General features: G+C 60.4%; 52 protein-coding genes, 1 other RNA gene and 2 pseudogenes (2 of these 55 running past the window's edge). 40 read left to right on the forward strand and 15 right to left on the reverse strand.

Features of this window, described 5'->3' with window-relative positions:
- Positions 1–327, forward strand: the end of a protein-coding gene (gene metF / locus L901_RS11185) for a methylenetetrahydrofolate reductase [NAD(P)H] (RefSeq protein WP_059756620.1). It extends 567 nt beyond the left edge of the window; 327 of the gene's 894 nt are visible here — the last part of the coding sequence; its start codon lies off the left edge, out of view; it ends in the stop codon at positions 325–327.
- A 466-nt stretch (positions 328–793) separates the two neighbouring features.
- On the opposite strand, the gene L901_RS11190 is transcribed toward metF, so the two are convergent.
- The 7 genes and pseudogenes from L901_RS11190 to L901_RS11220 form a co-directional block, all read right to left on the reverse strand.
- Entirely contained in the window at positions 794–2,020 is a 1,227-nt protein-coding gene (locus L901_RS11190; protein ID WP_003522178.1) for a lytic murein transglycosylase, read from the reverse strand.
- Positions 2,021–2,142: 122 nt separating this feature from the next.
- Positions 2,143–2,922, reverse strand: coding sequence for a GH25 family lysozyme (locus tag L901_RS11195; protein ID WP_035239183.1), 780 nt, complete (start codon positions 2,920–2,922; stop codon positions 2,143–2,145).
- A 235-nt stretch (positions 2,923–3,157) separates the two neighbouring features.
- Entirely contained in the window at positions 3,158–3,877 is a 720-nt protein-coding gene (locus tag L901_RS11200; protein WP_059756622.1) for a class I SAM-dependent methyltransferase, read from the reverse strand.
- Complete coding sequence (locus tag L901_RS11205) at positions 3,874–5,124, reverse strand: DUF3419 family protein (RefSeq protein ID WP_059756626.1); 1,251 nt, start codon at positions 5,122–5,124, stop codon at positions 3,874–3,876. The genes L901_RS11200 and L901_RS11205 overlap by 4 nt, the downstream gene beginning before the upstream one ends.
- A gap of 199 nt (positions 5,125–5,323) precedes the next feature.
- Positions 5,324–6,409: a lytic transglycosylase domain-containing protein gene (locus L901_RS11210; RefSeq protein ID WP_059756629.1), complete on the reverse strand. Its 1,086-nt coding sequence runs from the start codon at positions 6,407–6,409 to the stop codon at positions 5,324–5,326.
- Between the two features lie 136 nt (positions 6,410–6,545).
- Entirely contained in the window at positions 6,546–7,181 is a 636-nt protein-coding gene (locus L901_RS11215) for a LysE family translocator (protein ID WP_003522183.1), read from the reverse strand.
- Between the two features lie 52 nt (positions 7,182–7,233).
- A pseudogene (locus L901_RS11220) lies at positions 7,234–8,444 on the reverse strand (pyrophosphate--fructose-6-phosphate 1-phosphotransferase).
- Between the two features lie 319 nt (positions 8,445–8,763).
- Here L901_RS11220 and L901_RS11225 point away from each other — a divergent pair.
- The 21 genes from L901_RS11225 to L901_RS11325 all read left to right on the forward strand — a co-directional run bounded on the left by L901_RS11225 (position 8,764) and on the right by L901_RS11325 (position 30,270).
- Positions 8,764–9,504 (forward strand): DnaJ family molecular chaperone, encoded by a 741-nt coding sequence (locus tag L901_RS11225; protein WP_003522185.1) that lies wholly within the window; start codon positions 8,764–8,766, stop codon positions 9,502–9,504.
- Positions 9,501–10,280: an N-acetylmuramoyl-L-alanine amidase gene (locus L901_RS11230; RefSeq protein WP_059756632.1), complete on the forward strand. Its 780-nt coding sequence runs from the start codon at positions 9,501–9,503 to the stop codon at positions 10,278–10,280. The genes L901_RS11225 and L901_RS11230 overlap by 4 nt, the downstream gene beginning before the upstream one ends.
- Before the next feature lie 247 nt (positions 10,281–10,527).
- Entirely contained in the window at positions 10,528–11,067 is a 540-nt protein-coding gene (locus L901_RS11235; protein ID WP_003522187.1) for a lytic transglycosylase domain-containing protein, read from the forward strand.
- Positions 11,068–11,159: 92 nt separating this feature from the next.
- Positions 11,160–12,347, forward strand: coding sequence for an FAD-dependent oxidoreductase (locus L901_RS11240; protein WP_059756635.1), 1,188 nt, complete (start codon positions 11,160–11,162; stop codon positions 12,345–12,347).
- 59 nt (positions 12,348–12,406) lie between these two features.
- A complete protein-coding gene (locus tag L901_RS11245; RefSeq protein WP_059756639.1) occupies positions 12,407–13,597 on the forward strand; it encodes an FAD-binding oxidoreductase in 1,191 nt (396 codons plus the stop codon).
- A gap of 56 nt (positions 13,598–13,653) precedes the next feature.
- An RNA gene (gene rnpB, locus L901_RS11250) (RNase P RNA component class A) lies at positions 13,654–14,055 on the forward strand.
- 111 nt (positions 14,056–14,166) lie between these two features.
- On the forward strand, positions 14,167–14,445 hold the full coding sequence (locus L901_RS11255; protein WP_059756642.1) for a type II toxin-antitoxin system ParD family antitoxin: 279 nt from the start codon (positions 14,167–14,169) through the stop codon (positions 14,443–14,445).
- A gap of 89 nt (positions 14,446–14,534) precedes the next feature.
- Positions 14,535–14,888: a type II toxin-antitoxin system RelE/ParE family toxin gene (locus L901_RS26245; RefSeq protein WP_082710594.1), complete on the forward strand. Its 354-nt coding sequence runs from the start codon at positions 14,535–14,537 to the stop codon at positions 14,886–14,888.
- A gap of 430 nt (positions 14,889–15,318) precedes the next feature.
- Entirely contained in the window at positions 15,319–15,759 is a 441-nt protein-coding gene (mraZ, locus tag L901_RS11265; protein WP_003522190.1) for a division/cell wall cluster transcriptional repressor MraZ, read from the forward strand.
- Between the two features lie 14 nt (positions 15,760–15,773).
- Positions 15,774–16,799, forward strand: a complete 1,026-nt coding sequence (rsmH, locus tag L901_RS11270; RefSeq protein WP_003522191.1) for a 16S rRNA (cytosine(1402)-N(4))-methyltransferase RsmH — start codon at positions 15,774–15,776, stop codon at positions 16,797–16,799.
- A gap of 1 nt (position 16,800) precedes the next feature.
- Positions 16,801–17,355 carry a hypothetical protein gene (locus tag L901_RS11275; protein WP_020811527.1) on the forward strand — a complete coding sequence of 185 codons (555 nt, stop codon included), beginning with the start codon at positions 16,801–16,803 and terminating at the stop codon, positions 17,353–17,355.
- Positions 17,355–19,097, forward strand: coding sequence for a penicillin-binding protein 2 (locus L901_RS11280; RefSeq protein ID WP_003522193.1), 1,743 nt, complete (start codon positions 17,355–17,357; stop codon positions 19,095–19,097). The genes L901_RS11275 and L901_RS11280 overlap by 1 nt, the downstream gene beginning before the upstream one ends.
- 57 nt (positions 19,098–19,154) lie before the next feature.
- A complete protein-coding gene (locus L901_RS11285) occupies positions 19,155–20,624 on the forward strand; it encodes a UDP-N-acetylmuramoyl-L-alanyl-D-glutamate--2,6-diaminopimelate ligase (protein WP_059756648.1) in 1,470 nt (489 codons plus the stop codon).
- Complete coding sequence (locus L901_RS11290) at positions 20,621–22,054, forward strand: UDP-N-acetylmuramoylalanyl-D-glutamyl-2,6-diaminopimelate--D-alanyl-D-alanine ligase (protein WP_059756651.1); 1,434 nt, start codon at positions 20,621–20,623, stop codon at positions 22,052–22,054. Before L901_RS11285 ends, L901_RS11290 begins: the two co-directional genes overlap by 4 nt.
- Positions 22,055–22,077: 23 nt before the next feature.
- Complete coding sequence (gene mraY / locus L901_RS11295) at positions 22,078–23,178, forward strand: phospho-N-acetylmuramoyl-pentapeptide-transferase (protein WP_059756652.1); 1,101 nt, start codon at positions 22,078–22,080, stop codon at positions 23,176–23,178.
- Positions 23,179–23,181: 3 nt separating this feature from the next.
- Entirely contained in the window at positions 23,182–24,591 is a 1,410-nt protein-coding gene (gene murD, locus L901_RS11300) for a UDP-N-acetylmuramoyl-L-alanine--D-glutamate ligase (protein WP_059756655.1), read from the forward strand.
- A gap of 5 nt (positions 24,592–24,596) precedes the next feature.
- Complete coding sequence (ftsW, locus tag L901_RS11305) at positions 24,597–25,751, forward strand: putative lipid II flippase FtsW (protein WP_003522198.1); 1,155 nt, start codon at positions 24,597–24,599, stop codon at positions 25,749–25,751.
- 6 nt (positions 25,752–25,757) lie between these two features.
- Entirely contained in the window at positions 25,758–26,894 is a 1,137-nt protein-coding gene (gene murG / locus L901_RS11310) for an undecaprenyldiphospho-muramoylpentapeptide beta-N-acetylglucosaminyltransferase (RefSeq protein ID WP_059756656.1), read from the forward strand.
- Positions 26,891–28,306, forward strand: coding sequence for a UDP-N-acetylmuramate--L-alanine ligase (murC, locus tag L901_RS11315; protein ID WP_059756659.1), 1,416 nt, complete (start codon positions 26,891–26,893; stop codon positions 28,304–28,306). The genes murG and murC overlap by 4 nt, the downstream gene beginning before the upstream one ends.
- On the forward strand, positions 28,303–29,268 hold the full coding sequence (gene murB, locus L901_RS11320) for a UDP-N-acetylmuramate dehydrogenase (protein ID WP_020810676.1): 966 nt from the start codon (positions 28,303–28,305) through the stop codon (positions 29,266–29,268). The genes murC and murB overlap by 4 nt, the downstream gene beginning before the upstream one ends.
- 192 nt (positions 29,269–29,460) lie before the next feature.
- On the forward strand, positions 29,461–30,270 hold the full coding sequence (locus L901_RS11325) for a GGDEF domain-containing protein (protein ID WP_059756662.1): 810 nt from the start codon (positions 29,461–29,463) through the stop codon (positions 30,268–30,270).
- 116 nt (positions 30,271–30,386) lie between these two features.
- Here L901_RS11325 and L901_RS11330 read toward each other — a convergent pair whose 3' ends face one another.
- Positions 30,387–31,691: an MFS transporter gene (locus L901_RS11330; RefSeq protein WP_003522203.1), complete on the reverse strand. Its 1,305-nt coding sequence runs from the start codon at positions 31,689–31,691 to the stop codon at positions 30,387–30,389.
- A gap of 543 nt (positions 31,692–32,234) precedes the next feature.
- Between L901_RS11330 and L901_RS11335 the strand changes: the two genes are divergently transcribed.
- The 9 genes and pseudogenes from L901_RS11335 to L901_RS11375 all read left to right on the forward strand — a co-directional run bounded on the left by L901_RS11335 (position 32,235) and on the right by L901_RS11375 (position 44,522).
- Positions 32,235–33,161: a D-alanine--D-alanine ligase gene (locus L901_RS11335; protein WP_059756663.1), complete on the forward strand. Its 927-nt coding sequence runs from the start codon at positions 32,235–32,237 to the stop codon at positions 33,159–33,161.
- Positions 33,149–34,081, forward strand: coding sequence for a cell division protein FtsQ/DivIB (locus L901_RS11340; RefSeq protein WP_035263162.1), 933 nt, complete (start codon positions 33,149–33,151; stop codon positions 34,079–34,081). Before L901_RS11335 ends, L901_RS11340 begins: the two co-directional genes overlap by 13 nt.
- Positions 34,078–35,409, forward strand: coding sequence for a cell division protein FtsA (ftsA, locus tag L901_RS11345; RefSeq protein ID WP_003513208.1), 1,332 nt, complete (start codon positions 34,078–34,080; stop codon positions 35,407–35,409). Before L901_RS11340 ends, ftsA begins: the two co-directional genes overlap by 4 nt.
- 92 nt (positions 35,410–35,501) lie before the next feature.
- Entirely contained in the window at positions 35,502–37,262 is a 1,761-nt protein-coding gene (gene ftsZ / locus L901_RS11350; RefSeq protein WP_059756666.1) for a cell division protein FtsZ, read from the forward strand.
- Between the two features lie 265 nt (positions 37,263–37,527).
- A complete protein-coding gene (gene lpxC, locus L901_RS11355; RefSeq protein ID WP_059756668.1) occupies positions 37,528–38,487 on the forward strand; it encodes a UDP-3-O-acyl-N-acetylglucosamine deacetylase in 960 nt (319 codons plus the stop codon).
- 233 nt (positions 38,488–38,720) lie between these two features.
- A complete protein-coding gene (locus L901_RS11360) occupies positions 38,721–39,587 on the forward strand; it encodes an outer membrane protein assembly factor BamD (protein ID WP_003522209.1) in 867 nt (288 codons plus the stop codon).
- A 15-nt stretch (positions 39,588–39,602) separates the two neighbouring features.
- A pseudogene (gene recN, locus L901_RS11365) lies at positions 39,603–41,275 on the forward strand (DNA repair protein RecN).
- A gap of 114 nt (positions 41,276–41,389) precedes the next feature.
- Entirely contained in the window at positions 41,390–43,564 is a 2,175-nt protein-coding gene (gene ligA / locus L901_RS11370) for an NAD-dependent DNA ligase LigA (protein ID WP_059756671.1), read from the forward strand.
- Between the two features lie 64 nt (positions 43,565–43,628).
- Positions 43,629–44,522: an aminoglycoside phosphotransferase family protein gene (locus tag L901_RS11375; protein WP_059756672.1), complete on the forward strand. Its 894-nt coding sequence runs from the start codon at positions 43,629–43,631 to the stop codon at positions 44,520–44,522.
- A gap of 6 nt (positions 44,523–44,528) precedes the next feature.
- Here L901_RS11375 and L901_RS11380 read toward each other — a convergent pair whose 3' ends face one another.
- The gene (locus L901_RS11380; protein ID WP_059756674.1) at positions 44,529–45,062 is read right to left on the reverse strand and encodes a GNAT family N-acetyltransferase; all 534 of its coding nucleotides are present in this window, start codon (positions 45,060–45,062) and stop codon (positions 44,529–44,531) included.
- 182 nt (positions 45,063–45,244) lie between these two features.
- The gene (locus L901_RS11385; RefSeq protein WP_059756676.1) at positions 45,245–46,174 is read right to left on the reverse strand and encodes a DMT family transporter; all 930 of its coding nucleotides are present in this window, start codon (positions 46,172–46,174) and stop codon (positions 45,245–45,247) included.
- A gap of 197 nt (positions 46,175–46,371) precedes the next feature.
- Here L901_RS11385 and gcvA point away from each other — a divergent pair, with 197 nt between their 5' ends.
- From gcvA to L901_RS11400, 3 genes are read left to right on the forward strand one after another with little or no spacing between them, the layout of a single operon-like run.
- Entirely contained in the window at positions 46,372–47,274 is a 903-nt protein-coding gene (gene gcvA / locus L901_RS11390) for a transcriptional regulator GcvA (protein WP_059756677.1), read from the forward strand.
- Between the two features lie 43 nt (positions 47,275–47,317).
- Entirely contained in the window at positions 47,318–47,926 is a 609-nt protein-coding gene (locus L901_RS11395) for a 3'-5' exonuclease (RefSeq protein ID WP_059756679.1), read from the forward strand.
- Positions 47,927–47,972: 46 nt separating this feature from the next.
- A complete protein-coding gene (locus L901_RS11400) occupies positions 47,973–48,464 on the forward strand; it encodes a CreA family protein (RefSeq protein ID WP_020810267.1) in 492 nt (163 codons plus the stop codon).
- A gap of 34 nt (positions 48,465–48,498) precedes the next feature.
- Here L901_RS11400 and L901_RS11405 read toward each other — a convergent pair whose 3' ends face one another.
- A complete protein-coding gene (locus L901_RS11405) occupies positions 48,499–48,966 on the reverse strand; it encodes a chemotaxis protein CheW (protein ID WP_003522339.1) in 468 nt (155 codons plus the stop codon).
- An 87-nt stretch (positions 48,967–49,053) separates the two neighbouring features.
- Between L901_RS11405 and L901_RS11410 the strand changes: the two genes are divergently transcribed.
- The 3 genes from L901_RS11410 (at position 49,054) to L901_RS11420 (ending at position 51,064) form a co-directional block, all read left to right on the forward strand.
- A complete protein-coding gene (locus tag L901_RS11410; RefSeq protein WP_245289642.1) occupies positions 49,054–49,350 on the forward strand; it encodes a hypothetical protein in 297 nt (98 codons plus the stop codon).
- Positions 49,351–49,491: 141 nt separating this feature from the next.
- On the forward strand, positions 49,492–50,091 hold the full coding sequence (sco, locus tag L901_RS11415; RefSeq protein WP_003522341.1) for a cytochrome oxidase assembly protein Sco: 600 nt from the start codon (positions 49,492–49,494) through the stop codon (positions 50,089–50,091).
- A gap of 94 nt (positions 50,092–50,185) precedes the next feature.
- Positions 50,186–51,064, forward strand: coding sequence for a 50S ribosomal protein L11 methyltransferase (locus tag L901_RS11420; protein ID WP_031234255.1), 879 nt, complete (start codon positions 50,186–50,188; stop codon positions 51,062–51,064).
- A gap of 146 nt (positions 51,065–51,210) precedes the next feature.
- On the opposite strand, the gene L901_RS27390 is transcribed toward L901_RS11420, so the two are convergent.
- Positions 51,211–51,384: a hypothetical protein gene (locus L901_RS27390; RefSeq protein ID WP_003522343.1), complete on the reverse strand. Its 174-nt coding sequence runs from the start codon at positions 51,382–51,384 to the stop codon at positions 51,211–51,213.
- Between the two features lie 293 nt (positions 51,385–51,677).
- Here L901_RS27390 and L901_RS11430 point away from each other — a divergent pair, with 293 nt between their 5' ends.
- Complete coding sequence (locus tag L901_RS11430) at positions 51,678–53,519, forward strand: aminopeptidase P family protein (protein WP_059756681.1); 1,842 nt, start codon at positions 51,678–51,680, stop codon at positions 53,517–53,519.
- On the opposite strand, the gene L901_RS11435 is transcribed toward L901_RS11430, so the two are convergent.
- Both L901_RS11435 and L901_RS11440 read right to left on the reverse strand, forming a co-directional pair.
- A complete protein-coding gene (locus tag L901_RS11435; RefSeq protein WP_020812065.1) occupies positions 53,516–53,830 on the reverse strand; it encodes an AzlD family protein in 315 nt (104 codons plus the stop codon). The genes L901_RS11430 and L901_RS11435 overlap by 4 nt on opposite strands.
- Positions 53,827–54,546: an AzlC family ABC transporter permease gene (locus tag L901_RS11440; protein WP_059756684.1), complete on the reverse strand. Its 720-nt coding sequence runs from the start codon at positions 54,544–54,546 to the stop codon at positions 53,827–53,829. The genes L901_RS11435 and L901_RS11440 overlap by 4 nt, the downstream gene beginning before the upstream one ends.
- Before the next feature lie 183 nt (positions 54,547–54,729).
- Between L901_RS11440 and L901_RS11445 the strand changes: the two genes are divergently transcribed.
- Entirely contained in the window at positions 54,730–54,966 is a 237-nt protein-coding gene (locus tag L901_RS11445) for a DUF2164 domain-containing protein (protein WP_003522348.1), read from the forward strand.
- Between the two features lie 183 nt (positions 54,967–55,149).
- Here the strand turns inward: L901_RS11445 and pncA are convergent, their stop codons facing one another.
- Complete coding sequence (gene pncA / locus L901_RS11450; RefSeq protein ID WP_059756687.1) at positions 55,150–55,776, reverse strand: bifunctional nicotinamidase/pyrazinamidase; 627 nt, start codon at positions 55,774–55,776, stop codon at positions 55,150–55,152.
- A 457-nt stretch (positions 55,777–56,233) separates the two neighbouring features.
- Here pncA and L901_RS11455 point away from each other — a divergent pair, with 457 nt between their 5' ends.
- Positions 56,234–57,132: the 5' portion of a DUF2778 domain-containing protein gene (locus tag L901_RS11455; RefSeq protein WP_059756690.1), read on the forward strand. 388 nt of this gene lie beyond the right edge of the window; 899 of the gene's 1,287 nt are visible here — the first part of the coding sequence; its start codon is at positions 56,234–56,236; the stop codon falls past the right edge of the window.

Genomic DNA, 57,132 nt, shown 5'->3' on the forward strand with positions numbered 1-57,132 from the left:
CGCTATATGGACCGGGTGACGGCTGCGGGCATCACCATTCCGGTGGTTCCGGGCATCATGCCGATCCAGAACCTCACCCAGCTCAAGCGTTTCGCCGGCCGTTGCGGCACCAGCATTCCCGGTTTTCTGGATGAGCGTTTCGAAGGTTATGACGACGATCTGGAAGGTCGCGCCCGCGTGGCCGCGGAGGTTGCCGCCGAGCAGATCGCCGATCTGCAGCGGCGTGGTATCAATGAGTTCCACCTCTACACCATGAACCGCGCGCCGCTGGTCGATGCAGTGCTTGAAAATCTCGGGCTGGAGCGTCTGCGCCGCAGCGCCGCCTGATTTTACCAGAGCGGATTACCGACATGAAAAAAGCGCAGGTCCCTCAGGGCCTGCGCTTTTTAAACTCGTGTCATCTACGGTTCTTATCTGCGTTTGGTCTTCACGTCTCGTCAGATGAAAAGCATCATCGCTACGAACAAAAACGCCAAACCGACTGCCAAGGCATTGAGAGATTTTGTAAGTCCCATGGGTGCCTCCTCTTGTTGACAGGTTCGATAATATGACCGTTTTGTGGCAGTTGAAAAGCGGTTTTTGTGATGCAGTGCAGCACGTCTCCAGGCGACATAAAAAAGAAATTTCTGTAATTATTTGAAAATAAAAGATTATTTTCTTATCACGCAGTGCTTCATATGTTTAAAAAAAGTAAATGACCGGGGTGTTATCCCCAGTCATCAGGTCGAGATTAACACTTTATGCCTTGATTCCGTCCGACAGATTAAGGGCCGGAAGGCGCCGTTAAGATTGCTTAAAGCGCCTGCAGAAGGGCGGTCGAAGGCCAGCCATCGGCGGGCAGTCCGAGACGCTGCTGCTCCTTCTGGATGGCGACGCGGGTGCCGGAACCGAGAATGCCATCCACCTTGCCGACATTGTGTCCGCGCGCTTCGAGCTTGGTCTGAAGCTCCTTCATGGTCGCATCATCGAAACCGGGCTCCGGGTTGCCCTTGTTGTAGACGGGAGAGCCCATGAGGCGGGTGGCGAAATAGGCGGCCGAGGTCGTGTAGATGAACGACTGGTTCCATTCCAGATAGATGTTGAAGTTCGGATAGGTGATGAAGGTCGGTCCCTTGCGTCCCTGCGGCATGATGAGGGCAGCGGGCAGGGTGGCGAAGTTTCTGTTGCCGTCGCGCGGGGTGACGCCCAGCGCGAACCAGTCACCCGCGGTCAGCGGGCCGCCGAGGCCGGATTTTTCCCAGGGCAGGTTTTCCGGCAGCGAGACTTCCTGAATCCAGGGTTCGCCCTTCTTGAAACCGAGATGCTGGATGAACTTCGCAGCCGTCAGGATCGCATCCGGGGCGCTGCTCTTGACGTTGATGTGGCCGTCGCCATCGCCGTCGACGCCAAAGGCGATGATGTCCTTGGGCAGCATCTGCACCTGGCCGATTTCACCGGCCCATGCGCCGGTATTGGCGGCGGGATCGAGATCGCCGTGCTGGACCATTTCGATCAGCGCCAGCAGCTGCGGGCGGAAGAGTTCCGGGCGGCGGCAATCATGCGAGAGGGTCACCAGCGCGTTGCGGGTGTTGAAATCGCCCTGAACGGCGCCGAAATCCGTCTCCATGGCCCAGAAGGCGGCGATGACGCCGGCCGGTACACCGAATTCGTTTTCGGCGCGGGCGAAGGTGGAGGAGAGTTCCTGAAGTTTCTTGCGGCCGATATCCAGACGGGCCTGGCTGACGGTGCGCTGGGAGAATTCCAGGAACGTCTGGCGGAAGACGCCCTGGGCGCGGTCACGCGAAAGCACCTTCGGGTCGATCTGCGCGCCGGCAAGCGCCTTCTGGATCGCATCGGCCGGAATGCCCTTGGCAAGCGCATCGGCTTTCACGCCTTCGAGAAATGCACCGAGATCGCCGCCGCAGGCAACCTGCTTGGGATCATCGGGCGCGGCCACTGGCGGTGTGGCGAGGGCGGAGCCGGTGGAAAGAAGCGACAAAGCGGCGGCAAAAACGATGCTGCGCGACCGGAACGTGGGCATGGGAATTTCCTCGATAGGTTGTTAGCCCGCTTTACCCATATGTTTGCGACAAAAAAACGGACCGAATGATCTGACGCTGCAGAACAACGCCGATTTTTCAAAAGTGTTGCTTCTTGGCCGTGTTATTTGGCGGAAGCAATCCATTTCCGCCAGTTTTTCTCCGTGCCGGCAAAGACATTGATGTCGGTCGGACCGTTCACGCCGGGCACGACGCCGGTTGCAGTATATTGCCAGAAGGCCCATTTGCGATCTTCGTAGATCTTGGCTGGATGGGCGGCGACGGAGCGGACCCAGAAATGGTAATCCTTGAACTGACCGACGAGGTTGTCGCGGTGGAAGTCCACCGAGGTATAGATGATCGGACGCTTGCCATAGTGGGCTTCGATGCGGTCGAGGAAACGCTGCATCTCGGCGCGAACGATGCCGGGCGCCGGGCGCGTCTTGCAGGTGGGCGAGGCCGGGTTCCATTCCACGTCGAGAACCGGGGGCAGGGTGACGGCTTCCTTCGGCACGTTGCGAATGAACCAGTCGGCCTGGGCGTCTGCTGTCGAACAGAAATAATAGAAGTGGTAGGGCGCGTGCAGAACATCTGCCGCCGCCGCGCTGCGCCAATGGTCGCCGAATTTCGGATCGATGCGATCCGATCCCTCCGTCGCCTTGATGAAGACGAAGGACACGCCTGATTTGCGCACGGTCGGCCAGTCGACATCGCCATTCCATTTGGAAACGTCGATGCCGTGCACCTCATGGCGGTGCGGGTTGTTCGTGCCGAAATCCTGCGGATCGGTATCGGAAAATTTCGGCCTGGAAACGGATGCGGTTTCCAGCAGGTCATAGCTGGTGGAGGTGCAGCCGCCGATCAACAGCAAAGCCGACAATAGTGCCGATAAACGCAGCCGCATTGAAACCCTGATGAAAGTGTTGCCCATCCCGCGGCCGCAAAACGGCGCGCCGTATCTCCCGATTTACGCATAACATGGTAAACAAGCGGTTATGGCAAGGGGCAAGGTGATTTTTTGCATCTCGCAAGCCGCTGGATTTGAAGCGATTTGCGATTTTTACTGCTGAAACCTCGCCGGGCGGAGCCTTCAAGGCTACGCCACAGGCGTGCAGACGGGTTTCGCAATCCTGCGGGAATCAGGCGTCGGCCAAGATGCGGTGGATTTTCGGCTGCTGCGCTTCGGCGACCGGAAGCGTGATGACAGCCCGCCAGGCATAACCCCGGGCGATTTCCTCGAATTCGAGATTACCGTCGAAACGGCCGGCCATATTGGCCAGAACATAGCGAAGATTGGCGCGGGGCGTGACGTGGAAACGGGTAAGCCAGGCTTGCAGAAGGGTGCGGAACCACTTCGGCAATTGTTCCTGCTGGCCGAAATCGACGATATGCAGCGAGCCACCGGGTTTCAGCGCCGTGAGCGCCTGTTCGATGGCCTTTTCCCAGTCCGGTATCATCGACAGCGCATAGGGGATCATGACGCGGTCGAAGCCGTCGGGCTGGCCGAATTCGGAGGAGCGAAAAGCGGAGGCATCGGCCACGCGCAGAATGGGGCGTTCCGCCTTGCCGGCGAAATTCTCGGCTGCGGTCAGCAGCATTTCGGCGGAGATGTCGAGGCCAAACAGTCTCGCCTGCGGAAACTTGCGGCTGGCCAGCAGCAGGTTGCGGCCGGTGCCGCAGCCGACTTCCAACAGCGTGCCGCCCTTCGGCACATCGAGGCCGGAAATGGTCCGGTCACGGCCGAGAAGGTAATATTTGCGGGTGATATCGTAGATATGCCGCTGGTGGCGATACATGCGGTCCATCAGGCTCGCATGCGCGCTGTCTGCAAGGCCTACATTCTCGCCGATGGTTTTCATGCCATAGCCCTCTGGTAGATATGGAAGCCGCCGTAGATGGCCGAGCGGTCCATGGCGTTGAGCTCATTGGAGCGCTCTTCGAGATAGACCCACTGGTTGCGGATATCGGGTGAAAGCCGGCCTTCGATGACGCTCTTTTCGGCCGCGGTGCGGAAGATGACGCGCGCGCCCGATGCGGCGGTGCGGCTGATCTGCGACCACAATTCGTTGAGCTGTGTGTCCGTCATCCAGTCCTGCGCATCGAGGAGGATATAGCGGTCGACGGCGCTTGCCGGCTTTCTGGAGAGAAGTTCGGTATAGGTGGCGTGGTGAACCGCGACGCGGGCGGTGTTGTTGCGGATCGTCTCGTAATATTCCGGCTTGAGATAGGCGGGCAGCGCGCCCTCATGCGGTTCGGGATAACGGCGCGCAAAGGCCTGCCAGGCGAAATAATTGTCGCTGAGCGGGAAGTTGCAGGCGAGCTTTTCCAGCCGCTCCTTGAGCACGGATGCAACCGTGCCATTGGCGGAAAGGCTGGCCAGCTCGTCATATTGGCGAGGCGGAATGCCGAGGCCGAACAGCGAGCTTTTGCGCTTCGTCAGCCAGCGCACGACCGGCTTGTCGAACAGCGGCGCCACCTTGCTGTCGAAAAACTGGCGCTGTTCGTCCAGCGTGCGGGTTTTGGCCATTTCGGTGAGCTTCACGCCGTGCAGCCGGGCCATGAGATGGCCGGCGCCGATGAAGCGGCCGAGCAGGCCGGTGCGATAGATATTCCTGTCGAAGACAGAGATGCGGCGGCGGCCGGAAAGGGTGCGCTTCGACCAGTAAGCCTTGGTCGTGGCGTCGAGATGCTCGGCGATGAAGCGGTCGTAACCGTGGCTGTTGCTGCGCGTATTGGCGCGGCCGAAGTGGCGCACCACGTCCTGATGGGCGGGCAGATGGCGGAAGGCGGCGAGCTTGAGCTTGTTCAGCGCGATGTGATGCGGGTTGAGGTCCACGACATCGATGCTGGCCGGATTGCGGGAGAGATAGGCCAGCATGTTGCAGCCGCCCGAGCCGATGGTGACGATGCGATGACCTTCGCCAAGCTCCATCGCTTCCATGTCGATTTCCGGGTCTTCCCATATCTGCGGATAGACGAGGCCGGAAAAGAGGACGCCGAAGAAGCGCTCGGACAGACCGCTTTTGGAGAGTGCCTTGTGCTGGAGCAATGCGGACTTCAGTTTCGTGTTCTTGCTGAAGCCGGTCTTGGGTGCCGCACTCGTCATATGTTCACCTCTCAGTCGATTGAGAGGCGTCTACAGCCGTGACACTACAATTTGATGACAGGGGCTGTGGGCAAAGGCGGGGAATAGGGGTGTCGGTGGAAAACCAGCCCGCGCCGCCCAATCAGGATGACGAAATGAAAACACCCGGCGGCTTAAGAAAAGCCGCGCGGTTGCATTCGCATAACGGAGCCGGAGGCCATCACTTGCGCAGAACGTGCAGCATGCCCTTGCGCTTGGCGTCGTAATAATAACCGCGCGCATAAAGCCGGACCGCGTTATCGCGGTCGTTGCCCGCCACAACCCATGCGCCGCGCAGATATTTGACGGCGTATTTGAGGTTGGTTTCGGCATCGAACAGGCCGGAGGCGGGGCCATCGAAGCCCATGGAGCGAGCCGTGGCGTGCCTGATCTGCATCAGGCCGAAATTGCCGCTGCTATAGGCGCCGGGATTATACATGCTTTCGCGCCGCACCACGCGGTGAACCAGATCTTCCGGCACATCATACATGGTGGCGTATTTGGTAATAAGGCCGCTCAGCTTTTCGCGTCCGGCCGGGGCCGAATTGAGCGGCGTCGTCATCGATTCGTTCTGGCGGATGGCGGCAAGCGCGGCGTTGGTCGGGCCGGCGGCATAGGCCAGAACCGTACTGTCCGGCTTCGGCAGCGGAATGACTTTGCGTTCGGCCGTCAGCTCGGTGCCGATGGAGGGCGAACCGGGCGGCGGCGGTGCGGGCGGGAAGCTGCCCTTGACGGCAACCACCTGCGGCAGATCGGCAGCGGCATTGTGGGCAGCCGGCTTGGCCGCCACGTCAGCCGTTTCGATGGCTGCGGCCGCCGGAGTGGCGCTTGTCGGTGCGAGTGCCGTGGCTGTGGTCGGCGCAGATGCCGTCACACCAGCTTGGGCGACTTCGTTCTGCTGCGGTTGCATCTGGGCGGCGATGGCTGCGGCTGCAGCAATTTCAGAAGCCGGCGGCAGCGCCACGCGTCCGCCCTTAACGGCGACGGCGGTGGGAAGTGCTGCAGGCTGGGAAGAGGTTGCGGTTTCGGCGGTCTGCACCGTTGCTGCTGCTGCCGGGGTCGCGCCCGCTGCTGCTTCGGCCGTTGCCGGCTGCGCCGATGTTTGCGCAGGAGTGGTCGCGGGATTGACTGTTGCGATCTTCGGGCCGTTCGGCCCTTCCTTTGCGGTATATTCGACGCTGGTGCATGCGCTCAATGCCAGTGCCAGACCCACGGTGGAAGACAGAAGAAGTACACTTCTTCCGCGGAATTTTCCCGAATTTCGCATGTTGCCGCCTTCGTTATGCCTGTCTTTCGATACCCCCGCGTCGAGCGAAGCAGGCAGTGTCCCGTCGAGCCTTCATTAACCTATTGTAAGGATAGCGGCAAGCCGGGACGTTTCTCCCCGGCTTTCGGGCGATTTTTCAGGCCGCGATGCGCCTGTATCCGGCGCTGACGGCGCGGCCGGAAATGAAGTGGGTGCGGTATTTCGGCCGGATTTTTTTATCGCCTGACATGCGGCGCACCATCGCCAGAGTAGGCCCGGCAAACAGCGCCTGCGCGGTCAGAATCACCAGCGCCAGAAGCAGGATGGCGGCCTGCGCCATGGCAAGCGTTTCAATTGCATTGCCGGAGGTGGACACGAATTGCGGCAGCAACGCCAGAAAGAAAGCGAAGTAGCGCGGGCGCAGGGCGGCAATGGCGTAACAATCGCGGAAAATACCGCTCCAGGATTTGCCCGGCAGGTTGTCATTATCGGCATTGGCGGCCTGGGCGGCAGGCGTGGCGAAGGTCCACAGGAGGAACAGCATCAGCCAGCCGATGCCGGCCCATTGCACGATTTCCACGAAGGATTGCGGCAGCCAGGCGAGACCGGCCACCGGAATGGCGGAAATCGTCATGGCCGTGACAATGCCGAGCGCGCCGCCGATGACGGAGGCGAAGACCGTCTTTTTGCCGCGAATGGCGGCATAGGAGGCGACAGAGAATACAAGGGGAGAGGGGAGTGCGAACACAACGGCACATGCTGCACAAAAAATCAGCCAGGCCTGTCCAGACATTCTCTTCCTCCTTGCCCTCCCTGTCGCCGTATTATTTTAGCCTATCGTAAAATCAGGCCGCTGTGAACGGCTGACCGACGTGTTCCATCACTTCGGTAAACCATTTTGCAGAGAGGTCGAAATGCTTTCCGCCCTTGATACGCGGAAACTCGATGGTCCGCAATTTGCCATTCTGGTCTTCGTCATGGCCGGTGACGCCGGAGACCTTGTTGAGCGCGCTTTCGACGGCGAGATCGACCATGCCCTGAATGAGGCGCAGGTCGTCGCCATTGGCGGCGGCGGAGCGGGCGAAATAGCCTGATTTCTGCACCATGGAGCGTTCCGCACCGATGAGGCTGGCGAACTGCTTCTGGAACCAGCCGCCGACATTGATGGTGTCGATCTTCACATGGCCGAAAGCGTCGCGCTTGACAGCCTCGCCGGAGGCTTCGCGTTCGGCGACGATGGAATCGAGGCCCGCACCTTCGGAAACGAACAGCGTGACATAACCGTTCCTGTCCATGATTTCCTTCAGGCGCTCGGCTTCCGCCTCGATGTCGAAGGCCATTTCCGGCAGGTAGATGCCGTCGATGTTCTTCATCTGCGTGTTCATCATCAGGCCTTCGACATAGTCATTGCCGCTGGTCTTCTGGATATAGGCGCGGGCGGTGGCGGCCGTCAGCCAGCGCAATGGCGGCCCATGACTTCGTGGATGACGAAGGTTTTCGGTGCTGCGCTCTGCTCGTTGCTGACATTGTCGAAAAAGGACGCGCCGACTTCGGCGGCCGTCCAGGCGCCGAGCGATTGCTTGATCGGCACAACGTCGTTATCCACCGTCTTCGGCAGGCCGACAACGGTGAGATTGTAGCCGTTGGCGCCGAGATAGGCGGCAAGGTCCGCAGCCGTCGTGTTGGTGTCGTCGCCGCCGATGGTGTGGAGAATGGTGATGCCGTCAGCCGCCAGCCGGTCAGCCGCGACGCGAAGCGGATTGTCGCCTTCCTTGACCAGACCGCGCTTGGCGCAATCGGCGGCATTGGTGAGCTTGACGCGGCTGTTGCCGATCGGCGAGCCGCCGTAACGGTGCAGCAGATGCGCCTTTTCCCGCATATCCTTGGTGATTTCGATACGGTCACCCAGAAGCACGCCCTGATAACCGGAGCGATAGGCCACGATGTCGATATCAGGCGCAATGTCGCTATAACGCTCGATCAGGCCGCCCACGGCCGAAGAGAGACAGGGCGCAAGGCCACCCGCGGTCAGCATTGCGACTTTCTGTTTGGCCATCATGGCTCTCCTTTTCACATATACCCAAAGACATGTCTGGCAAATGGATGCGACAGCCGCGTGTAGGTGTAAAGTGAATTTATGAAGAAAAACGCCGATTTCTCGCGGTTTTTCAGCGGCTTGAGCAAAGTGGCGGAATATAATCGTTTCAATCGGCATAGCCGGTGGCCGGCTCCCCGTCGTCTGTGGAAAACCATGGCCCCATCGTCTGCGGCTCTCTTGTTCCTGAAGCAAAACTGTCGCAAAGATGAATAAAAGTTAATGCCGCCGGTCGGCTGGACATATTGCATTCGCGGCAATATCCCGTCATGCTTGTCGCATGATGTTCGATTTCGCCTGTCTGCAAATTTCATCCCTGTGGGAACGTCTGCTCGGCGCAATCGGCGACGCGGCAGGCGGTGCGCTCGGGCGCGTTGTGGAAGCCATCCGCACCCTTTTCGAGGGCGATCCGGAAACGCGCCGCAAGGTTTCCTTTTCCGTGGCCATCATCGCGCTCTCCGCCAAGATGGCGAAGGCCGACGGTGTCGTCAACGATGCCGAGGTGCGCGCCTTCCGGCAAATCTTCGATTTTCCGGAAGAAGAAGCCAAGAACGTCGCCCGTCTTTATAATCTCGCCCGTCAGGACGTTGCCGGTTACGAGGCCTATGCGGAGCGGCTTGCCGGTCTGTGCGGTTCCGGACATGCCAATTGCGAGATGCTGGAAAGCGTCATCGACGGCCTGTTCCACATCGCCAAGGCCGATGGGCTGATCCATGAGCGGGAACTGGCCTTCCTCGGCCGGATCGCGGAAATCTTCCGTATCACCGAAGATCACTTCGAAACGATCATGGCGCGGCATGTCCATATGGACGGGCGCGACCCCTATCGCGTGCTCGGCGTTTCGCCTTCCGACGATTTTTCCGATATTCGCCGGCGTTACCGTTCGCTGGTTGCCGAACACCATCCTGACAAGCTCATTGCACGCGGCGTTCCCATGGAATTGCATGCGGCCGCGAATGAGCGTATGGCGGCTCTCAACGCCGCCTATGCGGCCATCGAGAAAGAACGCCGCGTCGCATGAGTGAATGTCTGCCGGATTTTACCCCGGATTTCGGGGGCGCAGCCGTTGCGCCTTCGCCTAACCATGGCGAAAGGCTGGGTGTGGCCGGCCCCGATATTATCCTGCTGCACTATACCGGCATGACGACGGCCGACGGCGCGCTGTCGTGGCTCTGCAATCCGAAAAGTCAGGTTTCCAGCCATTATTTCGTCTTCGAAGACGGGCGCGTCATTCAGATGGTTCCTGAAACCCGCCGTGCCTGGCACGCGGGCAAAAGCATCTGGGCGGGGGATGAGGACATCAATTCCCGCTCCATCGGCATCGAGATCGCCAATCAGGGCCATCCCGGCGGCCTGCCGGAATTTCCGAAGAAACAGGTGCAAGCCGTCATCGAATTGTGTCGCGATTGCGGCCAGCGCTGGTCTATCGCCCCGGAAAGGGTGCTGGCGCACTCGGATGTCGCGCCGATCCGCAAGGTCGATCCGGGTGAAAAATTCCCGTGGGACATCCTGTCGCAGCACGGTGTCGGCCATTGGGTGGAGCCTGCGCCGATCCGTGGCGGCCGCTTTTTCCAGCGCGGCGATCATGGCCAGCCGGTCGAAGCGCTGCAGTCGATGCTGTCCATCTATGGTTATGGCGTTGAAATTACAGGCGCTTATTGCGAGAAAACCGAAGGCGCCGTGGCTGCCTTCCAGCGGCATTTCCGTCCCGCTCTGGTGGATGGCATCGCGGATTTCTCCACCATCGACACGTTGCATCGGCTTATCTCCAGCCTGCCGAGATTTTCGGCCGCCTGAACGCGAATTCTGGAAAATCGTTCCCGATTTTCTTGCCGTTCAAGTCGCTTTTTTTACCGTGCCACAGTTAATCCGCATTGAGGAAGTTTAAGAACGTCACTGCATGCGGTGTCGTTCTTCAGGGGAACCTGCCGTCAATATCAATCAAGGAGACCGGACAGCGGAAGGTCGTGATCGACTTTCCGGGCGCAGATTATTTGTGTCGCTTCATTGTTTCTGTCATCCGATCTGGAGACTTTTTCTACATATGAACAGGGTTGTTGTTGCTGTCGTGGCGGGCGTTGTTATGCTCGCTTCGCAGGCGGGGATTGCTTTTGCCAAAGACGAGGACGTCAAGACCAAAACCGTGACGCTGGAGACCTTCTTCCGCAAGCCCGGTTATCCCATTCCCGAAAAGAGCCTGCCATCCTCGCTCAGGAACGACTATTCCGATCTGATCGTCAAATATGCCAAGCGTTACGGCGTTCCCACCAATCTGGCGCATGCCGTGGTTTCGGTGGAAAGCAAGTTCAATCCGAAAGCCCGCGGCAGCGCAGGCGAGGTCGGGCTGATGCAGATCAAGCCGGCGACGGCGCGGATGATGGGCTATCGCGGCACGACCAAGGCGCTCTACGATCCCGAGACCAATATTCGCTGGGGCATGCAATATCTGGCGACGGCGCATCAGCTTGGCGGCGGCCAGGTGTGTAGCACGATCCTGCGTTACAATGCAGGCCATGGCGCCACCCGGATGAACCCGGTGTCTAAGCGTTATTGCGGCAAGGTGCAGGCGCTGCTGGCCGGCTGAGGCCGCCATCGATCGTCTGCGGAATTGCGAAAAGCGATTCCGGTTCGGCCCGGCATGCTGTAGTCAGAAGCAAATCTGATACGGAGCATGGCATGCCGGATTTCAAATATATCGTCGTCGGGGCCGGAATGATGGGAGCGGCTGCGGCGCGGCATCTCTCAGTGCAAACGGATGGCGTGGCGCTGATCGGCCCGGACGAACCCGCCGATCGCAAGACCCATCAGGGTGTGTTTTCGAGCCATTACGACGAAGCGCGTATTACCCGCGGTTTTGATAGCGATCCGGTCTGGGCGGAACTCGCGCAGCGCTCCATCCGCCGTTATGCGGAGATCGAGGCCAAAAGCGGCATCCGCTTTTTTACGGAAGCGGGCTGCCTGTTCACCGGAAACGGCAAGGGGCTTGCGGGGGACTATGTCTCGCGCGCGCTTGCCTCGGCCGACCGTCTCGGTCTCGGTGTAGAGACACTCGGCACTGATGCGCTGGCTGGCCGGTTTCCGATGTTCTCCCTGCCGGCCGACCATAGCGGTTATTTCGAGGCGCAATATGCCGGCCACGTCAATCCGCGCGCCTTGGTGAAGGCGCAATGCACGATTGCCGTCGCACAGGGCGCGCGGCTTGTGCGCCAGACGGCGGCGCATATTCGCGATACTTCCCATGGCGTCGAGGTTTCCACTCGAGAAGGGGCGGTTCATACGGCTGAAAAACTCATCGTAGCGGCCGGGGGGTTCACCAACATGGCCGAGCTTCTGCCTTCTCCGGTCGATATGGCGGCCACGGGCCGCACCATCGTCTTTTTCGAGCTGGATGAGGCGCGGCAGGCGCTGTTCGGTGCGATGCCTTCCACCATCGTACTGGCGGAGACCGAGGACGACATCGTCTATATCCTGCCGCCGGTGCGTTATCCCGATGGCAAGGTCTATCTGAAGATCGGCGGCGAGAGCGAAAAGGGCAGGCTTGAAACGCTCACTGACGCGGTTGACTGGTTCCATTCGGACGGCACGCCGGGTGAGGTGGAGTTTCTGAAAAAGCGGGCGCTCTCCTTGATGCCGGAGCTTGCCGGCTGCCCGGTCACTTCAGGCTCCTGTGTCGCCTCCATCACCCGCAGCAGCTATCCCTATATTGGCTATACGCAATCCTCCAATATCGCGGTTCTGACCGGCGGTAATTTCGTCTCCGCCAAATCTTCGGACGAAATCGGCCGGCTGGGCGCGATGCTGCTTTTGAACGGTCAGTTGACCGAGGATGAATTCGCCGCCGAAATGTCGCCGGTTTTCGTCTGACATTCAGGGGCGAAGCAGCTACAAGGTTGCGATGGAAGTGAGCGGGTGAAGAGGGCGGCATGTCGGGACATTTCAAATACATCGTCGTGGGTCGCGGCATGATGGGGGCAGCTGCCGCCCGCCATCTGGCCGAAACGGTGGATGGCGTCGCGCTGATCGGCCCCGGCGAACCGGCCGACATCAAATCGCATCGGGGCGTCTTCGCCAGTCACTATGACGAGGCGCGGATTACCCGCACCATCGATGGTGATGCCGACTGGGCGCTGCTCGCCAACCGCTCGATAGCGCGTTACGCCGATATTGCCGCCAGAAGCGGCGTTGAATTTTATGCGCCGGTCGGCTGCCTGATGGTGGGGCCCGAACGGGGCGGCGATAATCCTTTTGTCGACGATGTCCGCAAGGCGGCGGCTCGGCTCGGCGTGTCCACGGAACTGCTGGACGGGGAAAACCTCGAAAGCCGCTTTCCCTATTTCTCCTTCGAGCCGGGTTGCGAGGGGGTATTCGAGAGAAACAATGCCGGATACGTCAATCCGCGTGGGCTGGTGAAGGCGCAGGCTGTTCTCGCTGAAAAGGCGGGTGTCACGCTCATTGACGATATCGTCGTCTCGGCGCGGGAAGAGGGTGGCCGGGCATCGGTTCATACGGCCTCGGGTGAGGTTTATACCGCAGATCGGGTGCTGGTGGCGGCCGGCGGCTTCTCGATCACGAAAGATCTGCTGCCGCAGCCGGTGGCCCTCGATGTCTATGCACGCACCGTCGCGTTCTTCGAGGTAGATGAGGGCGATCTGGATCAATATGCGGACATGCCGTCGCTGATCTATGAGCCGCGCGACACGACGAAACATATCTATCTTCTGCCGCCGGTGCGCTATCCGGATGGCAAATTCTATCTGAAGATCGGTGGCGATCCCGACGACAAGAGGCTCGGCAGCGACCCGGAAATCCGGGAATGGTTCCGCTCCGGCGGACGCGAAAGCGTGCGTGATCATCTCTCTGAGATCGTCGGATCGCTGGTGCCTTCCATCGATCTCTCGCGTGTCTCGATGGCCGCCTGCGTCGTCTCCAAAACGCAAAGCGGTTATCCGGCCATCGGCTTCACCGCCTCGCCGAAGATTGCGGTTCTGACCGGCGGCAACGGTACGGCCGCCAAGAGTTCCGATGAGATCGGACGGCTCGGCGCTCTGCTGCTGCGAGACGGAAAAATCGCCGACGGCGCCTTTTCGACGGATTTCAAGCCGGCATTTCTTTGATCCTTACCTGCGCTTTTCGGTGGCTTTCGCCTCGGAACATGGTTATGCAGCCCATGCCAGTTGGCCGGGCAGCCGCGCTTTACCAATGTCGAAAGACGGTAAGGTGAGGAAAGTCCGGGCTCCACGGAAATACGGTGCCGGATAACGTCCGGCGGGGGCGACCCCAGGGAAAGTGCCACAGAGAGCAAACCGCCATGCATCGCATGGTAAGGGTGAAAGGGTGGGGTAAGAGCCCACCGCGCTTCTGGTAACAGCGGCGGCAAGGTAAACCCCACCGGGAGCAAGACCGAATAGGGATGACATGGGGCGGGCGAAAGCCCGTTCACAGCCGGTTTCCAGGCCCGTCATCCGGGTGGGTTGCGCGAGGCGGCATGCAAATGCCGTCCCAGATGAATGGCTGCCACGTTCCGGGTCAAACCGGGGCCATACAGAACCCGGCTTACAGGCCAACTGGCGAATTTTCCTCGATCTTGCGGCGGCTCGTACATGCCGCTTGCCCCATGGATAATCAGGAATGTGTATGATTAAATCATACCGTGTGATACAAGGGTGAATGAAAGGCGAAAACCATGCGCACCACCCAAGCTTTCAGCATCACACTTCCCCTGGAAATGGCGGAAATGGTCAAGGCAAAGGTCGCTTCCGGCGAATATGCGACGGAGAGCGAGGTTATCCGTGATGGCCTTCGCACCCTGGCAGCCCGCGATGCGGCCGTGGAGCGGTGGTTGCAGGAAGAGGTGACATCCGCATACGATGCTCACAAAGCAGATCCGGGCAGGGCCAAGCCTCTCAGTGAAGGTTTGGCTGAGGTCAGGGCGCGTATTGCCAAGGGTGAGGGGCGCACGTAGCTCCCACCTCTCGGAAGCCCTTTATCTATTTATATTTATGCAATTCGTAATGCCAAGTTGCCGCATGTTTTTGCTGGAAACGCTTTTAAATGAAGTATTACGTTGTGCGCCTGTCACCCGAAGCGCAGACCGATCTGGTGCATATCCATCGAAATATCGCCGGCAAATCAGGGTCGTCCGCTGTCGCAGATCGGTACATTGATCGCATCGGCATATTTCTTTCAACTTTGAATGTCTTTCCCGAACGGGGCTCGGTGCGTAACGAACTGCGTGTGGGACTCCGCATAATCGGTTTTGAACGCAGCGCCAGTGTCGCTTTTGTGGTGGAGCAGGACGATGTGGTTGTTCTGCGTCTTCTGGCTAAAGGCCAGGAGTTTGATGAGGAAGCACTGCGCCCCGAGAATGCGGATATAGAGCGCAGCGATGGAAACCATCGTGACTGAGCTTCTCATCGATTCCATTATTTTCTGACGTTGACGACCTGACCCATCTGCCCGTGAAGCCGGATAATGTGGCCATTTCCTTGTTTTTACAAAGAAAAACAGCGCATTCACCGCGTCTTCCCGTGCCGTGAAAGCGTATCGCCGCGCGCCCCGGTAAACCATTCGTTAAACTTAACGGCTTATGAATTTCCGATGCGAAGTCGGTATCGTGCCGGCTTCTCCCATTGACGCCCATAGTGTCCCATGATATCCCAAATGCACACCACATTGGGTCGTGTTTTTGACCCGCAATCGCTGAAACGAGTGAGGAGCCTACGAGGGGCTGCTGCAGGGCACGTCGCCCTGGCGCTTGGCGATGTGTCGTGCGTACCGGTGTCGTCTGCAAAGTGGATGGTTCGCTTTGCGGAATGCGGTTTTGGCGAGTTGAGTAATGGACCGCTTTTTATCGAACGTGACGAACAGGATCGACGCCAAGGGGCGCGTTTCGGTTCCGTCTCCGTTTCGTTCGGTGCTGGTCAGGCGCGGCATTCAGGAGCTTTATTGTCTTCAGGATTTCGCCTTTCCGGCCATCAGTGTCGGCGGTCCGGATTTGCTGGAGCGCTACGAGCGGCAGATTGCGTCGATGGATGCCTTCTCGCCCGAGGCGAACGCGATGTCGCTGCTGGTTCACGGCGGCGGCGTTTTCATGAAGCTCGACCAGGAAGGTCGATTGATGGTGACGGATTTCGTGCGGGAATTCACCGGCATATCCACCGAGGTCACCTTCGTCGGACGGGCGGATCATTTTCAGCTTTGGCAACCGAATGCGTTTTTGGCGGCGCAGGCGGAAGCAAGAGCGGGGCGCGGTTTTTCGGCTGCTCGCCCCGCCTAGGACGGGGACACGGAATGGCGGCGAATTCTGGCGGACGATCTTCTGATGCCGATGGCGGACCTCAGCGTCACATACCGGTCCTGCTTCGCGAAGTCATTGCCGCGCTGGAGCCATCATCCGGCAAGATCATTCTCGACGGCACGTTCGGCGCCGGCGGCTACACCCAGGCCATTCTCGATCAGGGCGCTGATGTCATCGCGCTCGACCGCGATCCGACCGCGATCGCCGGCGGTCAGGCGATGGTTGCCGCCAATGGCGGCCGTTTGAGCCTCATCCAGTCGCAATTCTCCGATCTCGCGAAGCATGCCCCGCAAGGCGGGCTCGATGGCGTCGTTCTGGATATCGGCGTTTCCTCCATGCAGATCGACGAGGCCGAGCGCGGTTTTTCCTTCCAGAAAAACGGCCCCCTCGATATGCGCATGTCGGGTTCCGGCGTTTCGGCGGCCGATGTCGTCAACCGTGCGAAGGTCAGCGATCTGATCCGCATCTTCGGTTTTCTCGGTGAAGAAAAGCAGCCGGGCCGCATCGCCCGCGCCATCGAGAAGAAGAGGGCGGAAGAGCCGTTCCGCACCACCCGCGATCTGGCGGGCCTCATCGAAATCGTCACGCCGCGTAAGGCCAAAGACAAGATTCATCCCGCAACGCGGGTGTTTCAGGCGCTGCGCGTTTTCGTCAATGACGAGCTGGGCGAGCTGGCGCAGGCGCTTTTTGCCGCCGAGCAGGTTTTGAAACCCGGCGGCCGGCTGGTCGTCGTCACGTTCCATTCACTGGAAGACCGTATCGTCAAGAAATTCTTCTCCGACCGTTCGGGCAAGGCCGCCGGTTCCCGGCACCTGCCGATGGTGGAGGACAAGCCCGCCATTTTCGATAATATCGGCAAGCCGATGATCGCCGCCAGCGATGAGGAGGCGGAACTCAATCCGCGTGCCCGATCCGCGAAACTGCGGGCCGGTCTGCGCACGACCGCACCGGCGCGCGCGGCGGATTATTCGATCTTCGAGCTTCCCGATCTCGCCAGCCTTGAAAAGATGGGAGGCTGATATGCTGCGCACTTTCGATGTCATCTTGATGGGTGTGATGGTCGCTGCGGCCGTCGTGACCTATTCGATCAAGCACAAGGCCGATCTGAAGCTTGAGGAGGTCCGCAAGCTGGAGGCCGAGATCAAGCTTGAGAAGGATACGATCGATCTTTTGAGGGCCGACTGGGCGCTCTTGACGCAGCCGAACCGTCTGCACCGGCTCGTGAATGCCTATCAGGACGAGCTTGGCCTTTCGCCGACGCTGCCGACGCAATTGGCGCAGCCGCGCGAACTGCCCATGCTGCGCTCGCAACTGCCGCAGCCGCCCGAGCCGGAAGGCATGAGCGTCGAGGATGTCATTGCCGCCGCCGTCAACGGTTCCAAGCCGGGTGCGACGCTTGGTGCGGCCACCAAAAAGAAATCACCGCCGGCGGGCCAGATTGCCGTCAACGGCACTCCGGTTCCGACACCCCGGGCGCGTGTTTCCCGTCCCACAGCGGCTCCGGCCGTCTCCGCCGTCGCGGGCGATGAAACCGACGACATGGATGACACGATAACAGGATCGGTGAACCGCTGATGTCTTTTCTCTCCCGCGTCATGGTTTTGAAGAGCAAGGCTCATTTTTCCGCCAGCACCACCGGCGTCTACACCGATCATGCGGCCTTTGAAGGCGCGCGCAAGAAGCGCGCCGCCCAGGCGAAAAGCCGTGTCGGCCTGATCATTTTCGGTTTCGTGGCCTTTTACGCCGTCGTTGGCGGGCGTCTCGTGCAATATGGCATGGCGGAGCAGGAAACGGTGTCGAGCATCGCACCCGCCGACCGCTTGATGGCGTCGCGTCCCGATCTTCTCGACCGCAATGGCGAGGTGCTGGCCACCGATATTCGCACCGTTTCGCTGTTTGCCGAACCGCACCGCATCGTCGATATCGATGAGGCTATCGAGAAGCTGCGGACGGTTCTGCCGGATCTCGACCAGCGCAGCACCTATCAGAAGCTTTCCTCCAATTCGCGCTTCCAGTGGTTGCGCCGCCAGTTGACGCCGAAGCAGCAGAGCCAGATTCTGGCGCTCGGCATTCCAGGCGTCGGCTTCCGCCCGGAAAAGCGCCGCTTTTATCCCGGCGGGCCGACCGCCGCGCATGTCGTCGGTCACGTCAATATCGACAATCGCGGCGTTGCCGGCATGGAACGTTACGTCGACAGCCAGGGCCTTGCCGATCTGACGGCGCTCGGCATGACCAGCGACCAGCCGCTGGAGCCGGTGAAGCTTTCCATCGATCTGCGCGTGCAGTCCATTGTCCGCGAAGTCGTGACCTCGGCCATCACCAAGTTCCAGGCGATCGGCGCCGGCGCGGTGGTTCTGGACGTGCATACCGGCGAAGTCCTCGCCATGGCCTCCGTGCCGGATTACGATCCGAACAACCCGGCGGAAGGCGCCAAGGAAGGCTGGCTCAACCGCATGTCGAACGGCACGTTCGAAATGGGGTCCACATTCAAGTCCTTCACGATTGCCATGGGTCTCGATTCGGGCCGCGTTCGTCTCGGCGATACCTTCGATGCGCGTTATCCGATCCGCATCGGCGGTTTCACCATCAAGGACTTCCACGGCAAGGGCCGGATGCTTTCGGTGCCGGAAATCTTCCAGTATTCCTCCAACATCGGTACGGCCAAGATTGCCGACACGGTGGGAACGGAAGGCCACAAGGAATTCCTCACCCGGCTTGGCCTTTTGACCCGCATGCAGACCGAATTGCCGGAAGTGGCGCTGCCGTCGCAGCCGCGCGAATGGAAGAAGATCAACTCGATTACCATTTCCTTCGGCCACGGTGTTTCCACGACACCGCTGCAGACGGCGGTTGCCGGCGCTGCACTCGTCAATGGCGGCAAACTGATCGAACCGACTTTCCTGCCGCGCACCCGCGAACAGGCCGATCAGGTGGCCAAGCAGGTTCTGAAACCGGGCGCCAGCAAGGACATGCGTTTCCTGTTCGAGTGGAACGGTGTCAACGGTTCGGGCCGCAACGCGCGCGTCGATGGTTTCAACGTCGGCGGCAAGACCGGCACGGCCGACAAGGTCGTCAACGGCCGCTACGTGCACGACAAGAACTTCAACGCCTTCCTCTCGGCCTTTCCAATGGACGATCCGCAATATGTCGTGCTGTCCTTCATCGACGAGCCGAAGACGGACAAGGGCAATGGCGCGGCACTCGCCGGCACATCCGCAGCGCCGATGGTGCGCGATATCATCACCCGCACGGCGGCCGTGCTGGGCGTGAAGCCGAAGTTCGGCAAGGATGGCTCGGCCTTGCTCGTGTCTTATTGATTGTTAGCTTATGATGTTCCGGCGATTCGCGCCGGGGGGACAAGACGGACACAGTCGATGAATTTGCGAGATATATCCGGAAATGCGTTTCCGGAATTGAAAGAATTGCTCCTGTCTGAGATCGGGGCGATCGAAATCGGGGGGATCACCGCAGACAGCCGCAAGGCTGCGCCCGGCAGCCTGTTCGTGGCGGTTGCGGGCACCAGGGCGGATGGCGCGGCCTATGTGAAGGACGCGGTTGCCAAGGGTGCGGTCGCCGTCGTTTCCGGACACGCGCTGGATGCCGATGTGCCGGTGCTTTCGGTCACCGATCCACGCCTCTATCTCTCCCTTGCCGCTTCCCGTTTTTATGGAAAACAGCCGGAAACCATGGTCGCCGTCACCGGCACCGCGGGAAAGACGTCCGTTGCTTCCTTCGTGCGGCAAATCTGGGCTTTCGCCGGCCATGCCGCCGCACAGATCGGCACGACAGGTGTGATTGCACCCGGCCGCGAGGATTACGGCGCGCTCACCACGCCCGATCCGGTAACGCTGCATGCGCTTCTGGCCGAACTTGCGGCCGAAGGTGTGACGCATGCGGCGATGGAGGCGTCCAGCCATGGTCTCGACCAGCGCCGTCTCGATGGAGTGAGGCTGGCAGCCGCCGGTTTCACCAATCTCGGCCGCGACCACATGGATTATCATCCGACCGTCGAGGATTATATGGCCGCGAAGATGCGGCTCTTCGATACGCTGATGGAAAAGGGCGCTCCCGCCGTGATCTTCGCCGACGATCCATGGTCGCAACAGGCGATCCGCGCGGCGCGCGAAGCCGGTCTCGATGTGCGCACGGTCGGTCGCAAGGGCGAATATCTGGCCCTGAAGCGTGTCGAGCACTTCCGTCACAAGCAGATGATCGAAGTGCATCATGACGGTGAGATTTATGAAGTCGACATCCCATTGGCGGGTGATTTTCAGGTTGCGAACGCTCTCGTCGCAGCCGGTCTTGCCATGTCCACCGGCGTTCCCGCAGCAACCGCGCTGAAGGCGCTTGAAAAGCTGATCGGCGCCGCCGGCCGTCTGGAACTCGTAGGCCAGACGAAGAACGGTGCGCTTGCCTATGTGGATTACGCCCACAAGCCGGATGCGCTGGAAAATGTGCTCACCTCGGTCCGGCCCTTCACCTCGGGCCGCATCATCACCGTCTTCGGCTGCGGCGGCGACCGCGACAAGGGCAAGCGCCCGATCATGGGCGATGTTGCGACGCGGCTTTCCGACATCGTCATCGTCACCGACGACAACCCGCGTTCGGAAGATGCTGCAACGATCCGTTCCGAAGTCATGGCGGCAGCGCCCGGCGCATTGGAAATCGGCGACAGGGCGGACGCTATCCGCCATGCGGTGTCGCTGCTTTCGCATGGAGATACGCTGATCGTCGCGGGCAAGGGGCATGAAGAGGGGCAGATCGTCGGTTCGGTAACGCTGCCGTTTTCCGATCATGAACAGGTGCGCGCTGCACTGGCAGGGCTGGAAGGATCCAAGATTTGAGCTGGTTATGGACAGTCGCCGACATGATCGCCATCACGGCAGGACGCCCCGTGGGCAACCTGCCGACCGGAATCACCGGCATTTCCATCGACAGCCGGACGGTCAAGCCGGGCGAAGCGTTCTTCGCCATCAAGGGCGACCGGGTGGACGGTCATGATTACACCAGCTTCGCCGTTGCGAACGGGGCGGGACTTCTGGTCGTTGCCGAGGCCAAGCTGCCGGCGCTCGGCCGCCTGACCGTGCCGATGATCGTGGTGGAAGACGTGCTTGCCGCACTTGGCAAGCTCGCCGTCGCGGCGCGTGAAAGAACGTCGGCGCGCATCATTGCGGTGACCGGTTCGGTCGGCAAGACCACGACCAAGGAAATGCTGCGGCAGGCGCTCGCCCCTTCAGGCCGGGTGCATGCGGCGGTGGCTTCCTTCAACAACCATTGGGGCGTGCCGCTGACGCTGGCGCGCATGCCGGCGGACACGGAATTCGGCGTGTTCGAAATCGGCATGAACCATTCCGGCGAAATCCGGCCGCTGGTGAAACTGGTGCGCCCGCATGTGGCGATCATCACGACCATAGCGCCGGCCCATCTCGGCAATTTCAAAAACATCGAGGAGATCGCCGCCGCCAAGGCGGAGATTTTCGAGGGTCTGGAGGAGGGCGGTTCCGTCATTCTCAACCGCGATAACGCCCAGTTCGAACAGCTTGAAGAAGCGGCCCAGGAACAGGGCATCGAACATATCCTCACCTTCGGGCAGCATGCCAAGGCGGATTTCCGCCTCGCGGATTTCGAGAGCACGACGACGGGCTCGACAATCTGGGCGATCCTGAACGGCGAAACCAGCGAATTGCACATCAATATTCCCGGCCGGCACATTGCCGATAACGCCATGGCCGTGCTGGGCGCCGTTGCCGTCACCGGCGCCAATCTCGACCGCGCCTTCGAGGCGCTGGGAACGCTCGAGGCGGTAAAGGGGCGCGGCCAGCGCCATCAGCTGGCAATCAACGGCGGGACCTTCCTGCTGATCGATGAAAGCTACAATGCCAATCCTGCTTCCATGCGCGCGGCGATTGCCGTGCTGGCGGAAACGGAAACGCAGGGTCACGGTCGGCGCGTCGCCGTTCTCGGCGACATGCTGGAGATGGGCGAGTTTTCCGCGCAATTGCATGAAGAGTTGGCGGGCCCACTGCTCGCGGCCGGTATCGAACATGTCTGGCTGGCGGGTGAGGCGATGGCGGCGCTGCGCGATGCGCTGCCCGACAGCGTCACCGTCATCTGGTTCCCGACGACGGCGGAACTGACCGATTTCGCCCTGCAGTGGGTGCAACCGGGAGACGCGCTGATGGTAAAATCGTCACTTGGGCTCGGTTTCGGCAAGATTGTCGCCGCACTGCTTGACAAGTATCCGGCATTCCCCGAGACGGAACGCCAAGTCTGAAATAGCCTTTTGAAAGGGCAATTATGCTGATCTGGCTCGTCGAACTGTCGGATAAAATTCAAATCTTCAACCTCTTCCGGTACATCACCTTCCGGGCGGGTGCGGCGATGTTCACCTCTGCGTTGATCGTTTTCCTGTTCGGGCCGGCGATCATCAATTCGCTGCGCGTGCGCCAGGGCAAGGGCCAGCCGATCCGCGCCGATGGTCCGCAGACGCATTTCAAGAAGGCCGGCACGCCGACCATGGGCGGCCTGATGATCCTTGCCGGCATTCTCGGCGGTGCGCTGCTGTGGGGCGACCTGTCGAACGTCTATGTCGTTGCCGTTCTGATGGTGACGCTTGGTTTCGGGGCAATCGGCTTTTACGACGATTATCTGAAAGTGACGAAGCAGAGCGACAAGGGCTTTTCCGGCAAGGCCCGTCTCGGCATCGAATTCCTGATCGCGGCGATTGCCGTGTTTTTCATGATGAAGATGGCGCTTGCTTCCGCACCGCATGGCGGCACGCTCGGCAGCTCCATCGCCTTTCCGTTCTTCAAGGAATTCGTGATCAATCTGAGCTATTTCTTCGTGCTGTTCGGTGCTTTCGTCATCGTCGGCGCTGGCAATGCGGTGAACCTGACGGACGGCCTCGACGGTCTCGCCATCGTGCCAGTCATGATCGCCGCCGCGACCTTCGGCGTGATCGCCTATCTCGCCGGCAACGCGGTTTTCGCCAATTACCTGCAGATCAATTTCGTGCCAGGCACGGGTGAACTCGCCGTCATCGTCGGCGCGGTCATTGGCGCAGGCCTCGGCTTCCTGTGGTTCAACGCGCCGCCCGCCGCCATCTTCATGGGCGATACGGGTTCGCTGGCGCTTGGCGGTCTCATCGGTTCCATCGCTGTCGCCACCAAGCACGAAATCGTCATGGTCATCGTCGGCGGTCTCTTCGTCATGGAGACGCTGTCGGTCATCATTCAGGTGTTCTGGTTCAAGCGCACTGGCAGGCGCGTCTTCCTGATGGCGCCCATCCACCATCATTTCGAGAAAAAAGGCTGGACGGAAAGCCAGGTGGTGATCCGTTTCTGGATCATCTCCGTTGGCCTCGCGCTGCTCGGCCTCGCCACCCTGAAGCTGAGGTGAGCGATGATCCCGGTCACGTCGTTCAAAGGTAAGAAGGTCGCTCTCTTCGGGCTTGGCGGTTCGGGTCTCGTCACGGCCCGGGCGCTGGTCGCCGGCGGGGCGGATGTCGTTGCTTTCGACGACAATCCCGACAGCGTCGCCAAAGCCGAGGCCGAGGGTATTGCGACGGCGGACCTGCGAACGATAGACTGGCACTCGTTTTCGTCTTTCGTGCTGGCGCCCGGCGTGCCTCTGACGCATCCGAAACCGCATTGGTCGGTGGACCTTGCGCGTGCGGCGGGCGTCGAGGTCATCGGCGATATCGAGCTTTTCATTCGCGAGCGCCGCGCCCATGCGCCGGATTGCCCGTTCATCGCCATCACCGGCACGAACGGCAAGTCCACAACGACGGCGCTGATCGCGCATATTCTCAAGGCATCGGGCCGCGATACGCAGCTTGGCGGTAATATCGGCACGGCGGTGCTGAGCCTCGATCCGCCGAAGGCGCAGCGATTCTACGTTGTCGAGTGCTCGTCCTACCAGATCGATCTCGCACCGACGATCAATCCGACCGCCGGTATTCTTCTCAATCTCACACCGGATCATCTCGACCGGCATGGCACGATGCAGCATTATGCCGACGTCAAGGAACGGCTGGTGGCAGGTAGCGGCACGGCAATTGTCGGTGTGGACGACAGCCATTCGACGCTGATCGCCGACCGTATCGAACGCGCCGGTGTCAAGGTGGAGCGCATTTCCAAGCGCAATGTCGTTTCCGAAGGTCTTTATGCCGAAGGCAGCCGCATTTTCCGTGCGCATGGCGGCACTTCTTCGCTGCTCACCGATCTCGACGGTATCCAGACCCTGCGCGGCAGCCACAATGCGCAGAATGCGGCGGCGGCAATCGCCGCCTGCCTTGCCGTCGGGGTTTCCGAAGAGGAAGTTCGCGCAGGCCTGAAGTCTTTCCCCGGTCTCAAGCATCGCATGCAGCCGGTCGGCCGACGTGGCAATGTCACCTTCGTCAACGACAGCAAGGCCACCAATGCCGATGCTGCGGCACCGGCGCTTTCAAGTTTCGACCGAATCTATTGGATCGCCGGCGGTCTGCCCAAGGCAGGCGGCATCACCAGCCTTTCGCCGCTTTTCCCGCGCATCGCCAAGGCCTATCTGATCGGCGAAGCGGCAGCGGAATTTGCCGCGACGCTGGGCGAAGCCGCGCCTTACGAAATATCCGGCACGCTGGACAAGGCCGTGCAACATGCGGCGGCGGATGCGGAAAAAGATGCGACTGCCGGCAATATCGTGATGTTATCCCCGGCTTGCGCAAGCTTCGATCAATATAAGAACTTTGAGATCAGAGGCGATTCGTTCGTCGCGCAGGTCGCGGCGCTCGATGGCATGACGATGCTGGTTGACTCTGGAAAAGGGGGCTGAAGGCCATGGTAAGCCGAGTTGATCGCGGTCCGGTCGCGGAGTGGTTCTGGACCATCGACCGTTTCTTTCTGGCGGCGTTCATCGCGCTGATGGGCATCGGTCTGATGCTGTCCTTTGCGGCCTCGCCTGCGGTTGCCGAGCGCATCGGCCTCAACAGTTTCTTCTTCGTCGAGCGTCAGGCGATGTTCATGGTGCCATCGCTGGCGATCATGGTCGGCCTGTCCTTCCTGTCGCCGCGTCAGGTGCGACGCGTCGCGGTCATCATGCTCATCGCTTCGCTGCTGATGATGATCTTCGCGCTATTCTTCGGCATCGAGGTCAAGGGTGCACGGCGCTGGATTTCCATCGGCACCTTCTCGATCCAGCCGTCGGAATTCATGAAGCCGGCCTTCGTCATCGTCTGCGCCTGGCTGTTTGCCGAACGGGCGCGCCATCCTGAAATTCCCGGCAATCTCTTCGCCATCATCACCTTCGGCATCGTGGCGGCGCTCCTGATCGCCCAGCCGGACTTCGGCCAGACGATCCTGACGTCGGTGGTCTGGGGCGGCATGTTCTTCATGGCCGGCGTGCCGTGGTTCTGGATCATCATGCTCGGCGGCGTCGGCGTCGGCGGCATCATCTCCGCTTATCTGATGCTGCCGCACGTGGCCGGTCGTATCGACCGTTTCTGGACGGGCGAAGGCGATACGTTCCAGGTGGATACGGCGCGTGAGGCTATCATTCGCGGTGACTGGTTCGGACGCGGACCGGGCGAGGGCATCGTCAAGCGCATCATTCCCGACAGCCATACCGACTTCATCTTCTCGGTGGCTGCGGAAGAATTCGGCATCGTTTTCTGTATGTTCCTGGTGGCGATCTTCGCCTTCATCGTGCTGCGCGGCCTGTCGCACGCCTTTAAGGAAAAGGACGATTTCTGCCGCTTCGCCGTGGCCGGCCTCGTGCTGCAGATCGGCATGCAGTCGATGATCAATATCGGCGTCAATCTGGAACTGATGCCCGCCAAGGGCATGACGCTGCCGCTGATTTCCTATGGCGGTTCGTCGATGATGGCGATCTGCGTGACCGCCGGCTTCCTTCTGGCGCTGACACGCCACAGACCCGAAAAGCGGGCGCAGGAGCGGAGTTTCTTCCGCGTCGGTTCCGGCGTTCCCGCGGAGTAAACGATCATGAGCAAGGGTATTGTTCTTCTTGCCGCCGGGGGAACCGGCGGCCATGTCTTTCCAGCCGAGGCCTTGGCGCATACGCTGAAGGAACGCGGTTATCAGGTGCATCTCGTCACCGACAGCCGCGCCGAGCGTTATGCCGGCAAGTTCCCGGCGGATGAAATCCATGTCGTGCCGTCAGCCACCATCGGCTCGAAAAACCCGATTTCCGTGGCGCGTTCGCTCTGGAAGCTGTGGGTTGGTCTGCGCGCCGCGCGTCGGCTGGTGGCGAAACTGAAGCCTGTCGCAGTTGTCGGTTTCGGCGGTTATCCCACCGTGCCGCCGCTCCTGGCATCGACCGGGCTTGGCGTTCCCTCCATCATTCACGAGCAGAATGCGGTGATGGGCCGCGCCAACAAGGCGCTGGCAGGCCGGGTGAAAGCGATTGCCGGCGGTTTCCTGCCACCCGCCAACGGTCAATATTCCGACAAGACCGTGGCGACCGGCAATCCCGTGCGCCCGGCCGTGCTGGCGGCGTCGGAGATACCCTATACGCCCTCGCAGACGGGTGAGACATTCCAGCTTGTCGTTTTCGGCGGCAGCCAGGGTGCGCAGTTTTTCTCGAGCGCGGTGCCTGCGGCGATCTGCCTGCTGAAGGATGAGCAGCGCAAGCGCATCGTCGTCACCCAGCAGGCGCGGCCGGAAGACAAGGACAGCGTAATCGCCTCCTATCAGAAGCTCGGCGTGAAAGCGGATGTTTCGCCCTTCTTCGGCGATATGGCGTCGCGTATCGGCGAGGCCGATCTGGTCATCAGCCGCTCGGGCGCTTCGACGGTATCGGAGCTTTCGGTGATCGGCCGTCCGTCGATCCTCGTACCCTATCCGCATGCGCTCGATCACGATCAGGCCGCCAATGCGGCAGCGCTTTCGGCGGCTGGCGGGGCAAGCGTCATCAAGCAGGCGGAACTGTCGCCGCAGAAGCTCTCCGGCCTGCTGTCCTCAGCGCTTTCGGAGCCGGACCGTCTTTCGGTAACGGCGGCGGCGGCAAAGGCGACGGGCAAACCGCATGCGGCGGATGTGCTGGCCGATCTGGTGGAGGCGATTGCTTCCGGCCGGTCCGTACAGGAATTCAAGAAGAAGAATGAAGGAGTTGGGGCATGAAGATGCCGAAAGCCATAGGCCTTGTGCATTTCATCGGCATAGGCGGGATCGGCATGAGCGGCATTGCCGAAGTGCTTCACAATCTCGGCCATCGCGTTCAGGGGTCGGATCAGGCCGACAGCGCCAATGTGCAGCGCCTGCGCGACAAGGGCATCGAGGTTTTCGTCGGTCATACGGCGGATAATATCGGCGATGCCGAGGTCGTGGTCGTTTCCACCGCCATCAAGAAGAACAATCCGGAACTCATCGCGGCGCGTGAAAAGCACCTGCCGATCGTTCGCCGGGCCGAAATGCTGGCCGAGCTGATGCGTTTCCGTAACGCCATCGCCATTGGCGGCACCCATGGCAAGACCACGACCACCTCCATGGTCGCGACCCTGCTGGAAGCCGGCAATCTCGACCCGACCGTCATCAATGGCGGCATCATCAATGCTTACGGCACCAATGCCCGCATGGGCGAGGGCGAGTGGATGGTGGTGGAGGCCGACGAGTCCGACGGCACCTTCCTGAAGCTGCCGGCCGATGTGGCTGTCATCACCAATATCGATCCCGAACATCTCGACCATTACGGCAATTTCGATGCCGTGCGCGCTGCCTTCCGTCAGTTCGTCGAGAACGTGCCTTTCTACGGTTTCGGCGTCATGTGCCTCGATCATCCGGAAGTGCAGGCACTGGTCGGCCGGATCGAGGACCGCAAGGTCATCACCTATGGCGAGAACCCGCAGGCCGACGTGCGTTTTTCGAATGTACGCATCGACGGCACGCGCTCGGTGTTCGACGTGGAAATCCGCCGTCGTCGTACCGGCAAGATATTTTCCTTCAAGGACCTCGTTCTGCCGATGCCCGGCCGCCACAACGTCTCGAACGCGACGGCGGCGATTGCGGTTGCCAATCGTCTCGGTATTTCGGAAGCCGACATCAAAAAGGGCCTTGCCTCCTTCGGCGGCGTCAAGCGGCGCTTCACGCTGACGGGCGAAGCCAACGGGGTGCAGGTCTTCGATGACTATGGCCACCATCCGGTGGAGATTAAGGCCGTGCTGAAGGCGGCGCGGGAAGCCTGCAAGGGCCGCATCGTCGCCGTGCACCAGCCGCACCGCTATAGCCGCCTTTCCAGCCTGTTCGACGATTTCGCGCATTGTTTTAACGATGCCGACACGATTATCCTTGCTCCGGTCTATGCCGCGGGCGAAGATCCGATTGAGGGCGCAAGCTCGGAAGCGCTGGTTTCGGCCATCAAGGCCGCCGGGCACCGTGACGCCCGTTTTCTCGAGAAACGGGACGATCTCGCCTCAGTGGTTGCAGGCATTGCGAATCCGGGTGATTTCGTGGTTCTCTTGGGGGCTGGAAATATCACGCAATGGGCAGCAGTACTGCCTTCGGAATTGAAGAGCATATCAGGAAAGTCTGAATGAGACAGGTCGATGGGGTTAAATTGCTGGGGAGGCTCGGCGACGGGGTAAATGAATTGCGGGGACGTCTGACACCGGATGCGCCCATGGACCGCGTGACGTGGTTCAGAGCCGGCGGTCTTGCGGAGGTGATGTTCCAGCCGCACGATACCGACGATCTGATTGCCTTTCTGAAAATTCTGCCGGAAGACGTGCCGTTGACCGTGGTCGGCGTCGGTTCGAACCTTCTCGTGCGCGATGGCGGCATTCCTGGCGTTGTCGTCCGTCTGTCGGCCAAGGGCTTCGGCCAAGTGGAGCTTGCGGGTGAAAACCGCATCAAGGCGGGCGCGATCTGCCCGGACAAGCATATTGCGGCGATGGCCATGGATAATGGCATCGGCGGTTTCCATTTCTATTACGGCATTCCCGGCTCCATCGGCGGTGCGCTGCGCATGAATGCGGGCGCCAACGGCGGCGAGACGCGCGAGCGGGTAGTAGAGGTCTATGCGGTCGACCGTCAGGGCAACCAGCATGTGCTTTCGAACGCCGATATGGGCTACAGCTATCGCCATTCCGGCGCCGATGCGGGCCTGATCTTCACGGGCGCGCTGTTTGAGGGCTATCCCGAAGACAAGGCGAAAATCCGTGCCGATATGGATGCCGTGCGCCACCACCGCGAAACCGTGCAGCCGATCCGCGAGCAGACGGGCGGTTCCACCTTCAAGAATCCCGAAGGTCATTCCGCCTGGGAGCTGATCGATGAGGCGGGCGGTCGCGGTCTGGTCATCGGCGGCGCGCAGATGTCGTCGCTGCATTGCAATTTCATGATCAATACCGGCCATGCGACCGGTTACGATCTGGAATATCTGGGCGAGACCATCCGCAAGCGCGTGTTCGAAAAGTCGGGCATCCGGCTGGAATGGGAAATCAAGCGGCTTGGTCTTTTCATGCCGGGCCGTGAGGTGGAGCCGTTCCTCGGAAGCTGAAATCCGGTGTTGGCCGGTATGGTTGGCGACAAAACCTTGCGTTGATGCGGCCGTTGGCGTTTATCGTAACGGTCGATCAATTGTTATGGTCTATAGCAAGATGAAAGTGGAGAGGGTGTCGGCCCTCTCCAATATTTTAGACGATTTATATTAGAGTTTTCGACGACGTTAGATGATTGGGCGCTGCTGGGGATGGTATTGGGTCTCTGGAAAAAACTGATCGAGATGATGAGTTTTTCGATTGCGACGTCGGAGCGCCGCCGGCGGCTTGAACCGCTGGAATTTGCAATCCGGGTCGCCTGTGTCGTCACGGTCATAGCTGTTCTTATCTGTTTCTTCGGTCTGCTTCTGCTGGCGGAGTTCGGGCTGGTAACGGATCTCGTCAACGGGCTTATCCTTGGCATTACCCTGTCCGCCGCAATCTCGTTTACGATAACGCTGCTGGTTTGCTGGCTGAATGCCAGGGAAGTGAAGCTTCTGGCGCAATCGCATGAGCGATTTCTGTATCTGAGCCATACGGACGCCTTGACGGGCCTCAGCAATCGCCTTGGGCTTTATGCCGGATGTATCGATCTCGGCCCGCATTATTGCGTCGCCTTCCTCGATATCGATCATTTCAAGGCCGTGAACGACAGATTCAGCCATCTGGCAGGCGATGCGGTGATTTCCAGTGTCGCACAGCGGATACGCGCCGCCTTCGCTGCCTCCGCCAGCGTTGCCAGAATGGGCGGCGAGGAGTTCGTTGTCGTGCAGGAAACCGGGCTGCAATCGTTCCTGGATGTTTGCGAAAGGCTGCGTGCGAGTATCGAGGCCGTGCCGGTCGATTATCAGGAGATGCGGATCGGTGTCACCATATCGATTGGCGTCGCCGTCCGGAAGGATGCCGAAGTCTTCGAAAAAGTCCTGCACAATGCCGATCTGGCGCTCTATCAGGCAAAGGGAACGGGGCGTAACCGCATCTGCGTGTCAGGCCAGCGCGACATCCGCCAATCCGTCGCCTAGCGTATTTCCAACAAAGCCGGGAAGAGATGCGCTGTTGCGCTGTCGGGCGCAGATATGAAAAGGCCCGCGAAACCTCAAGTTCCGCGGACCTTTTTGTGTTTTGAACCCTGCGTGGCTCAGACTTCGTCCTTGCGGGACAGAAGAATGCAGGCGAGCGTGATGAGCGCCGATACGCAGAGATAATAGCCGACATAACCCATGCCGTAATTCACCTGCAGCCATGTGGCGATGTAAGGCGCCAGCGATGCGCCGAAGATGCCGGCCATGTTGAAGGTGATGGACGAACCGGTGTAGCGCACGCGGGTCGGGAAGGGGGCGGCGAGCGCCGTTCCGATCAGGCCGTAGGTCATGCCCATCAGCATCATGGCAAGAGCCGCGAAGACGAAGATCGAGCCTTCGCCACCGGACATCAGGCCGGGTAGCAGGAAGGAGAACAGGCCGATCAGCACCGTCGTCAGGATCAGGATTTCACGGCGACCGAATTTTTCGGCGAGCTTGCCGGCGATCGGAATGAAGATGCCGAAAACGATGGAGCCGAGGATCTGCACTTCCAGCGCGTCGAGGAACGGGATTTTCAGGACCTTGACGTTGTAGGACAGAAGATAGGCGGTGCCGATGTAGAAGAGCACGAAGGTGGCCAGCGCCACGAAGGTGCCGAGCACGAGGCTGCGCTTGTGGTTGCGGAACAGTTCCGCGACCGGCACGGCCACACGTTCTTCCTTTTCGATTGCCTTCTGGAAGTCGGGCGTTTCGGTGATCGACAGGCGAACCCACATGCCGACCGCGATCAGGATGATCGAAGCGACGAAGGGAATGCGCCAGCCCCAGCTCAAAAGCGCTTCCTGGGACATGAAGTGCAGCAGGATCCAGAACACGCCGGACGAAAGGAACAGGCCAACGGGTGCACCGAGCTGCGGGAACATGCCGTACCAGCTGCGCTTGCCCGGAGGTGCGTTTTCCGTGGCGAGCAGGACGGCGCCGCCCCATTCGCCGCCGAGGCCGAAACCCTGGCCGAAGCGGCAAAGCGCGAGCAGCAGCGGGGCCAGAACGCCGGCGGTCTCATAGGAGGGCAGCAGGCCAATCACGACCGTGGAAACGCCCATCGTGAGCAGGGCGGCGACAAGGGTGGTCTTGCGGCCGACGCGGTCGCCATAGTGGCCGAAGACCACAGCGCCCAGCGGGCGGGCGAAAAAGGCGATGGAGAAGGTGGCGAAGGACGCCAGAAGCGCCGTCATCGGGTCATTGTTCGGGAAGAACAAAGTGGGGAACACGAGCACTGCGGCCGTGGCGTAAACATAGAAATCGAAAAACTCGATGGTCGTGCCGACCAGGCTGGCAGTGAGAACTCGTGCAGGCGAATTTGTCTTTACAACGTTCGAAGTGTCAGCGGTCGGCGATACCGGAGATATCGCGTCGGTCATGGTATTGGTTCCATTTTGGATGATTGCAATGTCATGCCTTGGGAGGCGACGACTGCGTTAACGCAATTTTTGTTCTTATGGAATGCTAAAAAAGAAATAATGCAGATAATGTGATCCATCAGTGCGACACGTGTGGTTATGCCTCTCTGGGATGCTTCGGCGATTGAGAGACTGATTCAGGCCGCGGTTTTAAAACGCTGAAACGCCAGATAATTTTCCCTGGGGAATAATCCCGTCTGTTAACGTTTCGACCTTGCCTTTATCGCGGAGCGGCAGACGCGCGAGCGCCGTTTTATTTCCGATCATTGAAAACCTGCGTGTTGCAATCCATGCAACTCTCTGATTCCAAGGAGGGAATCCGGATCGGTGCTGATTCTTTAACGAAACTCGGCACGTTGGACGCGGCGGTTAACGAAAGTAAACGATTCATTAACCTTAATGGCGTTTAACTGATCTCAAGGGTCATGTGCCAGAATCACCGTTCGTCAAATTCGGTCGGTTCGGAGCGTGGTTCGTAACGGAGAGTTGGTGTCAGAGGTATCGATGAGCGGCAAGCACGTAGCTGTTCTTTTGGGTGGATTTTCGTCGGAGCGGCCGGTCAGCCTGTCGTCGGGCAACGCTTGCGCGCAGGCTCTGGAAGACGAGGGCTACAAGGTCACCCGGGTCGATGTGGGGCGCGATATCGCCGCCGTGCTAGCCGAGCTGCGCCCGGATGTGGCTTTCAATGCGCTGCACGGTCCCTTTGGCGAAGACGGCACCATTCAGGGCATCCTCGAATATCTCGCCATTCCCTATACGCATTCCGGCGTGCTCGCTTCCGCGCTCGCCATGGACAAGGCGCAGGCCAAGAAGGTTGCCGCTGCTGCCGGCATCCCGGTGGCTGCCGAGCGCGTCATGAACCGCTTCGATTTCACCAGCGAGCATCCGCTTGCACCCCCTTATGTCGTGAAGCCGGTGCGTGAAGGTTCGAGCTTCGGTGTCGTGATCGTCAAGGAAGACCAGTCGCATCCGCCGCAGATTCTCACCTCGTCGGAATGGCGCTACGGCGATCAGGTCATGGTCGAGCGCTATATTCACGGCCGCGAACTGACCTGCGGTGTGCTCGACGGCGAGGCGCTGGGCGTCACCGAAGTGGTGCCGCTCGGTCACAATTTCTATGATTATGATGCGAAATATGCGGCTGGTGGCTCGAAACATGTCATTCCCGCAGAAATTTCACCGAAAATTTACCAAAAAATTCAAACACTGGCGGTTATGGCGCATCGGGCGATCGGATGCCGTGGCGTAAGCCGTTCAGACTTTCGTTACGACGACCGTTTCTCAGAAGATGGCGAAGTTATCTGGCTTGAAGTGAATACGCAGCCGGGCATGACGCCGACCTCCCTGGTGCCGGAAATGGCGGCTCATGCTGGCCGCTCCTTTGGTAACCTTGTCAGCTGGATGGTGGAGGACGCTTCGTGTTTGCGGTGATCGGCAAAAAGTCGACGGCAAAAAAGCGCGAACAATTCGCGGCGGCGGCCAGCGCCGACGACCGCATGGTGTTGCCGCGTCCCCTGCGTCGCTTCGTGCGTTTCGGTGTCAGCCTTGCGACCGGACGCATTCACATTCCAGCCCATACCGGTACGATTTCGGCCGTCGCCTTTTACGCGGTGACCGGGCTTTACGGCATGTCGCTCGGCGGGCACACCAATATCGTCACCCAGACCACGACATCCGCCGCAGGCTTTGCGGTCGAGGACGTGAAGGTTTCCGGCAATCTGCAGACCTCCGAAATCGAAGTGTTCCAGCTTCTCGGCCTCGATGGCAGCACCTCGCTGATCGCGCTCGACATCGATGCAGCGCGCCGCAAGCTGGTGCAGCTTCCCTGGGTGGAAGATGTCGATATCCGCAAGGTATACCCCAAGACCGTGGAAGTCCGGCTGAAGGAGCGTCAGGCCTTCGGCATCTGGCAGCATGGGACGGAACTGTCGCTGATCGAAAAAAGCGGCAGCGTGATTGCGCCGCTGCGGGACAATAAATTCGCTTCCCTGCCGCTCTTCGTCGGCCGTGACGCGGAAACGGGTGCTGCCGGTTTCGTTGAGCAGCTGGCCGACTGGCCGGAAATCCGCAACCGTGTCCGCGCTTATGTCCGCATTGCCGGCCGCCGCTGGGATCTGCATCTCGATAACGGCATCGTCGTCAAGCTGCCGGAAGAAAACCTGCCGCAGGCGCTGCAATTGCTGGCGCGGCTCGATCTCGAGGAAAAGGTGCTGTCGCGCGATGTCGCCGCCGTCGATCTCCGGCTCGCGGACCGCACCACGATCCAGCTGACCGAGGGCGCCACGGAGCGCCGTCAGGCCGCTGTCGATGCGCGCACCAAGGCTCTCAAGAAGGCGGAGAAGAACACATGAGCTTTTTCGGTTCTTCCCATTTCGGCCTGCCTCGCCTGAAGCCGCTTTCTTCCAAGCGCAGCCATATCGTTTCGGTGCTCGACATCGGCTCGACCAAGGTCGTGTGCATGATCGGCCGGCTGACGCCGCGCCAGGAAAGCGAAATCCTGCCCGGCCGTACCCACAAGGTCGAAATCATCGGCATCGGCCATCAGCGTTCACGCGGCGTGAAATCCGGCGTTATCGCCGATCTCGACGCGCTGGAAGGCGTCATCCGTCTTTCGGTCGATGCGGCCGAGCGCATGGCGGGCCTTACCGTCGACAGCTTGATCGTCAATGTTTCGGCCGGACGGCTGGCGAGCGATATCTATACCGCGAGCATCGATCTTGGCGGCCAGGAAGTGGAAGCAAGCGATCTGCGCAAGGTTCTGGTGGCGGCAAGCCAGCAGTCGATGCGCCAGGACCGGGCGATCCTGCATTCGCTGCCGACGGGTTATTCGCTGGATGGTGAGCGCGGCATTCGCGATCCGTTGTCGATGTATGGCGATCTGCTCGGCGTCGATATGCATGTCGTGACGGTCGAACGCACGGCGCTGAAGAACCTCGAGCTTTGCGTCAACCGCGCGCATCTTTCCGTGGAAGGCATGGTGGCGACGCCCTATGCCAGCGGTCTGGCGGCGCTGGTGGACGATGAAGTCGAACTCGGCTGCGCGGCCATCGACATGGGCGGCGGCACCACGACCATCTCGGTTTTCGCTGAAGGCCGTCTCATTCACACCGACGCGATCGGCCTTGGCGGCCATCACGTTACGACAGATCTTGCACGTGGCCTCTCGACACGAATCGAAGATGCGGAGAGACTGAAGGTGGTGCATGGTTCGGCATTGCTGAATGGCGCGGATGAGCGCGACATGATTTCGATCCCGCCGATTGGCGAAGATGATCGCGATCAACCATCGCAAGTTTCAAGAGCACTTGTAACCCGCATCGTGCGGGCGCGTATCGAAGAGACGCTGGAATTGATCCGTGATCGTATCCAGAAGTCCGGCTTCAGCCCCATCGTCGGCAAGCGCGTTGTCCTGACCGGCGGCGCAAGCCAGCTGACGGGGCTGCCGGAAACGGCACGGCGCATTCTCGCCCGCAACGTTCGCATCGGCCGCCCCATGGGTGTGGCTGGTCTTCCGGTGGCGGCGAAGGGACCGGCATTTTCAACCGCCTGCGGACTGATGATCTATCCGCAGGTGGCGGACATCGAAATTCATGCGGCGCAAGGCGGAATGTTCTCGCCGTTTGGTACGGGTAGCGGCCGGATAGCCCGGGTGGGGCAATGGCTGAAAGAGAGTTTTTGAGTGGCCTCGTGGCGTAAGCCGGAGGTTTCAGAGTTGAGTTTTCAAGAATCGGCCAGCGGGGCGATGCGGCCAGAGAAAGAAGGAATGCTAAAATGACGATACAGCTGCAAAAGCCTGATATCACCGAGCTGAAGCCACGCATCACTGTTTTCGGTGTCGGCGGTGGTGGTGGTAACGCTGTCAACAACATGATCACGGCCGGCCTCCAGGGCGTCGACTTCGTCGTCGCCAATACGGATGCGCAGGCGCTGACCATGACGAAGGCAGACCGGGTCATCCAGCTCGGCGTCAACGTCACCGAAGGCCTCGGCGCCGGTTCCCAGCCGGAAGTCGGCCGCGCCGCCGCTGAAGAATGCATCGACGAGATTATCGATCACCTGAACGGCACCCACATGTGCTTCGTCACCGCCGGCATGGGCGGCGGCACCGGCACGGGTGCTGCTCCGGTTGTCGCACAGGCCGCCCGCAACAAGGGCATCCTGACGGTCGGCGTCGTCACCAAGCCTTTCCACTTCGAAGGCGGCCGCCGCATGCGTCTTGCCGAACAGGGCATCGAGGAACTGCAGAAGTCCGTCGATACGCTGATCGTCATTCCGAACCAGAACCTCTTCCGTATTGCCAACGACAAGACGACCTTCGCCGACGCCTTCGCCATGGCCGACCAAGTTCTCTACTCCGGCGTTGCCTGCATCACCGACCTGATGGTGAAGGAAGGTCTCATCAACCTCGACTTCGCCGACGTTCGCTCGGTCATGCGTGAAATGGGCCGCGCGATGATGGGCACCGGCGAGGCTTCCGGTCCGGGCCGTGCGATGCAGGCTGCGGAAGCGGCAATCGCCAACCCGCTGCTCGACGAAACCTCGATGAAGGGCGCACAGGGCCTGCTGATCTCCATCACCGGCGGTCGCGACCTGACCCTGTTCGAAGTCGACGAAGCTGCGACCCGTATTCGCGAAGAAGTCGATCCGGACGCCAACATCATCCTCGGCGCAACCTTCGACGAAGCTCTGGAAGGTCTCATCCGCGTCTCCGTCGTGGCGACCGGTATCGACCGCGTTGCTGGCGTCGGCGAGCAGAACGTTGCCGATATGCGTGCCGCAGCAGCCGTTGCCAAGCCGCTTATCCGTCCTTCCGCGGCCGTTGCTTCCGCTCCGGCCGCAGTTCAGCCTGCTCCAGCAGTATCGCAGGCACAGAAGGCCGTAGACCCGATCGCCCAGACCATCCGTTCGGCGGAAGCCGAAATGGAACGCGAACTCGGTTTCGCCGCACACCAGCAGCCGGCTCAGGATTTCCGTCCGCAGAGCAAGCTGTTCGCATCTTCTCCGGCTGAAGCGCCGGCGGCTCTCCGTCCGGCCCAGCCGGTTCAGCAGGCCGCTCCGGCACCGGTTGCTCCGGCGCCCGTCTATCATGCCCCGGAACAGGTTGCCGCTCCGGCGCCGCGCATGCAGCAGCCGCAGGCTCCTGTTTATCAGGAACCCGCACCGGTTGCCCGCCAGGCCGAGCCGGTACGCATGCCGAAGGTCGAAGACTTTCCGCCGGTCGTGAAGGCCGAGCTGGACCACCGCACCCACGCCGCTCCTGCCGCACAGGAAGAGCGTGGCCCGATGGGCCTTCTGAAGCGCATCACCAACTCGCTTGGCCGCCGTGAAGAAGAAGAAGTTCCGTCCGACATGATGGATGCGCCGAGCATGGCGCCGCAGCAGCGCCGCGCCCCGCTTTCGCCGGAAGCCAGCCTCTACGCACCGCGTCGTGGCCAGCTTGACGACCACGGCCGCGCAACGCCTGCATCGTCCAGCCACCACGATGACGACCAGCTGGAAATCCCGGCCTTCCTGCGCCGCCAGTCCAACTAAGGGCGATTCCATCCGCCTCTTCGAACGCCCGGGTTTCACGATCCGGGCGTTTTGTTTATTTTACGTTATTAACACTAAATTAATTCGTATTTTCAAATGTTTACGCGTGTAACAATCCGAAACGAACAGTGATTTGTCGTGGCACCTACATGTGCGTATGTATGAGGCTGGGTAAAGGAAAACACGGACTTGGCCGGTTGCCAAACCGGCTCGAAAACTTGAACGGCGCTCAAGCGGCGCGGTTTGCAAAACAAGGCATATTCGCATGACTATCGGACTGCTCGGATTTCAGACAACTATCGCAAATGCTGTTCAGCTCAAAGGCATTGGCGTGCATTCCGGCAATCCGGTTTCGATGACCTTCCAGCCCGCAGAAGCCGGAACGGGCATCGTCTTCCATCGCCTTCATGACAATGGCAGCGTTACCGAGTTGAAGGCGGTTTCGGCCAATGTCGGCAATACCGACCTGTGCACCGTGCTCGGCCGTTCGCTTTCCCAGTCGGTGGCGACGATCGAGCACGTCATGGCTGCCATCTACGCCATGGGCCTCGATAACCTCATCGTTGAAGTTGACGGTCCGGAAGCGCCGATCATGGACGGCAGCTCCGCACCTTTCATCGAAGCGATCGAATCGGTCGGCATCAAGAGCCTCGGCGTGAAGCGCCGTTATATTCGCGTCACCAAGCCGGTCCGCATCGATTCGGGCGCCTCCTGGGCGGAGTTCCGTCCCTATGACGGTACGCGCTTTGAGGTTGACATCGATTTCGACACGCCGCTGATCGGCAAACAGTCCTGGAAGGGCGACCTGACGGCGGATACGTTCAAGAACGAACTGTCGCGCGCCCGGACCTTCGGCTTCATGCGTGATGTGGAGCGCCTGTGGGCCGCCGGTTATGCGCTCGGCTCTTCGCTTGAGAACTCGGTCGTCATCTCCGACGACAACAGCGTCATCAACATGGAAGGCCTGCGTTACGCCAAGGACGAATTCGTCCGTCACAAGACGCTGGACGCCGTGGGCGACCTGGCGCTTGCCGGCGCGCAGTTCATCGGCTGCTACCGCTCCTATCGCGGCGGCCACAAGGTCAATGCGAATGCGCTGAAGGCGCTTTTGAGCGACCGCACCGCCTATGAGATCGTCGAAGCGCCGGCTGCCCGCAACCAGATGGTGCGCGCCCGCGAATTCGTTGCGGTCAACATGCCGGAATTCGCACCCTGGTCTGCGTGAATTCCTTCGCAGGCTATCAATTGACAGAAAAAGCCGCTCCCTTTGGGGCGGCTTTTTCGCGATGCGAACAAGAAGTTGCGTAATATCGCCTGATATTCATGCGATTGCACGGGTCGATGCCATAAAAATGCGTTAATGCGTCATCATTGCGTTGCCCTGCGGATGCTTTTATGGCTAGAACGCCAGTGCAAAGCCGATGCTTATGTATTTGCGCGGGAAGTGGGAACTGTCGAATGAAGCATGTAGGGTCTGGTGCAATGAAGGGTACGATGCGGGGGATCGCCGTCTCGTTGATGTTGGTCGGCGCGAGTGTCGCCGTCACGGCCTGCCAGTCCGATCCGGATATCGACATCACCAAGCTCGGCGTCGAGACCGATCCGCCGGATGTTCTGTACAAGCAGGGGCTTGCCAACATGAACGCCGGTAACATGACGGAAGCCTCACGCAAGTTCGAGGCTATCGACAAGCAATATCCCTTCACCGAATGGGGCCAGAAGGCGCTGGTGATGCAGACCTTCATTGCCACGCGCACCAACAAGAATGATGTGGCCATTACCAACGGCAGCCGGTTCCTGCGCCAATATCCGCGTTCCAAGGATGCCGCTTACGTTCAGTACATGATCGGTCTTGCCTATTCCAAGCAGATTTCCGACGTGACGCAGGACCAGCGCGCTGCACAGCGCACCGTCGAGGCGATGAACAAGGTCGTCAACGACTATCCCGATTCGGAATATGTCGCCGATGCGCAGGCCAAGATCCGTTTCGCCCGCGACCAGCTCGCCGGCCGCGAAATGCAGGTCGGCCGTTATTATCTTGAGCGCAAGGAATATCTCGCCGCCGTTTCGCGTTTCCGCATCGTCGTCGAGCAGTACCAGAACACCAACCAGATCGAGGAAGCGCTGGCGCGTCTGACGGAAGCCTATTATGCGATGGGCCTGGTGGACGAAGCGCAAACCGCGGCCGCCGTTCTCGGCAACAACTATCCTGACAGCCAATGGTATTCGGATTCCTACAAGCTGCTGAAGGGCAGCGGGCTGGAGCCGCGGGAAAACAAGGGGTCCTGGATTTCGCGCGCCGGCAAGAAGCTCATCGGCGCCTGAGACGGGGCATAGGCCATGCTGGTCCAGCTCTCGATTCGCGATATCGTTCTCATCGAAAGGCTCGACCTCGGTTTCGAGGCGGGCCTTTCCGTGTTGACGGGCGAAACGGGTGCGGGCAAATCCATTCTTCTCGATAGTCTCTCGCTCGCGCTTGGCGGGCGCGGCGATGGCGGCCTTGTGCGGCACGGGGAAGAGAAGGGACAGGTCACCGCCACCTTCGAGGTCCCGAACAGTCACCCGACACGGCTTCTCCTGCGTGAAAACGGTCTCGATGACGATGGCGACCTGATTTTCCGCCGGGTGCAATCCTCTGACGGGCGCACCAAGGCCTATATTAACGATCAGGCCATTAGCGTGCAGATGATGCGTCAGCTCGGGCAATTGCTGGTCGAAATTCACGGTCAGCATGATGATCGCGCGCTTGTCGATACCGATGCACACCGCACGCTGCTGGATGCCTTTGCCGGGCTGAGCGATGAGGCTCGTGCCGTTCAGGGCCTATACCGCACCTGGAAGGATGCCGAGCGTGCGCTGAAGACGCATCGCGCCAAGGTGGAGGCGGCAGCGCGCGAGGCGGATTACCTTCGCTCCTCCGTCGAAGAGCTGGAAACGCTTTCCCCGCGCGACGGTGAAGAGGATGAGCTGGCCGAACGCCGGGCGGTGATGCAGAAATCCGAACGCATTGCCGGCGATATCGCCGAGGCCAGCGAGTTTCTGAACGGCAATGCCTCGCCCGTGCCTGTCATCGCGTCGATGATGCGGCGTCTGGAGCGCAAGAGCCATGAAGCGCCGGGATTGCTGGAAGACACGGTGCAATTGCTGGACGCCGCGCTCGACAGCCTTTCCAATGCGCAGATGGAAGTGGAGACGGCGCTGCGCCGCACCGAATTCGATCCGCGTGAGCTGGAGCGGGTGGAGGAGCGGCTATTCGCGCTGCGTGCCGCCGGGCGCAAATATAATGTCGCCGTACCAGATCTGCCGGCTCTCGCTGAAAAAATGGTGGCCGATCTCGCCGATCTGATGCCGGCGAAGAAAAGCTCGGCAAGCTCGAGGCCAATCTCGAGGTGGTGAAGGCCGATTTCGACCGTGCCGCGCAATCGCTTTCCGGCAAACGCCGCCATGCGGCGGATGCGCTTTCGAATGCGGTGATGGCAGAACTGCCGGCGCTGAAGCTGGAGCGGGCGCGGTTTACCGTCGAGGTGACCTCCGATGCCGAACAGGCGACGGCCGACGGTATCGACACGGTGGAATTCCACGTCCAGACCAATCCGGGCACACGGCCGGGACCGATCATGAAGGTGGCCTCGGGTGGCGAATTGTCCCGCTTCCTGCTGGCGCTGAAAGTGGCGCTGGCGGATCGCGGTTCTGCACCGACGCTGGTGTTCGATGAAATCGATACGGGTGTCGGCGGCGCGGTGGCGGATGCCATCGGCCAGCGGCTGCGCCGCCTGTCGAAAACCGTGCAGGTCCTGTCCGTTACCCATGCGCCGCAGGTGGCGGCACGGGCGGCGACGCATCTTCTCATTTCCAAGGGGCCCTCGGGCGACGGCAGCGAACGCATCGCCACGCGTGTGGCGACGATGGAACCGAAACACCGCACCGAAGAGATTGCCCGCATGCTTGCCGGTGCGTCGGTGACGGACGAGGCGAGGGCTGCGGCGGCTCGCCTGCTGGCGGCCAAGGACTGACCGCTGCCCGCTGCGTTGTGCGAGCGGATTCGGCTTGTGAGTCCAACGGCAAAACTGTTTTTAATGTTTGTTATTTCGGCTAAAAGCGTTCGGTAATTCCGAAAAGAGGCCGTCATGTCGAAAGACCAGAAATCCGTCGAAAACCTCACCGAGCTTGAAGCCTCTTCCGAGCTTGCATTTCTGGCGGCCGAGCTTGCGCGCCATGATGCGCTTTACCATGGCAAGGATGCGCCGGAGATTTCGGATGCGGACTACGACGCGCTGAAGCGTCGCAACGATGCGATCGAAGCGGCTTTCCCGGCGCTGGTGCGGGCCGATAGCCCGTCGAGAAAAGTCGGCTTCGCGCCGCTTCCGACCTTTGCGCCCATCGTGCATGCGCGGCCGATGCTTTCGCTCGACAACACGTTTTCGGAAGAGGATTTGCGGGATTTCGTCAGTTCCGTCTATCGCTTCCTCGGGCATCTGCCGGATGATTCCATCGCCTTCACCGCCGAGCCGAAGATCGACGGGCTTTCCATGTCGATCCGCTATGAAAACCGCAGGCTGAAGACGGCGGCGACGCGCGGTGACGGCACCACCGGTGAAAATGTCACCGCCAATATCAGGACCATCAAGGAAATTCCGGACGAACTGCCCGCCGATGCGCCCGATGTGGTGGAAGTGCGCGGCGAGGTCTATATGGCCAAAAGCGACTTTATGGCGCTCAACGCCCAGATGGAGGCCGAAGGCAAGCAGACCTATGTGAACCCGCGTAACACGGCATCCGGTTCCCTGCGCCAGCTCGACGCCAATGTGACGGCGAAACGCAAGCTGCGGTTCTTCGCCTATGCCCTGGGGGAGGTTTCGAATGGCGGCCAGCCGGCGCGGATCGCCGATACGCAATATGGCATCGTCGAGAAATTCCGGGAGTGGGGATTTCCGGTCAACCCGCTGATGAAGCGATTCACCTCCGCCGAGCAATTGCTTGAGCATTATAATGAAATCGGCGTCGCACGGCCCGATCTCGATTACGATATCGACGGTGTGGTTTATAAGGTCGACCGGCTCGATCTGCAGGAGCGGCTGGGCTTCCGTTCGCGCAGCCCGCGTTGGGCCACTGCGCACAAGTTTCCGGCTGAGCAGGCCTTTACCACCGTTGAGAATATCGAAATCCAGGTGGGACGCACCGGTGCCTTGACGCCGGTGGCGCGTCTGACGCCGATCACCGTCGGCGGTGTCGTCGTTACCAATGCGACGCTGCATAATGCCGATTATATCGAAGGCATCGGCAATAGCGGCGAGCGCATCCGCCCGGAGGACCACGATATCCGTATCGGCGATACGGTGATCGTGCAGCGCGCCGGCGATGTCATTCCGCAAGTGCTGGACGTGCTTCTGGAAAAGCGCCCGTCCGAGGCGGTGAAATATGCATTCCCGGAAAAATGTCCGGTCTGCGGCAGCCATGCGGTGCGGGAGCGTAATGAAAAGACCGGCAAGCTCGATTCGATCACGCGCTGCACGGGCGGGTTCGTTTGCCGCGCGCAGGCGGTTGAACATCTCAAACATTTCGTCTCGCGCAATGCTTTCGATATCGAAGGGCTTGGCACCAGGCAGATAGACTTCTTCTTCGAAAGCGACGATCCGGCGCTTTCGATCAAGACTGCGCCTGAGATTTTCACCCTGAAGGCGCGGCAGGAAGCCTCGCATCTGACCAAGCTCGAGAATATCGATGGCTTCGGCAAGGTCAGCGTTAGAAAGCTGTTCGACGCCATCGATGCCCGCCGCGAGATCGATCTGCACCGGCTGATTTTCGCGCTCGGCATCCGCCATGTAGGTGAGACCACGGCAAAGCTTCTGGCGCGCTCCTATGGCACCTATGAACATTTCGAAGAGAGCATGAAGGCGGCAGCCGACCTGACGAGCGATGCTTGGGCCGAACTCAACAGCATCGACGGCATCGGCGAGGTGGTGGCGCGCGCCATCATCGAATTCTACAAGGAGCCGCGCAATCTCGATGTCATCGACCGGCTGATACGGGAGCTTCGCCCGAAGGAGGCCGAAAAGCCCTCGACCGATGGCAGTCCGGTGGCGGGCAAGACGGTGGTGTTTACCGGCTCGCTGGAAAAATTCACCCGTGACGAGGCGAAGGCGCGCGCCGAAAGCCTCGGCGCGAAAGTGGCCGGCTCGGTTTCCAAAAAGACCGATATTCTGGTGGCAGGACCGGGGGCGGGTTCCAAGCTTGCCAAGGCGACGGAACTGGGTGTGCAGACTATGGACGAGGACGAGTGGCTGGCCCTGATCGGCGGCTGATACACCGTCATGGCAATGTTGTTCTCTGCCGCTAGAGCTTTGCGCCTGACACGGAGAGCACAGCATGGATGACCGGATTGTCGTGATTACAGAGCAGGTCCGGGCGCTGGTAGACAGCCAGTTTCCACGATGGGCGGGGTTAAATATCCGGCCGGTGGAACTGAGCGGGTGGGACAATCGCAGCTTTCGTCTTGGCGATGAGATGCTGATCCGCATGCCAAGTGCCGCCCGGTATGTTGCGCAGGTCGAGAAGGAGCACCGGTGGCTTCCGGCGCTTGCGCCGCTCCTGCCTTTTCCGATCCCTGCGCCATTGGCGCTCGGGCAGCCGGGAGAGGACTATCCGTTCCGCTGGTCCGTCTATCGCTGGCTTGAGGGCGAACCGCTCGCCCCGCATATGGATCGCGTTGATCTTTCAACCATCGCCGTCGATGTTGCCGCGTTTTTAAGGGCATTGCACGGGGTGGATGCTGCGGATGGCCCACCCGCAGGCGCGCATAATTTCCATCGCGGCGGCTCGCTTTCGGTCTATGACGGGGAGGCGAAGGCTTCGGCGGCGCGGCTTGCCGATGAGGTGGATCAGGCGCTGGCCATGGAGATATGGCAGCTTGCGCTTTCGAGCCATTGGCGGAAGCAGGGGGTGTGGGTGCATGGCGACATTGCCGAGGGCAATCTGCTGGTGAAGGACGGCCAGCTTTCAGCCGTCATCGATTTCGGCAGTTCCGGCGTCGGCGATCCGTCTTCCGATCTCATCCTCGCGTGGAATGTGCTCGGTGCGGAAAGCCGCGCCGTTTTTCGCCGGGCGCTGGATCTGGATGAGGCGACATGGCAGCGCGGGCGCGGTTGGGCGCTGTGGAAGGCTTTAATCGTGCTGGATGCGGAGCGCGGACGTAACGACAAAATGGCCGAATGGTCGCGCCGGACCATTCGGGAAGTGTTTGCGGATCACCTGGGCAACTGACCGGAACTATCGAAGACGCGCCATCACGTGGGCATCGACGTATTTTCCGTCACGATAGGCGTCGTTGCGCAGGGTGCCCTCACGCTCGAAACCGAATTTCTCGTAAAGCCGGATTGCCGGGAGATTGTCGGTGAAGACGTTCAGCTCGATGCGGCGTATATCGTGCCAATTGTCGGCCGTGTCGATCAACGCCGCGAGGATATATGATCCGACGCCCTTGCCCGCAAAATCGTCGTGAACACTGATCACCAGATCGGCGATGTGGGACTGTCTTCCCGCCCTGCGAAACAGTCCTGCATTGGCAACGATCTTTCCACGCCATTCGCCAACGATGGCGATATCGTTCGGGCCGCGGTTTTCCATCGATTTTCGCGTTTTTTCAACGGACTGAAACGGCTGTCGGAGCGTGCCGTGACGGACGCCGGGCAGGTTGAACATTTCGGTCAGGGCTTCGGCATCGTCCAGACGCGCCGCACGCAGGACGACTTCGTTCAAGCTGAATTGCGAATCTTCACTATCGGCAAATTTCATGTTCTGCATGCCTGTCTCCTTGGGCGTATGGGAGCAGGTTTGCGAACCCTGCTCTAGTGGCAGGGTGGAAGTGGATCGCTTAACGCGACGACATACCTCTGCCTGCCGGGTGGCCGGTGATGGTATGGCGACGGGTGATGTTCTGTTTCGTTGCGATCATGCGCGCAGAATGCTTTTGCCGCATGACCCTGTCAAGCGGGTGCGTTGCGCAGCAGGCTTCTTAGTTTTGCCGGCAGCCTGCCGTCGATCGCCGCAAGACCGGCGGCGATCATTGCCATGCCGGCGAAGTGTTTCATCTCCAGCTGCTCGCCGAGAAGCAGCGAACCGAGCAGGATGGCGCTGACGGGAATGAGGAAGGTGACGAGGGCAAGGTTGGTGGCGCCGGCGCTGGCGAGGATGCGGAAGAAGATGAGATAGGCGAGCGCTGTCGACAAGAGGGCGATGCCGACAAGTGCGCCCCAGGTGCCGAGGCCCGGCATGGCGAGCGTCCATGGCTTATCGATAAGAAGGGCGGCCGGGATGAGCATCAATGTCGAAGAGGAGATCTGGCCGGTGGCGGTCATCAGCGGCGGCACGCCCATGGCCTTGAAACGGCGGCCGAATATGCCCGCGAAAGAATAGGAGATGGCCGCGCCGAGAATGGCGATCTGGCCCCAGAGGCCGGATGAGCCGGTGAAGGCGGCCGGGCCGATCATGGTCGCCACGCCGGCAAAGCCGATCAGAACGCCGGTGAGCTTGTTGCCGGTCATCTTCTCGTCGGCGGTCAGAAAATGGGCGACGATGACGGTGAAGAGGGGCGTGGTGGCATTGAGGATCGAGGCTAGTCCGCTGGCAATATGGGTCTGGCCCCAGACGATCAGGCAGAAGGGGATGATGTTGTTGAGCAGGCCCATGCCGAAAAAGGCGCGCCACACCGCCCATTCACGCGGCAGGCGAAGGCCCAGGATGCGGCAGACGATCAGAAGCGCGATTGCCGCCAGGCTGACGCGCAGCGTGACGATGGTGACGGGCGGCAGTTCCTTGACGGCGACACCGATGAAAAAGAACGATCCGCCCCAGAGAAGCGAAAGCGCGACAAGCATCGCCCATTCACCGGCATCCATCTGTTTCTGTATCGCCATCGTCATCTCCCAAAAGCATGAGTATCGACATGATCGCAGGCGGGCTCGCCGCCATCCACCCGATATCGGTTGAGTTTAGCTCAAACTGGGGATGGGTGTTTTTACTGCGTTTCAGGTCTTGTTGCGTCTATTTACTCCCTGTTTTATGATGTTTTCAAACGATTGTTTCTCGTTCGATAATTGAGATGAGCTAAACCATGGCAGCCGAACTTCCTTCTTTGAAAGGGTTGCAGGCCTTCGAGGCCGCGGCACGGTATCGCAGTGTCACGCTTGCTTCCAATGAGTTGAATGTCACGCCCGGTGCCGTCAGCCTGCAAATCCGGGAGCTGGAGGCGCGGCTTGGCGTGCAATTGTTTTTCCGCAAACCGCGCAGCATCCAGCTGACGCGCGAAGGGGAGCGTTATTACGGCGCGCTTCGCACCGCCTTCCGGATGATGCGGGAGGCGACGGCGGAACTGACGGCGCGCTCCGAGATTACGGTTCTGACGCTGAGCTGCACGCCGACTTTCGCCGTTCAATGGCTGATGCCGCGATTGCCTGCCTTCCAGCAGCAACACCCGCAGGTGGATGTCCGCATCAGCGTGACGAACCGATTGGTGGATTTTTCGAGGGACGACGTCGATCTGGCGGTACGGCACGGGTTCGGTCGGTATGAAGGGCTGGAGAGCATCCGCTTCATCGATGACGGCACCCTGCCGGTCTGCTCGCCGCAGCTTCTGGAAAAATATCGGCCGCTCCAGGAGGCGGGGGACCTCAAATCCATTCCGCTTCTGCACGATGAAAACCGCAATGAATGGCGGCGCTGGCTGGAGGCGGCGGGAGCATCGGACGTGGATGCCTCCGGCGGCACCGTCTTCATCGACAGCAACGGTGCGCTGGATGCGGCCAAGGCCGGGCACGGCATTGCGCTGACCCGGCGTTCGCTGGTTTCCCGCGAACTTGCGGAAGGCGCATTGATAGCGCCATTTGGGAAGGACATGGCCAGCACGCTCGCCTATTTCCTCGTCTATCCGCGGCGTATGCTGGACAATCCCGATCTGGTGACGCTCATCGACTGGATGCTTTCGGAAGCGGGTTCTGCCGAGGCCGGTTCTCTTTGACGTCAATCCGGTCTATGCCGGAATGAAACAACGGGAATCACTCTTGAAAACCATCGCCATCGATTTCGAGACCGCCAATGAGGAACGGGGCAGCGCCTGCTCCGTCGGGCTTGCGTGGATAGAGGGCGGCGAGATCGTTCGCGTCGAGGAACGGCTGATCCGGCCGAAGGACATGCGGTTTTCGCCCTTCAACATCGCTGTGCATGGCATCCGCCCGGCCGATGTCGAAGATGCGCCTGAATTTCCGGAGGTGATGGAGGAGTTCATCGACGACTTCCACGGCGCCACCATGATCGCCCATAATGCCGCCTTCGATTTCAGTGTCATGCGGGCGTCTTTCGATAAATACCGGCAGTCCTATCCCGATCTTTCCTATCTGTGCAGCGTCAAGATCGCCCGGCATGTCTGGCCCAATCTGGCCTCGCACAAGCTGAATGTCATCGCCCATCATCTCCAGCTGCGTTTCGTGCACCACAATGCCGCCGAAGACGCCGTCGTCTGCGCGGCCGCTTCGATTGCGGCGGCCAAGGCCTTGCGCGTCGCCGATATCCGTGAGCTGCCGGAAAAGATCGGCATGGTCGCGGGGCGTCTCACCTCCACCGGTTACCAGCCCTGCAGCATGAAAAAACGCGCCGTCTCCCGGGTTGCGTAACCGTTCCGCGCACTTATGTTTGAAGCAGCGTAACGGAGAAGATGCGATGACGATGAAAACTCTGTCGGGTTTGTTTGCGGGCTTTCTGGCATTGCTTCCGGTGACAGCGGCGCATTCGCAGGTGGTGGGCGAGGTCGGCGTCGACTGGATCGGCAACGACATCGTCATCGAGGCGATCGCCGATCCGAAGATCAAGGGCGTGACCTGCCATGTGACCTATTTCGAGCGCGGTGTCATCGACCGCCTGAAGAACGGCAACTGGTTCGAAGACCCTTCCAACAATGCCATTTCCTGCAGCCAGACGGGACCGGTGGAGATCGGCGACATCGATCTGTCGAAGGGCGGGGAAGAGGTGTTCCGGCAGGGCATGTCGCTGGTCTGGAAGAAGCTCGTCGTCAGCCGCGTCTATGACAGGGCGAACGATACGCTGATCTATCTGGTGCATGCGCGGGAACTGACCGACGGTTCGGCAAAGATGGCGATTTCCACGGTGCCGCTCTATAACCAGCAGGTCACATGGCAAAAGGGCAAGCCGTAAGGCTCGCCCCTCGCAATTGCGTATAGATGCCTGATCAGGCTGCTTCGCGTGCCAGCTCGTCCGCAATCACGGTGTCGAGGTTGAGGAAGCAGACCATGCTCTTTTCCAGCGCCACGATGCCGCGGCAGAAGCTGCGCTGTTCTTCCGGAATGATATCGGGTGCGGGCTGCAGGTCTTCGGAGCGGATGGTCATCATGTCGGAGACCTGTTCCACCAGAAGGCCGACCAGCTTGCCGCCGATATCGGTGACGATGATGGCGGAGCGTTCGGACGGTTCGGTCATCTTCATGCCGAGGCGGCCGGCCATGTCGATGACGGGAATGACGGCGCCGCGCAGGTTGATGAGGCCGAGAACGTAAGGCGGGGTGTGCGGCATCGGGGTAACCGGCGCCCAGCCGCGGATTTCGCGGATCGCCATGATGTCGATGCAGAATTCCTGATCGCCCAGATGGAAGGAAACGATTTCGAGATATGCGCCGGATTGCTTGATGGCGTTGGACATGACGGCAGGTTTCCTCTGATGGCTCTCTAACAGGCCCGCGCAGGATTGAGCTTTATGCGGTGGCCGGAGAATGGACCGGGAGACATCATGTCGAGGCTTAAAAACCGCTATGGTCATAATGCACAGCAAGATTTTAAACTTTCCCTAACAACTGCTGCTGCCGCGCCGGCAAAACCCAGTATTTTGGCGGTTTTCGCGCTCACGCAAACAGGTTATGATGGGCATATGAACGCGCTCGTTTCCCATCCGCTGAAGTTTATTCTGGCTAGTCTTGCCGCTGTGGCCTCGCTTGCCATCGTGCTTCTTGCCTTTGACGGCTGGGTGCGGCACGGCACGGATATTTTCCTGTCTACGGTACAGAGCGGCATCGCCTGGTGCCTGTGACGCGTTTTCCGGCTGCGGATTTGTGACAAATCAGCGCGGTTCCCGCAAATACGCCCAGTTGATTTGCCGTCCCCGTCGCCTTTCGTTATCTGTCTGCCAGGGCCTGCGATATGCCGCCGGCTTTCGGGGTAGGATTGGACAATGAGAAATATTCGCATCGTATTGTGGGCCGTCGTGCTCGTTCTCGCCGGCGTTGTCAGCTGGTTGACGATCGAAATGACGAAGACGCGTAATGAAATGGTGGAGACGGCCTATGGCGTGCCCTTCCAACTCACGGCGCAAAACGGCCAGCCGATCACCGAAAAGGCCTTTCAGGGCAAGCCGACAGCGCTGTTCTTCGGTTTCACCCATTGCCCGGAAGTCTGCCCGACAACCCTTTTCGAGCTGAACGGCTGGATGGAGAAGGTGGACCCAGCCGGCGACAAGCTGCAGGCCTATTTCGTCTCCGTCGATCCCGAGCGCGATACGCCTGAGATCATGCAGCAATATGTCTCCAACGTCTCGAAGCGCATCACCGGCATCACCGGACCGGCCGACAAGATCGCCGAAACGCTGAAGGGCTACCGTATCTATGCCAAGAAGGTGCCGGTGGACGAGAAGGATCCGAATGGCGACTACACCATGGATCACACGGCGTCCGTCATCCTGCTTGATGCCAATGGCCGTTTTTCCGGCACCATCGCTTATGGCGAAAACCCAGAAGTTGCCGAGCAGAAGCTTCAGAATCTTCTGAAGGGCTGATAGAGGCGGCATAATTGCGCCGGGCTTATTGGACTGGCCGAGGTTTTGTGGCAAAGGCAAGAACAATAACCTCATCCAGAGAAAGCAGCCCGCCGTGAGCGAAATCCGACTTTACGTCACCACGACCGAAATCCAGGCCGGTGAAATCCTCGATCTCATGTCGGACTATTTCGGCGAGGAGGACGTTGCGATTGCTACCACCGAGGTGGATGAGAAGCGCGACATCTGGGAAGCCTCCGTCTATCTGATGGCCGAGCAGGAGGAAGAGTTCCGCGAGCGTGTCAGCGCCCTGCTTGCTCCCGCCTTTCCCGGTCTCGTCATCGAGAAGGAGACCGTTCCGGATGTCGACTGGATCGCCAAGTCGCTCGAGGGGCTGAAGCCGGTCAGGGCAGGGCGCTTCATCGTGCATGGCGCCCATGATCGCGACAAGGTACGGGCGAACGATCTGGCAATCGAAATCGAGGCGGGACAGGCTTTCGGCACCGGCCATCACGGCACGACGGCCGGCTGCCTTGAGATGATCGAGGAGGTTCTGCGGGCGCGGACCGTGCGCAATGCGCTCGATCTCGGCACCGGTAGCGGCGTTCTGGCGATTGCGGTGCGCAAGATGCGTCCCATTCCCGTGCTGGCGACGGATATCGACCCGATCGCCGTCAAGGTGGCGAAGGAGAATGTACGGCTGAACGGCATCGTCTCCGGGATGGCGCTGGAGACCGCGCCGGGCTTTCACTCGGATGCCTTCCGCAAGCACGGCCCGTTCGATCTCATCATCGCCAATATTCTGGCACGGCCGCTCATCAAGATGGCGCCGCAGCTCGTCACGCATCTGGCGCCCGGCGGCACCGTCATCCTGTCTGGCATTCTGGCGTCGCAGCGCTGGAAGGTGCTTTCCGCCTATAATGGCGCCCGGCTTTCCCATGTCCGCACCATCTGGCGCAATGGCTGGGTCACGCTGCATCTGCGCAGGGACTGAACCAGCGGCAACATCCCTTTCGGGCAAAAGAAAAGGCGGCGCTTTCGCGCCGCCTGGAAACCCGCGAGCATGGGAGGAGCTTGCTCAAGCGGGTCGACGTATTCCTGTTCGGCGCGGTGGAGGGAGGATCGCCGCGCCGGACGTGATCAGAATACGTAGCTGGACTTTGCCTTGCGACGCAGATCGGCGCGGTTCATGCCGAGCGCTTCCAGCGACTTGTCGTCGAGGTTCAGAAGGGCGGCGTTGACATGGCGGCTGACCTGACGCTCGCGTGCTTCAACGACGCGATCGAAGGCGGTACGGAGGAAAGATTTTGCCATTGCTTCAAATCCTTGTTTGCCAGGAGAGTGTCTCTCTCGCTGTGTTGATCTGAAGATAAGCGATGTGTTTTTGTTTAGTTAGAGGGGATATCTCAGGGTAGATATGCATTTATCGCATGTCACTTTGCCTTGAGTATTACTTATTTCGCAAAAGCTGCACAATTTATCGCCGCAATCCGGTCTGTCATATATGGCTTGAAACCGGCTTTGTCCGCGTGGCATTGTCGTTGCGCGCCAATGATTTGACGGCGCAACCTTGCAGCTTTTCTCATGACAGTTCCCGAAAGACGCCTATGTTCCAGACCTTCGAAAACAAATCCGCGCCGCAATTTGGCAAGGCCCGCATCGAGGCGCTGCGCGCCGGTTTCGATGCCCTTGGTATCGACGGTTTTCTGGTGCCGCGTGCCGATGAATATCAGGGGGAATATGTGCCGGAGTGCGCCGAGCGCCTGTCCTGGCTGACCGGCTTTACCGGTTCCGCCGGCATTGCGCTGGTGACGCGCACGGAGGCGGTGGTTTTTGTCGATGGCCGGTATACGACGCAGCTCAAGTCGCAGGTCGACCAATCGGTCTTCAGCGGCGGCGATCTGGTTGGCGCGCCGCCCTCCGTCTGGCTGGCCGAACATGCTCCACAGGGTTTCCGGCTCGGCATCGATCCGTGGCTGCACACCGGCGCGGAGTTGAAGCGGCTGGAAAAGGTGCTTGCCGGCAAGGGCGGTTCGGTCGTTCTCCTGGAAAAGAACCCGCTCGATGCCCTGTGGCAGGACCGTCCCTCCGAGCCGCTGGAGCCCGTCGTCATCCAGCCCGAGGCCTTTACCGGCAGGCTGGCGAAGGAAAAGATCGCCTCGCTGGCGGAGACGGTCTCGGCAAAGGGCGCGGATGCCCTGCTGGTTACCGATCCATCCTCCATCGCCTGGATTTTCAATGTTCGCGGCAATGACGTGCCGCATACGCCGCATCCGCTCGCCCGCGCCATTATCTATGCCGATGGCAGGGCGGATATTTTTCTCGACAAGCGCAAGACCGGCATCGAGACCGAGGCCTATCTGGCGCAGCTCGCGACACAATTGCCGCCGTCGAAGATCGCTGACCGTCTGCATGCCATTGCCAGCGCCAAGGGCCGCGTCATGGTGGATGCCGATCTGACCCCGGTGGCGCTGACCGGCGCAATCACGGCGGCGGGCGGCTCCCTGATCGAGGAGGCCGATCCCGTTCGCCTGCCGCGCGCGCGCAAGAACAAGGCGGAGCTGGCCGGCTCGGCAGCCGCCCATGTGCAGGATGGCGCGGCCATGGTCGAATATCTCTGCTGGCTGGACCGCCAGCAACCGGGCAGCGTCACCGAAATCGCCGCCGTCAAGGCGCTGGAGGCCGCTCGGGTCAAGGTGGGGCAGGGGCTGCAAAACCCGCTCAAGGACGTGTCTTTCGATACGATTTCAGGCGCCGGCGAACATGCCGCCATCATCCATTACCGCGTCACCACCGATACCGACCGCACACTTGCGGACGGCGAGATGTTCCTCGTCGATTCCGGCGCGCAATATGTCAACGGTACCACGGATATCACCCGTACCGTTGCAATCGGCACGGTGCCGGAAGAACAGAAGCGTTTCTTCACACTGGTGCTAAAGGGCATGATCGGCATCAGCACCGCGCGGTTTCCGAAGGGAACGCGCGGTTGCGATCTCGATCCGCTGGCGCGCATCGCGCTCTGGAAGGCTGGAGCGGATTACGCCCATGGCACCGGCCACGGCGTCGGCTCCTATCTTTCGGTGCATGAGGGCCCGCAACGCATTTCGCGGCTTTCGACGCAGGAGCTTCTGCCCGGCATGATCCTGTCCAACGAGCCGGGTTATTACCGGCCCGGCGCTTTCGGCATCCGCATCGAGAACCTCATCTATGTATGCGAGGCGGAGGAGGTGGCCGGCGGCGACCAGCCGATGTTCTCCTTCGAGACGCTGACCTGGTGCCCCATCGACCGCAGGCTGGTCGTTGCCGCTCTCCTGACCGATGAAGAACTGGGCTGGCTGAACGCCTATCACGCCGGGGTTCTGGAGAAGCTTTCTCCCTTGATCACCGACGGGGAGGTTAAGGCGTGGCTCGTTGCCGCGACGAAGCCATTGGAGCGGGTCGCTTAGAGCAGCCCGAAATGCCTGATGGCGATGACGATGGCCCAGCCGATGGCCAGCATCGTCAGGCCGGGAAAGCGCAGGCAGACCAGAAGCGCTGCCACCATGCCGATCTTCACCTCGTATCCGCCTTCGAAAAAGGCGGGTGCGACGAGCGTGGTCAAAACCGCCACGGGAACGGCGTTCAGTCCCGCCTCCATGCGCGGCGGGATGGATTTCATCCGCGTCATCAGCACATAACCGCCGATGCGGGTCAGATAGGTGGCGATGGCGGCGAGCGCGATCAGGATCAGCGTATCGGTGTGCAGCATGTCGCTCATGGCGTTTCCATCCCGCTTTCAGAATTCGCCGTGCCATTCGGTTTCGGTGGATAGAGGACCGCGACGAGAATTCCGGCGACGGCGCCGAGGCTCACATGCCACGGCGAGCCGACGATGTGATAGGCAACCGTTGCACCCACCGCGCTTGCCAGCATGACAGGGTAGAAATTCTCCCGCTGGCGGAAGCTCAAGACCATACCCATGAAATAGATCGGCAGCAGCACATCGAGACCGATGGCTTTGGGATCGCCGACCATATTGCCGAGCGATGCGCCGAGAATGGTCATGGCTAGCCACAGCACGTAGACCGGCGCTGCAAAGCCCATGTACCAGGAAAAGCCGACCGTGCCGGTATTTTCGTATTTCCTGACCGATTCGGCGAATTGCGGATCGACCAGTACGAAGAAGCCCGCGGCCTTTTGCAGGAAAGACCAGTTCGAGATCATCCGGGCAATGGCGGCCGAATAGAGGATATGGCGGAAATTGACGGCGAAAACGGATAGAACGATCAGCCAGGGGGCAACCTTCTGGCCGAACAATTCGATACCCACGAGCTGGCTCGCGCCCGCATAGACGGTGCCGCTCATGATCGTGGCCTCGGTGACGCTGAGCCCGTTATCGACTGCGACCGCGCCGAACAGCGCACCGAAGGGGGCGGCGGAGAGGGCGATCGGGAAACCGCTCTTCAATCCCTCGCGAAAATCTGCATTGAACATTTCTGGAAACTCCTTGCCCGCCGCTCTATCGCCGTCCCGCCCGGCTGGCAAACGAATTGCATGAATGGATCGATTGATTCCCTTGAAGCTTCCGTTACGGTAACGCCCCATATGGCCGGTGCCGGACGGACGGTTTCACCACCGTCCTCCCGTACCCCTCAACAGTCAAACGTTGGAAGATCGATGCTGGAAAAGCAGGAAAAGGCCGCCCTGGCCGCACGTATCCGGGACTATCTTGCCCGGGAGACCGAAGCCGAGATCGGCCATCTGCAGGCGGAAATCTTCGTGGATTTTCTGGCCGAGGAGCTGGGGCATGTTTTTTATAATGAGGGGCTCAGGGATGCGCATGCCGCGATCCTGAGACGCCTTGAGGATGCAGCAGGCGATATCGACGTGCTGGAGAAGCCGAAGCCGCGCTAATGGCGCTCTCCTTCCTCATCCCTGTGCTCGTCACAGGGATCCAGCCAGCCCAAGTCCTTGGGCTGGAAAGAGTCTTCTCGCCGCGCAGACGCGCGTCGGCTGGATTCCTGTGACGAGCACAGGAATGAGGGGGAGTGGGAATCGGCCCTGTCCGGTAGCGTTCGTTTTTAAACCCGACGGGCCTTAGTCCCGCAAAATGTCGCGGCTTTTGAGAATGGCCGCGCCTTTTTCCCGCATCGTCGCAATCGCGGCCTTGATGCCCTGCGGGTCGATGCCGCGGCTGGCATCTTCGATGAAACGGATATTCACACCGGGCAGCATATCGAGGGCATCGAGCACCGAGAAACTGACGCAATAATCGGTGGCAAGGCCGCAGACGTCGAGTTGCGTGACACCCTGACGGCTCAGATAGTCGGCCAGTCCCGTCGTCGCGCCCTGATCATTGTCGCGAAAGGCGGAATAACTGTCGACGGCGGCGTTTTCGCCCTTCTGCTGAATATAATCGAAGGCGTCCGTCTTGAGATCGGGATGGAATTCCGCATCCGGCGTGCCCTGCACGCAATGGTCCGGCCACATCATCTGCGGTTTGCCGGAGAGTTCGCCCATGTCGAAGGGCTTCTTGCCGGGATGCTGGGAGGCGAAGCTGCCGTGATTTTCAGGGTGCCAGTCCTGCGAGGCGACGATGAGATCGTAGCCGCCATTGTCGATCAGGGCATTGGCGATGGGCACGACCCTGTCGCCATCGGCAACGGCCAGATTGCCGCCAGGGCAAAAACCGTTCTGGATATCGATGAGCAGCAGCGCCTTCATGATGTGCCTCCCTTTTTAGGGCAGGATGCCAAGCCGGCTTTAACGGATCAAGCCCCTTTCGACCTCTCCGGCAGGCACGGGTGTTTCGGGCAGGGGCTTGCCCTGTCGCAGTCCTGCCGCAATTGCAGCAAATTTCCGGCCAAGTCGGAATTTACCTGACAATGCGGCGGCGGAATTTTTTTAGGCCGATGACGACCCTTTGGGGGGTATTTCCCGGGACAATGCAGTGCGGATGCACGCAGTCTCGGCGCAAGTCATTGTTTTGCCTTCGCCTTACAATGCGCAGACCTTAACGAATTATTTTTGCAGGGACTCGTAAACACTTTGGTTACCATAATTCGTCATGCTTCGAACCAGTCAGTTCCGAAACCGGCGTGGTGTTTGCCCGCCCTTCGGATGTCCCAAAATCCCTCCGGCGTCGGCCGGGTGTGCGTGAACGGTTCGAGTAACGAGTATCATGGCGTTTTCTGCTGCGGCCTATAATGGTGCCGGTCTTGCCGGTTCGTCTTCCGTCAAGAGAGGCAAATCCTTTGCGTTCGGCCGAATGTCCGCCCTTCTCGGCGGCGGCGCCTTTGCCGGCCTTTTCGCCTTCGCCGCCTTTGCCTCGCTGCACAGCATGGCCGCCGCTTCGCATGGTGTCGGGCAGTTTGAAAAGACGCTGGTGACGCGATTCGCTTCCACGGAGACGGCAATTGCCCACGCGGCCGCGCGGGATATTCACGTGCGCAAGTTTTCCCGCCTGAGCGACCATAGCCATGGCCAGCAGAAGGCGGTTCGGCTCGCCGGCATCATGCCCGAGATCGGTGCGAAGGAATTCAGCGAGCGCTTCGGCGCGGCTGCCAATGCCAAGGGACAGGCGACGGTGAAGCAGCTTGCCGCGCTCAAGCCGTCGGCGATCGTCGATTCGGCGCTGGGTCGCACCTCCGAGGTTGCCTATCAGAGCGCCGTTCCGCAGCACCCGGCATTTGAAGTGGCGCTGGCGCGGCCGCAGATCGAGGAAGAGGCAAGCAGCCTGCTGCCCGATGATGTGCCGCTGCCGAGCTTCCGCCCCGAGGTTGCAACGGCTCAGACGGTTGAGCCGTCACCGCGTCCCGCGACATCGTCCAAGACCGAGGAACATGTTCCAGCCGTCGCTTCGGCGCCGGCTTTCGATGCGCCGGTTCCCTTGCGGGCGCCTGCGCCGCCGAAGCAGAGCACCGGCGCCATGCTCGCCTTTGCAAAGCCTGACAATCCGATGCGTGAGCCGAGCAAGATGGATGCGGTTCCGTGGCCGGATCGCGGCAATGGCACGGCGATCTACGATATTTCCTCCGGCGTGGTGCACATGCCGAATGGCGAGAAGCTCGAAGCGCATTC

This window comes from Agrobacterium sp. D14 (genome assembly GCF_001526505.1).
In the GTDB taxonomy this organism is placed as follows: domain Bacteria; phylum Pseudomonadota; class Alphaproteobacteria; order Rhizobiales; family Rhizobiaceae; genus Agrobacterium; species Agrobacterium leguminum.

Bases quoted from the DNA above. Each gene is read 5' to 3' on its own strand.
- pncA (WP_059756687.1), bottom strand. From the start codon at position 55,776: ATGAAGGCGCTGCTGCTCATCGATATCCAGAACGGTTTTTGCCCTGGC.
- L901_RS11285 (WP_059756648.1), top strand. From the start codon at position 19,155: ATGAATTTGCGAGATATATCCGGAAATGCGTTTCCGGAATTGAAAGAA.
- L901_RS11195 (WP_035239183.1), bottom strand. From the start codon at position 2,922: ATGCGGCTGCGTTTATCGGCACTATTGTCGGCTTTGCTGTTGATCGGC.
- L901_RS11225 (WP_003522185.1), top strand. From the start codon at position 8,764: ATGATGTTCGATTTCGCCTGTCTGCAAATTTCATCCCTGTGGGAACGT.
- L901_RS11330 (WP_003522203.1), bottom strand. From the start codon at position 31,691: ATGACCGACGCGATATCTCCGGTATCGCCGACCGCTGACACTTCGAAC.
- gcvA (WP_059756677.1), top strand. From the start codon at position 46,372: ATGGCAGCCGAACTTCCTTCTTTGAAAGGGTTGCAGGCCTTCGAGGCC.
- L901_RS11400 (WP_020810267.1), top strand. From the start codon at position 47,973: ATGACGATGAAAACTCTGTCGGGTTTGTTTGCGGGCTTTCTGGCATTG.
- L901_RS11325 (WP_059756662.1), top strand. From the start codon at position 29,461: ATGGTATTGGGTCTCTGGAAAAAACTGATCGAGATGATGAGTTTTTCG.
- ligA (WP_059756671.1), top strand. From the start codon at position 41,390: ATGTCGAAAGACCAGAAATCCGTCGAAAACCTCACCGAGCTTGAAGCC.
- L901_RS11445 (WP_003522348.1), top strand. From the start codon at position 54,730: ATGCTGGAAAAGCAGGAAAAGGCCGCCCTGGCCGCACGTATCCGGGAC.
- L901_RS11255 (WP_059756642.1), top strand. From the start codon at position 14,167: ATGCGCACCACCCAAGCTTTCAGCATCACACTTCCCCTGGAAATGGCG.
- L901_RS11385 (WP_059756676.1), bottom strand. From the start codon at position 46,174: ATGGCGATACAGAAACAGATGGATGCCGGTGAATGGGCGATGCTTGTC.
- L901_RS11435 (WP_020812065.1), bottom strand. From the start codon at position 53,830: ATGAGCGACATGCTGCACACCGATACGCTGATCCTGATCGCGCTCGCC.
- L901_RS11210 (WP_059756629.1), bottom strand. From the start codon at position 6,409: ATGCGAAATTCGGGAAAATTCCGCGGAAGAAGTGTACTTCTTCTGTCT.
- ftsZ (WP_059756666.1), top strand. From the start codon at position 35,502: ATGACGATACAGCTGCAAAAGCCTGATATCACCGAGCTGAAGCCACGC.
- ftsA (WP_003513208.1), top strand. From the start codon at position 34,078: ATGAGCTTTTTCGGTTCTTCCCATTTCGGCCTGCCTCGCCTGAAGCCG.
- L901_RS11200 (WP_059756622.1), bottom strand. From the start codon at position 3,877: ATGAAAACCATCGGCGAGAATGTAGGCCTTGCAGACAGCGCGCATGCG.
- L901_RS11440 (WP_059756684.1), bottom strand. From the start codon at position 54,546: ATGTTCAATGCAGATTTTCGCGAGGGATTGAAGAGCGGTTTCCCGATC.
- L901_RS11245 (WP_059756639.1), top strand. From the start codon at position 12,407: ATGTCGGGACATTTCAAATACATCGTCGTGGGTCGCGGCATGATGGGG.
- murD (WP_059756655.1), top strand. From the start codon at position 23,182: ATGATCCCGGTCACGTCGTTCAAAGGTAAGAAGGTCGCTCTCTTCGGG.
- L901_RS11380 (WP_059756674.1), bottom strand. From the start codon at position 45,062: ATGCAGAACATGAAATTTGCCGATAGTGAAGATTCGCAATTCAGCTTG.
- rsmH (WP_003522191.1), top strand. From the start codon at position 15,774: ATGGCGGCGAATTCTGGCGGACGATCTTCTGATGCCGATGGCGGACCT.
- L901_RS11410 (WP_245289642.1), top strand. From the start codon at position 49,054: ATGTCGAGGCTTAAAAACCGCTATGGTCATAATGCACAGCAAGATTTT.
- L901_RS11375 (WP_059756672.1), top strand. From the start codon at position 43,629: ATGGATGACCGGATTGTCGTGATTACAGAGCAGGTCCGGGCGCTGGTA.
- L901_RS11405 (WP_003522339.1), bottom strand. From the start codon at position 48,966: ATGTCCAACGCCATCAAGCAATCCGGCGCATATCTCGAAATCGTTTCC.
- L901_RS11240 (WP_059756635.1), top strand. From the start codon at position 11,160: ATGCCGGATTTCAAATATATCGTCGTCGGGGCCGGAATGATGGGAGCG.
- L901_RS11230 (WP_059756632.1), top strand. From the start codon at position 9,501: ATGAGTGAATGTCTGCCGGATTTTACCCCGGATTTCGGGGGCGCAGCC.
- mraZ (WP_003522190.1), top strand. From the start codon at position 15,319: ATGGACCGCTTTTTATCGAACGTGACGAACAGGATCGACGCCAAGGGG.
- L901_RS11335 (WP_059756663.1), top strand. From the start codon at position 32,235: ATGAGCGGCAAGCACGTAGCTGTTCTTTTGGGTGGATTTTCGTCGGAG.
- murC (WP_059756659.1), top strand. From the start codon at position 26,891: ATGAAGATGCCGAAAGCCATAGGCCTTGTGCATTTCATCGGCATAGGC.
- ftsW (WP_003522198.1), top strand. From the start codon at position 24,597: ATGGTAAGCCGAGTTGATCGCGGTCCGGTCGCGGAGTGGTTCTGGACC.
- mraY (WP_059756652.1), top strand. From the start codon at position 22,078: ATGCTGATCTGGCTCGTCGAACTGTCGGATAAAATTCAAATCTTCAAC.
- L901_RS11360 (WP_003522209.1), top strand. From the start codon at position 38,721: ATGAAGCATGTAGGGTCTGGTGCAATGAAGGGTACGATGCGGGGGATC.
- L901_RS11235 (WP_003522187.1), top strand. From the start codon at position 10,528: ATGAACAGGGTTGTTGTTGCTGTCGTGGCGGGCGTTGTTATGCTCGCT.
- lpxC (WP_059756668.1), top strand. From the start codon at position 37,528: ATGACTATCGGACTGCTCGGATTTCAGACAACTATCGCAAATGCTGTT.
- L901_RS11205 (WP_059756626.1), bottom strand. From the start codon at position 5,124: ATGACGAGTGCGGCACCCAAGACCGGCTTCAGCAAGAACACGAAACTG.
- sco (WP_003522341.1), top strand. From the start codon at position 49,492: ATGAGAAATATTCGCATCGTATTGTGGGCCGTCGTGCTCGTTCTCGCC.
- L901_RS26245 (WP_082710594.1), top strand. From the start codon at position 14,535: ATGAAGTATTACGTTGTGCGCCTGTCACCCGAAGCGCAGACCGATCTG.
- L901_RS11275 (WP_020811527.1), top strand. From the start codon at position 16,801: ATGCTGCGCACTTTCGATGTCATCTTGATGGGTGTGATGGTCGCTGCG.
- L901_RS11215 (WP_003522183.1), bottom strand. From the start codon at position 7,181: ATGTCTGGACAGGCCTGGCTGATTTTTTGTGCAGCATGTGCCGTTGTG.
- murG (WP_059756656.1), top strand. From the start codon at position 25,758: ATGAGCAAGGGTATTGTTCTTCTTGCCGCCGGGGGAACCGGCGGCCAT.
- L901_RS27390 (WP_003522343.1), bottom strand. From the start codon at position 51,384: ATGGCAAAATCTTTCCTCCGTACCGCCTTCGATCGCGTCGTTGAAGCA.
- L901_RS11190 (WP_003522178.1), bottom strand. From the start codon at position 2,020: ATGCCCACGTTCCGGTCGCGCAGCATCGTTTTTGCCGCCGCTTTGTCG.
- murB (WP_020810676.1), top strand. From the start codon at position 28,303: ATGAGACAGGTCGATGGGGTTAAATTGCTGGGGAGGCTCGGCGACGGG.
- L901_RS11280 (WP_003522193.1), top strand. From the start codon at position 17,355: ATGTCTTTTCTCTCCCGCGTCATGGTTTTGAAGAGCAAGGCTCATTTT.
- L901_RS11430 (WP_059756681.1), top strand. From the start codon at position 51,678: ATGTTCCAGACCTTCGAAAACAAATCCGCGCCGCAATTTGGCAAGGCC.